At 35.2% G+C, this 57,671-nt stretch carries 54 protein-coding genes and 4 pseudogenes (1 of these 58 running past the window's edge); 37 read left to right on the forward strand and 21 right to left on the reverse strand.

Annotated features, from left to right (window positions below):
* The 6 genes from ACJZL1_RS01400 to pstB all read left to right on the forward strand — a co-directional run.
* Nucleotides 1-335, forward strand: partial view of a metal ABC transporter permease gene (locus ACJZL1_RS01400; protein WP_265025544.1) — the end only. 475 nt of this gene lie to the left of the window's left edge; the window shows 335 of its 810 coding nt (coding positions 476-810); the start codon falls outside the window, past its left edge; it ends in the stop codon at nucleotides 333-335.
* Between the two features lie 131 nt (nucleotides 336-466).
* The gene (locus tag ACJZL1_RS01405; protein ID WP_419247347.1) at nucleotides 467-655 is read left to right on the forward strand and encodes a hypothetical protein; all 189 of its coding nucleotides are present in this window, start codon (nucleotides 467-469) and stop codon (nucleotides 653-655) included.
* A 5-nt stretch (nucleotides 656-660) separates the two neighbouring features.
* The gene (gene holA, locus ACJZL1_RS01410; RefSeq protein WP_419247348.1) at nucleotides 661-1,677 is read left to right on the forward strand and encodes a DNA polymerase III subunit delta; all 1,017 of its coding nucleotides are present in this window, start codon (nucleotides 661-663) and stop codon (nucleotides 1,675-1,677) included.
* Between the two features lie 320 nt (nucleotides 1,678-1,997).
* Nucleotides 1,998-2,891, forward strand: a complete 894-nt coding sequence (locus tag ACJZL1_RS01415) for an Rpn family recombination-promoting nuclease/putative transposase (RefSeq protein WP_265025547.1) — start codon at nucleotides 1,998-2,000, stop codon at nucleotides 2,889-2,891.
* A 462-nt stretch (nucleotides 2,892-3,353) separates the two neighbouring features.
* Nucleotides 3,354-4,148 (forward strand): 4-hydroxy-tetrahydrodipicolinate reductase, encoded by a 795-nt coding sequence (gene dapB, locus ACJZL1_RS01420; protein WP_419247349.1) that lies wholly within the window; start codon nucleotides 3,354-3,356, stop codon nucleotides 4,146-4,148.
* Nucleotides 4,145-4,903, forward strand: a complete 759-nt coding sequence (gene pstB / locus ACJZL1_RS01425; RefSeq protein ID WP_419247350.1) for a phosphate ABC transporter ATP-binding protein PstB — start codon at nucleotides 4,145-4,147, stop codon at nucleotides 4,901-4,903. The genes dapB and pstB overlap by 4 nt, the downstream gene beginning before the upstream one ends.
* A 345-nt stretch (nucleotides 4,904-5,248) precedes the next feature.
* On the opposite strand, the gene rmuC is transcribed toward pstB, so the two are convergent.
* The 3 genes from rmuC to ACJZL1_RS01440 form a co-directional block, all read right to left on the reverse strand.
* On the reverse strand, nucleotides 5,249-6,580 hold the full coding sequence (gene rmuC / locus ACJZL1_RS01430; protein ID WP_265025550.1) for a DNA recombination protein RmuC: 1,332 nt from the start codon (nucleotides 6,578-6,580) through the stop codon (nucleotides 5,249-5,251).
* 113 nt (nucleotides 6,581-6,693) lie between these two features.
* On the reverse strand, nucleotides 6,694-7,029 hold the full coding sequence (locus ACJZL1_RS01435) for a hypothetical protein (protein ID WP_265025551.1): 336 nt from the start codon (nucleotides 7,027-7,029) through the stop codon (nucleotides 6,694-6,696).
* A gap of 369 nt (nucleotides 7,030-7,398) precedes the next feature.
* Nucleotides 7,399-8,598: a phage major capsid protein gene (locus tag ACJZL1_RS01440; RefSeq protein WP_419247351.1), complete on the reverse strand. Its 1,200-nt coding sequence runs from the start codon at nucleotides 8,596-8,598 to the stop codon at nucleotides 7,399-7,401.
* Nucleotides 8,599-8,864: 266 nt separating this feature from the next.
* Between ACJZL1_RS01440 and ACJZL1_RS01445 the strand changes: the two genes are divergently transcribed.
* A complete protein-coding gene (locus ACJZL1_RS01445) occupies nucleotides 8,865-8,999 on the forward strand; it encodes a hypothetical protein (protein ID WP_419247352.1) in 135 nt (44 codons plus the stop codon).
* 88 nt (nucleotides 9,000-9,087) lie between these two features.
* Here the strand turns inward: ACJZL1_RS01445 and pyrF are convergent, their stop codons facing one another.
* The 4 genes from pyrF to ACJZL1_RS01465 form a co-directional block, all read right to left on the reverse strand.
* Nucleotides 9,088-9,756, reverse strand: coding sequence for an orotidine-5'-phosphate decarboxylase (gene pyrF / locus ACJZL1_RS01450; RefSeq protein WP_265025553.1), 669 nt, complete (start codon nucleotides 9,754-9,756; stop codon nucleotides 9,088-9,090).
* A 36-nt stretch (nucleotides 9,757-9,792) separates the two neighbouring features.
* On the reverse strand, nucleotides 9,793-11,190 hold the full coding sequence (locus ACJZL1_RS01455; RefSeq protein WP_419247353.1) for a hypothetical protein: 1,398 nt from the start codon (nucleotides 11,188-11,190) through the stop codon (nucleotides 9,793-9,795).
* A 73-nt stretch (nucleotides 11,191-11,263) separates the two neighbouring features.
* A complete protein-coding gene (locus ACJZL1_RS01460) occupies nucleotides 11,264-12,754 on the reverse strand; it encodes a hypothetical protein (protein WP_419247354.1) in 1,491 nt (496 codons plus the stop codon).
* Nucleotides 12,755-12,822: 68 nt separating this feature from the next.
* Entirely contained in the window at nucleotides 12,823-15,471 is a 2,649-nt protein-coding gene (locus ACJZL1_RS01465; protein ID WP_265025557.1) for a valine--tRNA ligase, read from the reverse strand.
* 252 nt (nucleotides 15,472-15,723) lie between these two features.
* Here ACJZL1_RS01465 and ACJZL1_RS01470 point away from each other — a divergent pair, with 252 nt between their 5' ends.
* Nucleotides 15,724-17,415, forward strand: coding sequence for a hypothetical protein (locus ACJZL1_RS01470; RefSeq protein ID WP_419247355.1), 1,692 nt, complete (start codon nucleotides 15,724-15,726; stop codon nucleotides 17,413-17,415).
* 45 nt (nucleotides 17,416-17,460) lie between these two features.
* On the opposite strand, the gene ACJZL1_RS01475 is transcribed toward ACJZL1_RS01470, so the two are convergent.
* Nucleotides 17,461-17,976 (reverse strand): gamma carbonic anhydrase family protein, encoded by a 516-nt coding sequence (locus ACJZL1_RS01475; protein WP_265025559.1) that lies wholly within the window; start codon nucleotides 17,974-17,976, stop codon nucleotides 17,461-17,463.
* A gap of 144 nt (nucleotides 17,977-18,120) precedes the next feature.
* Between ACJZL1_RS01475 and secG the strand changes: the two genes are divergently transcribed.
* The 4 genes and pseudogenes from secG to ACJZL1_RS01495 all read left to right on the forward strand — a co-directional run.
* Entirely contained in the window at nucleotides 18,121-18,441 is a 321-nt protein-coding gene (gene secG / locus ACJZL1_RS01480) for a preprotein translocase subunit SecG (protein WP_265025560.1), read from the forward strand.
* The gene (locus tag ACJZL1_RS01485; protein ID WP_265025561.1) at nucleotides 18,441-20,045 is read left to right on the forward strand and encodes a CTP synthase; all 1,605 of its coding nucleotides are present in this window, start codon (nucleotides 18,441-18,443) and stop codon (nucleotides 20,043-20,045) included. The genes secG and ACJZL1_RS01485 overlap by 1 nt, the downstream gene beginning before the upstream one ends.
* A 41-nt stretch (nucleotides 20,046-20,086) precedes the next feature.
* Complete coding sequence (locus tag ACJZL1_RS01490) at nucleotides 20,087-20,506, forward strand: nucleoside deaminase (RefSeq protein ID WP_419247356.1); 420 nt, start codon at nucleotides 20,087-20,089, stop codon at nucleotides 20,504-20,506.
* 177 nt (nucleotides 20,507-20,683) lie between these two features.
* Nucleotides 20,684-20,794: pseudogene (locus tag ACJZL1_RS01495) on the forward strand (WPE palindromic element domain-containing protein); the annotation flags it as partial.
* Between the two features lie 194 nt (nucleotides 20,795-20,988).
* Here ACJZL1_RS01495 and ACJZL1_RS01500 read toward each other — a convergent pair.
* Nucleotides 20,989-22,194, reverse strand: coding sequence for an MFS transporter (locus ACJZL1_RS01500; protein ID WP_419247506.1), 1,206 nt, complete (start codon nucleotides 22,192-22,194; stop codon nucleotides 20,989-20,991).
* A gap of 378 nt (nucleotides 22,195-22,572) precedes the next feature.
* Here ACJZL1_RS01500 and ACJZL1_RS01505 point away from each other — a divergent pair.
* The 8 genes and pseudogenes from ACJZL1_RS01505 to ACJZL1_RS01540 all read left to right on the forward strand — a co-directional run.
* Nucleotides 22,573-22,923, forward strand: a pseudogene (locus tag ACJZL1_RS01505) (ankyrin repeat domain-containing protein); the annotation flags it as partial.
* 69 nt (nucleotides 22,924-22,992) lie between these two features.
* Entirely contained in the window at nucleotides 22,993-23,208 is a 216-nt protein-coding gene (locus ACJZL1_RS01510; protein WP_419247357.1) for a hypothetical protein, read from the forward strand.
* A 71-nt stretch (nucleotides 23,209-23,279) separates the two neighbouring features.
* Nucleotides 23,280-23,498 carry a hypothetical protein gene (locus tag ACJZL1_RS01515; protein ID WP_265025566.1) on the forward strand — a complete coding sequence of 73 codons (219 nt, stop codon included), beginning with the start codon at nucleotides 23,280-23,282 and terminating at the stop codon, nucleotides 23,496-23,498.
* Nucleotides 23,489-23,767: a type II toxin-antitoxin system RelE family toxin gene (locus ACJZL1_RS01520; RefSeq protein ID WP_265025567.1), complete on the forward strand. Its 279-nt coding sequence runs from the start codon at nucleotides 23,489-23,491 to the stop codon at nucleotides 23,765-23,767. The genes ACJZL1_RS01515 and ACJZL1_RS01520 overlap by 10 nt, the downstream gene beginning before the upstream one ends.
* A 100-nt stretch (nucleotides 23,768-23,867) precedes the next feature.
* Nucleotides 23,868-24,086, forward strand: coding sequence for a DUF6290 family protein (locus ACJZL1_RS01525; RefSeq protein ID WP_419247358.1), 219 nt, complete (start codon nucleotides 23,868-23,870; stop codon nucleotides 24,084-24,086).
* Nucleotides 24,087-24,160: 74 nt separating this feature from the next.
* A complete protein-coding gene (locus tag ACJZL1_RS01530; protein WP_419247507.1) occupies nucleotides 24,161-24,394 on the forward strand; it encodes a type II toxin-antitoxin system RelE family toxin in 234 nt (77 codons plus the stop codon).
* 54 nt (nucleotides 24,395-24,448) lie between these two features.
* The gene (locus tag ACJZL1_RS01535) at nucleotides 24,449-24,685 is read left to right on the forward strand and encodes a hypothetical protein (protein WP_265025568.1); all 237 of its coding nucleotides are present in this window, start codon (nucleotides 24,449-24,451) and stop codon (nucleotides 24,683-24,685) included.
* A 69-nt stretch (nucleotides 24,686-24,754) separates the two neighbouring features.
* Nucleotides 24,755-24,997, forward strand: a complete 243-nt coding sequence (locus tag ACJZL1_RS01540) for a type II toxin-antitoxin system RelE family toxin (RefSeq protein ID WP_265025569.1) — start codon at nucleotides 24,755-24,757, stop codon at nucleotides 24,995-24,997.
* Between the two features lie 593 nt (nucleotides 24,998-25,590).
* Here ACJZL1_RS01540 and ACJZL1_RS01545 read toward each other — a convergent pair.
* Nucleotides 25,591-26,397 (reverse strand): YgfZ/GcvT domain-containing protein, encoded by an 807-nt coding sequence (locus tag ACJZL1_RS01545; protein ID WP_419247359.1) that lies wholly within the window; start codon nucleotides 26,395-26,397, stop codon nucleotides 25,591-25,593.
* Between the two features lie 174 nt (nucleotides 26,398-26,571).
* Between ACJZL1_RS01545 and ACJZL1_RS01550 the strand changes: the two genes are divergently transcribed.
* The 3 genes from ACJZL1_RS01550 to ACJZL1_RS01560 all read left to right on the forward strand — a co-directional run bounded on the left by ACJZL1_RS01550 (nucleotide 26,572) and on the right by ACJZL1_RS01560 (nucleotide 29,531).
* A complete protein-coding gene (locus ACJZL1_RS01550) occupies nucleotides 26,572-26,862 on the forward strand; it encodes a co-chaperone GroES (protein ID WP_265035585.1) in 291 nt (96 codons plus the stop codon).
* A gap of 100 nt (nucleotides 26,863-26,962) precedes the next feature.
* Nucleotides 26,963-28,612: a chaperonin GroEL gene (groL, locus tag ACJZL1_RS01555; protein WP_265025571.1), complete on the forward strand. Its 1,650-nt coding sequence runs from the start codon at nucleotides 26,963-26,965 to the stop codon at nucleotides 28,610-28,612.
* A gap of 415 nt (nucleotides 28,613-29,027) precedes the next feature.
* Nucleotides 29,028-29,531, forward strand: coding sequence for a protein-disulfide reductase DsbD domain-containing protein (locus ACJZL1_RS01560; RefSeq protein ID WP_265035583.1), 504 nt, complete (start codon nucleotides 29,028-29,030; stop codon nucleotides 29,529-29,531).
* Nucleotides 29,532-29,555: 24 nt separating this feature from the next.
* Here the strand turns inward: ACJZL1_RS01560 and ACJZL1_RS01565 are convergent, their stop codons facing one another.
* Nucleotides 29,556-29,846, reverse strand: a complete 291-nt coding sequence (locus ACJZL1_RS01565; RefSeq protein WP_265025574.1) for a type II toxin-antitoxin system RelE family toxin — start codon at nucleotides 29,844-29,846, stop codon at nucleotides 29,556-29,558.
* Nucleotides 29,847-30,250: 404 nt separating this feature from the next.
* Between ACJZL1_RS01565 and ACJZL1_RS01570 the strand changes: the two genes are divergently transcribed.
* The 3 genes from ACJZL1_RS01570 to ACJZL1_RS01580 all read left to right on the forward strand — a co-directional run bounded on the left by ACJZL1_RS01570 (nucleotide 30,251) and on the right by ACJZL1_RS01580 (nucleotide 35,595).
* Nucleotides 30,251-30,514 (forward strand): hypothetical protein, encoded by a 264-nt coding sequence (locus tag ACJZL1_RS01570; protein ID WP_265035581.1) that lies wholly within the window; start codon nucleotides 30,251-30,253, stop codon nucleotides 30,512-30,514.
* A gap of 924 nt (nucleotides 30,515-31,438) precedes the next feature.
* Nucleotides 31,439-32,773: an alanine:cation symporter family protein gene (locus tag ACJZL1_RS01575; RefSeq protein ID WP_419247360.1), complete on the forward strand. Its 1,335-nt coding sequence runs from the start codon at nucleotides 31,439-31,441 to the stop codon at nucleotides 32,771-32,773.
* Between the two features lie 119 nt (nucleotides 32,774-32,892).
* Nucleotides 32,893-35,595: a hypothetical protein gene (locus ACJZL1_RS01580; RefSeq protein WP_419247361.1), complete on the forward strand. Its 2,703-nt coding sequence runs from the start codon at nucleotides 32,893-32,895 to the stop codon at nucleotides 35,593-35,595.
* Here ACJZL1_RS01580 and ACJZL1_RS01585 read toward each other — a convergent pair.
* The 5 genes from ACJZL1_RS01585 to ACJZL1_RS01605 form a co-directional block, all read right to left on the reverse strand.
* Nucleotides 35,587-36,183: a Maf family nucleotide pyrophosphatase gene (locus tag ACJZL1_RS01585; protein ID WP_265025578.1), complete on the reverse strand. Its 597-nt coding sequence runs from the start codon at nucleotides 36,181-36,183 to the stop codon at nucleotides 35,587-35,589. The two genes, ACJZL1_RS01580 and ACJZL1_RS01585, sit on opposite strands and share 9 nt — an antisense overlap.
* Nucleotides 36,161-36,424: a translation initiation factor IF-1 gene (gene infA / locus ACJZL1_RS01590; RefSeq protein ID WP_164224845.1), complete on the reverse strand. Its 264-nt coding sequence runs from the start codon at nucleotides 36,422-36,424 to the stop codon at nucleotides 36,161-36,163. The genes ACJZL1_RS01585 and infA overlap by 23 nt, the downstream gene beginning before the upstream one ends.
* A gap of 28 nt (nucleotides 36,425-36,452) precedes the next feature.
* Nucleotides 36,453-36,593, reverse strand: coding sequence for a hypothetical protein (locus tag ACJZL1_RS01595; RefSeq protein ID WP_419247362.1), 141 nt, complete (start codon nucleotides 36,591-36,593; stop codon nucleotides 36,453-36,455).
* A gap of 1 nt (nucleotide 36,594) precedes the next feature.
* Nucleotides 36,595-39,495, reverse strand: a complete 2,901-nt coding sequence (locus ACJZL1_RS01600) for a hypothetical protein (protein WP_419247363.1) — start codon at nucleotides 39,493-39,495, stop codon at nucleotides 36,595-36,597.
* Nucleotides 39,496-39,739: 244 nt separating this feature from the next.
* A complete protein-coding gene (locus ACJZL1_RS01605; protein ID WP_265025581.1) occupies nucleotides 39,740-41,017 on the reverse strand; it encodes an adenylosuccinate synthase in 1,278 nt (425 codons plus the stop codon).
* Nucleotides 41,018-41,197: 180 nt separating this feature from the next.
* Between ACJZL1_RS01605 and ACJZL1_RS01610 the strand changes: the two genes are divergently transcribed.
* A complete protein-coding gene (locus tag ACJZL1_RS01610; RefSeq protein ID WP_419247364.1) occupies nucleotides 41,198-42,862 on the forward strand; it encodes a hypothetical protein in 1,665 nt (554 codons plus the stop codon).
* A 306-nt stretch (nucleotides 42,863-43,168) separates the two neighbouring features.
* Here ACJZL1_RS01610 and ccmC read toward each other — a convergent pair whose 3' ends face one another.
* Nucleotides 43,169-43,879 carry a heme ABC transporter permease CcmC gene (ccmC, locus tag ACJZL1_RS01615; RefSeq protein ID WP_265025583.1) on the reverse strand — a complete coding sequence of 237 codons (711 nt, stop codon included), beginning with the start codon at nucleotides 43,877-43,879 and terminating at the stop codon, nucleotides 43,169-43,171.
* 135 nt (nucleotides 43,880-44,014) lie between these two features.
* Between ccmC and ACJZL1_RS01620 the strand changes: the two genes are divergently transcribed.
* The 3 genes from ACJZL1_RS01620 to ACJZL1_RS01630 all read left to right on the forward strand — a co-directional run bounded on the left by ACJZL1_RS01620 (nucleotide 44,015) and on the right by ACJZL1_RS01630 (nucleotide 45,395).
* A complete protein-coding gene (locus ACJZL1_RS01620; RefSeq protein WP_265025584.1) occupies nucleotides 44,015-44,833 on the forward strand; it encodes a pyruvate, water dikinase regulatory protein in 819 nt (272 codons plus the stop codon).
* A 69-nt stretch (nucleotides 44,834-44,902) separates the two neighbouring features.
* The gene (gene ykgO, locus ACJZL1_RS01625; RefSeq protein WP_250296744.1) at nucleotides 44,903-45,031 is read left to right on the forward strand and encodes a type B 50S ribosomal protein L36; all 129 of its coding nucleotides are present in this window, start codon (nucleotides 44,903-44,905) and stop codon (nucleotides 45,029-45,031) included.
* A 49-nt stretch (nucleotides 45,032-45,080) separates the two neighbouring features.
* The gene (locus ACJZL1_RS01630; protein ID WP_265035566.1) at nucleotides 45,081-45,395 is read left to right on the forward strand and encodes an FtsB family cell division protein; all 315 of its coding nucleotides are present in this window, start codon (nucleotides 45,081-45,083) and stop codon (nucleotides 45,393-45,395) included.
* A gap of 118 nt (nucleotides 45,396-45,513) precedes the next feature.
* Here ACJZL1_RS01630 and ACJZL1_RS01635 read toward each other — a convergent pair whose 3' ends face one another.
* Nucleotides 45,514-46,419, reverse strand: a complete 906-nt coding sequence (locus ACJZL1_RS01635; protein WP_419247365.1) for an Rpn family recombination-promoting nuclease/putative transposase — start codon at nucleotides 46,417-46,419, stop codon at nucleotides 45,514-45,516.
* A 217-nt stretch (nucleotides 46,420-46,636) separates the two neighbouring features.
* Nucleotides 46,637-47,566 (reverse strand): AEC family transporter, encoded by a 930-nt coding sequence (locus ACJZL1_RS01640; RefSeq protein ID WP_341818454.1) that lies wholly within the window; start codon nucleotides 47,564-47,566, stop codon nucleotides 46,637-46,639.
* A gap of 332 nt (nucleotides 47,567-47,898) precedes the next feature.
* Between ACJZL1_RS01640 and ACJZL1_RS01645 the strand changes: the two genes are divergently transcribed.
* On the forward strand, nucleotides 47,899-49,098 hold the full coding sequence (locus ACJZL1_RS01645; RefSeq protein ID WP_419247366.1) for a multidrug effflux MFS transporter: 1,200 nt from the start codon (nucleotides 47,899-47,901) through the stop codon (nucleotides 49,096-49,098).
* On the opposite strand, the pseudogene ACJZL1_RS01650 reads toward ACJZL1_RS01645, so the two are convergent.
* Together ACJZL1_RS01650 and ACJZL1_RS01655 are read right to left on the reverse strand one after the other, a co-directional pair.
* Nucleotides 49,095-49,648 (reverse strand): annotated as a pseudogene (locus tag ACJZL1_RS01650) (integrase core domain-containing protein); the annotation flags it as partial. The gene ACJZL1_RS01645 and the pseudogene ACJZL1_RS01650 sit on opposite strands and share 4 nt — an antisense overlap.
* 22 nt (nucleotides 49,649-49,670) lie before the next feature.
* Nucleotides 49,671-50,465: pseudogene (locus ACJZL1_RS01655) on the reverse strand (IS5 family transposase).
* A 417-nt stretch (nucleotides 50,466-50,882) separates the two neighbouring features.
* Between ACJZL1_RS01655 and ACJZL1_RS01660 the strand changes: the two are divergent.
* From ACJZL1_RS01660 to guaA, 6 genes are all read left to right on the forward strand, one after another.
* Nucleotides 50,883-51,749, forward strand: a complete 867-nt coding sequence (locus ACJZL1_RS01660; protein ID WP_265025589.1) for an ankyrin repeat domain-containing protein — start codon at nucleotides 50,883-50,885, stop codon at nucleotides 51,747-51,749.
* 116 nt (nucleotides 51,750-51,865) lie between these two features.
* Nucleotides 51,866-53,098: a hypothetical protein gene (locus tag ACJZL1_RS01665; protein ID WP_419247367.1), complete on the forward strand. Its 1,233-nt coding sequence runs from the start codon at nucleotides 51,866-51,868 to the stop codon at nucleotides 53,096-53,098.
* Between the two features lie 211 nt (nucleotides 53,099-53,309).
* Nucleotides 53,310-54,236: a ribose-phosphate diphosphokinase gene (locus tag ACJZL1_RS01670; RefSeq protein ID WP_265025592.1), complete on the forward strand. Its 927-nt coding sequence runs from the start codon at nucleotides 53,310-53,312 to the stop codon at nucleotides 54,234-54,236.
* Entirely contained in the window at nucleotides 54,226-54,579 is a 354-nt protein-coding gene (gene gatC / locus ACJZL1_RS01675; RefSeq protein WP_265025593.1) for an Asp-tRNA(Asn)/Glu-tRNA(Gln) amidotransferase subunit GatC, read from the forward strand. The genes ACJZL1_RS01670 and gatC overlap by 11 nt, the downstream gene beginning before the upstream one ends.
* A 619-nt stretch (nucleotides 54,580-55,198) precedes the next feature.
* On the forward strand, nucleotides 55,199-55,744 hold the full coding sequence (locus tag ACJZL1_RS01680) for a hypothetical protein (protein ID WP_419247368.1): 546 nt from the start codon (nucleotides 55,199-55,201) through the stop codon (nucleotides 55,742-55,744).
* A 102-nt stretch (nucleotides 55,745-55,846) separates the two neighbouring features.
* Complete coding sequence (gene guaA / locus ACJZL1_RS01685) at nucleotides 55,847-57,409, forward strand: glutamine-hydrolyzing GMP synthase (protein WP_265025595.1); 1,563 nt, start codon at nucleotides 55,847-55,849, stop codon at nucleotides 57,407-57,409.
* Nucleotides 57,410-57,671: the final 262 nt, after the last annotated feature.

A 57,671-nucleotide genomic window follows, 5' to 3' on the forward strand; every position in this document is an offset into this window, starting at 1 on the left:
AAGATTTAGCAGTAGTTGAGAAGATTAATGTTAATTTTGTTAGACTAGAATTTTTAATCACTCTTGCTATATTTATAGCAATTGCTGCCCAATTAATAGGAATATTACTCATTGCTGCATTTTTGCTAATACCAGCAGCATCTGCAAGGCTCATCTCAAAAACTCCGATGCAGATGATTATTGTTGCAACAGTTTTTTCTGTGATTTCTGGGATATCGGGTCTGATGTTATCTGCAAGTTTTGATTTGTTAACTGGACCTGCAATTATACTTGTTGCAGCTGTATATTTAATTATCGCTTATTTTATAAGGCTAGTATTAAGCAGGTTGGCTTAATTTTAATCTCGAATGTTAATAATTTTGTAATATACTCATTATAAAACATCACTATCTTAGCACAAAATAGTCTTTGCTATATTATTGTTTATGTGCTAATGGTAAGGTGTTAATTTTATGGAGTAAGCAATATGAGCGAAGAAGGATTTTTTTCCAAATATATATCTCAACCTGTGAAAAAATTTTATAATTATATTACAGGAAAAACAAAAGAGTCGGATAATGTGCAGAGTACGGCAGATGATGTGCACAATATTGCGCAAGAAAACTCAGAGTCTTTGGATGCTCATGTACAGTCAAATGAGAATGATATCATATAGATGGCATGAGGGTCACACCATCCAAAGTTAAAAAATTCCTAGAGAAACCTGATGCTTTAAGTGGTGTGTTAATTCATGGAAGTGATAACAGTAGGGTTGGTTTTTATGTACAAGAAATAATTGCTAATTTGGATGAGTATTCAGTTCAGGTGATGGATTTTGCAATAGTGAATAAGTCACCCTGTTTACTGTTTTCTGAATTGGCAAACATTTCGATGTTTACCAGCAAAAAATTAATTAAGCTGATAAATGTGAGTGGAGGTATATCCAAAGAGTTAAAAAACGTATTGGATTATAACGCAAGTGGTCACTATGTAATGATGGTAGCAAGTGATCTTTCATATAATTCTGCGACTAAAAGTTATATGGAGAGTTCAAAAATTTTTGGTGTAATTGCTTGCTATAAAGACAGCAACAGCAATCTTTGTGACATTATATCAAGTTACTTAAAACAAAATGATATAAAATGCACAAATGAGATAATCTACCATTTGCAATCTTACTTTAACCATAGAAAGCTGCCTATATGTTCAGAACTTGAGAAGTTAGTTTTGTATCTAGGGGAGAGAAAAGACCTAAAACTTACTGATATAGAATTATGCTTTTCAACTTCTGGTAACGACTATGCTACACTTGATGATCTATGCTCTGCCATAGCAAGTAAAGATATATCGCGCTTCATTAGAATTTCTGATGCATTGATATCGCAAGAAAATTTTTCACCGATAGCGCTAATTCGCATTATATCAAATTATTTCCTACGCCTTGAAAACGTTTTGCTGTCAGTGCAAGGTGGAATGAGTGAGCAGGCTGCGATTGATCAGCTAAGCCCTCCATTGTTTTTTAAACAATTGCAGAGCTTTAAATCTCATTTGAAAAGTTTGCAACTTTCAGAACTTAAGAAGATCTTGGGAAAATTGATAAGCTTAGAAGTTACTTGTAAAAAAACTGATTTAGATCATAAAATGATTTTTCAACATGAGATTTGTCATATTACAAATACAATTACTTGCTATAGCTAACAAAGATAAGGTGTAATCAGACTGCATTCTGTGGTTTTTAGCAAAACACGATCTTTCATTTGAGCTTTCTTCAATTTAAAGTAAATACAGAAAATTGCTGCCTATAGCTAAACTGACTTAGATTTACCGACAATTTGAAAAACCGTTATTCCGCTACGTGTTAGCGGGATCTATGCTAAGAGATACCGTGACGGTATGACGGTTCGCGGCAGTTGTAAGTTAAAAATATATGACGCGTTAGCTATAGCTATCTTCAAAAATATGATTGAATAATTATTAATAATAGTGTATAATTATTAATATTTTTAAGCACTTTTGCTATGGCTCTTTCAAAATTTCTCGATCCTCGCAATGATTTGTGTTTCAAAAAAATCTTTGGAACGGAAAAAAATAAGAATATCCTGATCCACTTTTTGAACGATATTTTAGGGTTTACTGAGATAAATGCAATACAAGAAGTTGAGTTTCTTAGCACTATTATGGATCCCGAAGTTGCCTCTGATAAACAAAGTATTGTTGATGTTCTCTGCAAGGATTCTCACGGAAATAGATATATAGCAGAAATGCAGCTCGCTAGAGACAAGGGCTTTGAGAAACGTGCCCAACTGTATGCTGCTAAGGCTTATTCAAGACAATTAGATAAATCTGGCAACTACATTGATTTAAAGAAAGTCTTCTTTATTGCTATATCAAATTGTAGCTTACTTCCTGAAGAAGTTGGTTATATCTCTACTCATAATATACGTGATATAAAAACCAACGGCCATTACTTAAAAGATTTTCAATTTATCTTTATAGAATTGCCCAAATTTTCAAAAAGTAAAGTAGAGCAGTTAGAAAGTATAGTAGAAAGGTGGTGTTTCTTTTTTAAATACGCAGAAGAAACAACAGAAGAGGACTTAAAAGAGATAGCAGAAAAAGCACCAATAATAAAGCTAGCATATGATGAGTTAGATAAGTTTCGTTGGAACGAAAAAGATTTAGTAGCTTACGAAGAAAGGATAATGGATCTACGGAAAGAAGAAGCCATTCTTGAATACAGACTTGATCTTGCTACTGAAAAAGGCAAAAAAATTGGTAAAGAGGAAGGAAAAACTGAAGGGAAAATTGAAGTCGTAAAAGCAATGCTGGCTAATAATGTTGATGTCAACACTATTGTCAAGTTTACTGGCCTTTCTATTAGTGAGATTGAAGAATTAAGTGGAAATCTGTGAACGGTTACACTTGGAAAACCTTTGTGGCATAATTTAAGTGGGCAGCGTAGTCTACGATTACCGCATAATTTACTATATAGATATTCCAGAACATACAGACTTCAATTGAACACAGAAAAGATTCTTATCAAAGTTAATTACCCTTATTATCAATAACTATTAGCTACAGACCAGTTCTTGTTAAGTTACAGTAAAGAAATGAGTCATATATAGCTAAACTGACTTAGATTTACCGACAATTTGAAAAACCGTCATTCCGCTACTAGTTAGCGCCGCGGCGGTATGACGTGTTGCTTGGGTCAGCTATAGCTAAAGTAACTTAGGTTCACCGACAATCGTCATTCCGCTACTAGTTAGCGCCGCGACGGCATGACGTGTTGCTTGGGTCAGCTATAGAATATAGATCAGAAGTGACAGAGCTTAAAAAAAGGCATAACATTCTTAATAAACGTAAAAAGCTTTATGAAAATCAGAGTTGGAGTAATAGGCTGCTTAGGCAGAATGGGCAAGAAAATACTCAATGAATTAATTACAAATGCCGAAGTGGAAATAGCAGGTGCTGTTGCCCGTTCAGGCAGTAAGTACATAGATTCAGATATTGGACCAATTATAGGCTGCGGTTCCAATCTAGGAATTAAAGTTACAAGTTCTATTAGTGGCATATTTGAGTCATCTGACGTTGTAATAGATTTTACAACTAAAGAATGTATGTTAGACTGCCTTAAAGCAGCTGTAAAATTTAAAACACCGCTGGTTAGTGGCACAACTGGAATAGAAGGTGTCGATTTGAAAGAATATGCTGCTGAAGTTCCAATATTATGGTCAGCAAATATGAGTGTTGGGGTTAATGTATTGCTGAAATTGGTAAAAAAAGCTGCTGAGCTTTTAGGTAATGAATATGACGTTGAAATTTGGGAAATGCATCACAACTTAAAAAAGGACTCACCATCTGGAACAGCTATGGAACTTGGCAAAACAATTGCTAACGCTTCAAAAGTGGATTTTCAGTCCAATCAATATCTACATAGCGGTTCAAACATAAGAAAAAAGGGGGGAATAGGTTTTGCAGTATCTCGTGGAGGTGGAGTAATAGGAGATCACAGTGTGATGTTTGTTAATTCTGATGAACGGATAGAACTAAACCACAAAGCAATTGATCGCACAACGTTTGCTAGAGGAGCTGTTCAAGCAGCAGTATGGCTATACGAAAATAAAAGAGAAATTCCGTGGCTCTATTCAATGCAGGACGTTATATGAGCGATGTACACGCTTCCGTTAACAATCTAAATCTTTGGTATGGCTCTAAACAAGTTTTATTCGATATAAATTTGAATATTTATAAAAGAAAAGTTACTACTTTTATCGGACCATCTGGGTGCGGTAAATCAACATTTTTGCGTTGTTTTAATCGTATGAATGACTATGTACCTGGATGCAAAACTGTTGGTGAATTAGATATCGATGGGCTGGGTGATATATATTCACGCGATATGGATGTTGTGCTACTCAGAGCAAAAGTTGGCATGGTATTTCAAAAGCCAAATCCTTTTCCAAAATCAATATATGACAATGTTGCTTATGGGCCAAAACTGCATGGTATGGTGAAGGATAAGCAAAAATTGAATGAGATGGTGGAAAATAGTTTAACTAAAGTTGGCTTATGGGAAGAATTAAAAGACAGATTGCAAGATAGCGCACTCAATTTATCTGGTGGCCAACAACAGAGGCTATGCATCGCTCGCGCAATTGCAGTGAAGCCAACTATTTTATTAATGGATGAACCGTGCTCTGCTCTTGATCCAATGGCAACCAATGCAATTGAAAATCTTATACAAGAGCTGAAATTAAGATTTACCATAATTATGGTAACTCATTCAATGAAACAAGCTAAAAAGTTATCTGATAGTGTAATTTTCTTTCATAATGGCAAGATCGTTGAATCTGGAAGCACTCAAGAAATATTCGAAAATGCTCAATCTCCCTTAACAAAGGAGTATATCCTGGATCATTAAATTTCTGTCATCAAAGTAGCTTGACTACTTTAAAAAATGTACCCGTATGCCGTATCTGTCGTTCAGCATGGTATAGCTAAACTGACTTAGATTTACCGACAACCGTCATCCCGCTGCTTGTTAGCGGGATCTATAGCTAAAGTGGCTTAGGTTTACCTACAATTTGAAAAACAACAAATTCGTCATTCCGCTACTAGTTAGCGGATGAGATACCGCGGCGGTATGACGTAGGGAAACCTGACTTGCACTAGCTATAGATCTAAAGTGAAACTTGAGTGAGAAATATTTAAGTAATAATTTTCCGCCACAAACAATACTTTCTTTGTTTGCTAGTGCAATAGAAGTCTAATCTACTTTCAATTCCCCAGTATGTAAACTGCGCGGTAAGGACTCTAATTCCTTTGCAGCACTTAAACTTTTATTTTTTGCATGTATACCAAGCTTATTGAATTCTCGAGCAGCAGGAAACACTCTTGCTTCAAGCGAACCAGCGGTTTTATTGTAATGATCGACAGCGCTTTTTAAGCTCCTGCGCAAATTATCAAAGTTTTCACCCATTGTGCAAATGCGCTCATATAAAATATGACCTAGTTCACTGATTTTCTTTGCGTTTTCAGCTATCATCTCCTGCTTCCATCCATACGCTATTGCTCTCAGCAACGCAATTAGAGTGATCGGTGTTGCAATGATCACTTTTTTTTCCACTCCAATCTCTATCAAAGCGGGCTCATATTCCAGTGCTGCGCTAAAAACCCCCTCCCCTGTTAAGAAAAGTACCACAAGTTCTGGCGTATTTTCAAATTGATTCCAATACTCTTTTTTACCCAAGTCATTTATGTGTTTTTTTATTGCCAGGGAATGGTTCTTTAATTTCTCCTTTTGTATTTGCAAATCATTTTGTGATATAGCATCCATGTAAGAATCAAGCGGCACTTTAGCATCTATTATTATTTGCTTTCCAGATGGCATTTTGATTATTAAATCAGGACGCAATAAATTATCCTCGTTTTTATCAATCACTGACGGCTGAGTAAAAAAATCGCAATACTCAATCATTCCTGCCATTTCTACCACTCTTTTGAGTTGCATTTCACCCCATTTGCCCCTAATGTGAGGTTTCCTCAGGGCATTAGCAAGGTTGGAAGTTTGGTTCATCAGCGCTCCAATTTGCTCCTTTAAACCTTCATAGGCCCCTACCCTCTCCTTTTCTAGCTCACGTATTTCATTATCGAATTTTTCTAATTTTTCTTTTATTGGAGTTACAACTTCGTTGATCGTTGCTTGTCTTTTTTTGAAATCGCTTTCCGTTTCTTTTAATTTACTATCGATTACTTCCTTTGCTAAGTTCAGAAAATTATTGTTATTTGTTTGCAAAGCATCAAGAGAGAGCGCTTTAAAAGTGTTTGTTAATCTCTCCTCTGCTTTTGTTAGTAATTCTATTTCCTTTTTCTTTTCCTCACGTTCTTTTTGCAAAGTTACTTCAAGTTCTGCTCTTTTGACCCTTAAATCAACTATTTCTTCATTCTTCGTAAGCAAACTTTGCTTTGTTTCTTGAAGTTCTTGCTCTAATTTACATAAATTACCCTCAAGGTTTGCTTTCTTTTCGCTCAGTTTTTTTACGATAATGTAGAAAAATAGTAATAGAGAGACAACCAGAGCTATAGAATTGAAAAGCATCAGAATAAAAAAACTGCGTTTACAATTCTATATGATTTTTGTGTATATAAGAAAGAAAAAAAGGAGCACCTCTTGAGGTGCTCTTTTTGAAGATTTAGCTATTACAGTAACTGTTAGATGCTATTTCTACGACCAATACAAGCAGTTCGTGGTTGCACTTCTGACTCAGTAGTTTCTGAATTTGGTAACCAAGGTTGATTTTCTTCTGCATCAAAAAACTCCTCTTCTAAAGCAGCAGGTGAGTTTGCTCCCTCTGGAATAACAATATCATTAATAGCAGTACCATTAACTTGAGATTTACTTGGTACTTGACTTCTCGGTTGACTAGTTCCACCTGCTTGATTTGTCTTGTTACCAGACTTCCACCCTGATGAAATTTTTCTTGCAATCCATGAAATCCCTGTGTGATCAGCAATCCACTTAAAAAACTTTTTTATGTTTTTCCACATATTTTACTCCTTAAATTAATAATAAATTAACTGAATTATTTCATAAATAGTATAACATGTCAACTATTTTTTACTTTAAAGAGAAAATAGACTTCTCACATTATATAGCTAACCCAAGAAAGGTTTTCCTACGTCATACCGCGATTTATTCGCGGTATCTCAGCATAGATTCCGCTAACAAGTAGCGGAATGACGAATTTTTGTTTTTCAAACTGTCGGTAAATCTAAGTCAGTTTAGCTATATGTGTCAAGCACTGGAATGACATCGTCGTAACATTATACCGTATTACAATGTTCGTACAGTAAGCCATAGGATGGAGCTATACAAAAAGAAGTAAAACGGCTATAAAGATGATGCTGCGGAAGTTTTTAGTACTTGCTCGCAACTTTCAACAATTTAATAGCACTGGTGTTTACAACCTCTCCGCCGACACGCTTAGTGACAAAAAACCTCACATAAGGTTTATTCGTATAAGGGTCTCTTAATATTCTCATTCCTCTGTTATCTACAATCTTATAAGCTTGTTTGAAATCTGCCATCGCAATTACTGGTAGCTGAATGTTTGATGCAGGTGGCATATCGGCAGACTGGTATACTGGCACTCCCATTAAGGTATCTGGAGCTTCAAGCGACAAACTTGGTTGCCAAAGATATTGACCTGTTTGAGCTTTTAGTAGCCTAACATTCTTCAACGTACTCCTGTTCATCAAAAATGATGCGTTTTTGGAATAATATTCGTCCAGAGAGTAATACAACACCATTATTGAATCGCTATCCAATTTTTCAGTTTTAACTTGCTCTATTTTATTATAACTGTTTCCATTTTCATAAGCTAAAATCCCTTTTGGTTGAAAAGTGCCCTCACCCTTAATGAAGGCTTCGCTTTCTTCCTTGCTAAAAGTCTCGGCAATCTTTTCCACCAGCCAACTCTCAACATCGACAAACGCATCATCGAGTAACTTTTGTGATATCTGTGGTTGAGCATATAACTCGTAAGTTGTTATGGAAATTTTTTGGATTTTAGGTGTGTCCGTATCTTTTGCAAAATCATACTTAGATTTATTACCACCGTCCTCATCATCTACTGTTTCACTACTCCAACCTGCACCGGCACGGTCAAAATCTTCTATAATGTAATCCAATGTTTCAGTAGAGATTCTTTGACTGGAGCATATTTGTCGCATTGGGGACGAATCAGTTACGCGCTTGTTTATGCGTTTTACAATATGCGGAGTAACTAGATACCCTCCGATATCATTATCATCTCCACTGAGGGTTTTGTGTGATAAACCGCTTTCCATTCCCTTGCGGATATAATCAGAAAAATATTTATCGCTTGTGCTAAAATCTGTATTTACTTCTGGACGTTGAGCTGCAGTTTCGATCAAGTCTAAACGCTCTTTGCAACTATCAATGGTATTATTTACCTTGCATAGCTGCTCAATTGTTGCAGAATCAGCACGCCCTTTGCTTTCAATTTCTTTTAGTTTGCGATCATTTATTAATTTAAATTGCTCCCATGATGAAGCGAGTTCATTGATACGGTGAGCGATATCGGTAAGTGACATAATAGCCTCCTTTGAAAATGAAAATATAGTTAAAAATTTCCTCAGTGTTGCGCTACCTCGGGTGCAGTTTGTGCCTACTCTTTCTTTAGAATTTAAAGGAAAAATCTCGTCATTCCGCTACTTGTTAGCGGAATCTATGCCGAGATACCGTGGCGGTATGACGTGTTAGCTATAGCTGAGATACCGTGGCGGTATGACATAACGACAAATTCGTCATTCCGCTACTTGTTAGCGGAATCTATGCCGAGATACCGCGGCGGTATGACGTGTTAGCTATAGCTGAGATACCGTGGCGGTATGACGTACTAGCTATAGAAAATGCTCATTGGAATGGTAAAAACCTCGAAAACAATGTGGCACTACTAAATAGTACCACGCTAGATATTATAAACTTAATTTAATAATTAAATTAAGCGAGGTAAAATGAAAGATAATAACACTATATGACGTTCGTTTTTTTGTGTCAAGCACTTTTTTTATCTGCTTCAATTAGATAAGGGATTTCAATATTAATTCTGCACTACTTGCAGTTTTTGTAATGGGTCTGCCAATGACGATATAATCAGCTCCTGAATTTATTGCTTCTCTTGGTGTTGCTGTTCTTTTTTGGTCGTCATGACCTGGATCTATACGAATTCCTGGAGTAATAATTTTAAAGTCTTCACCGCATTCTCGGCGCACTTCTTGAGCTTCCAATGCAGAACAGACTATTCCATAGAGTCCAATCTTTTTTGCAAGCTTTGCAAGCAAAATTACCTGTGATTTTGCCTCTCTTGCTACTCCAAGCTCGTTTAAATCCTCATTGCTCATACTAGTTAGCACCGTTACTCCAATCAGCTTTATTTTTGTGCCTTGCACTACACTTAGCGCTTCTTCAAGCATTTTTGTTCCACCGCTGATGTGCAGAGTTAACATTTCAACGTTCAGAACTTTTATTACTTCAACTGTTTTAGCTACAGTGTTTGGAATGTCATGCAATTTCAGATCTAAAAAAATTGGTACATTGCATTTTGCAACTTCTTGCACTCCAGAGAGACCATGAGCAGCAAAAAATTCTAATCCCAGCTTTACCATGCCAACTTTACCACACAGAGCATTAGCTAGAGAAATAGCCTCATTTAAGTCTTGTGTATCCAGTGCGCATATTATTGGGTTCATTATATACCTCCTTGTACAATTTTTTTTATAATAAGACTAATCATCGCACTTTACAAGTTCTACATTCCGGAATTGACTGCGTCTACAACGTTCTGCCCATGGTGAAATTGGCAACTTGGTCGGAGTGGATAAACAGCTGTTAGGTAATCCATATCCAGAATCTCCCTCGGATTCATATCCAGGATCTCCTGCATGTAAAGGAACAGATGTTTCGTTTGGCGATGATGCATATACAAGATCTTCCAGCAAAGAAGCAGGCGTTTCGTCTGACAAAAGTCGTGCAATTTCTTTTTGTAACGCAAACTTTAATATTTGAGTCGTGTTTAATATTGCTTTTTCATCATTATCTCCTGTTGGTCCTTCTATTTGGTCTGTTATACAGCTTATCAACAGTTGCATAAAATCTACTTGTTCTTTCTTCTCTTTCAAAAAACCTTCTTCAAGTTGTTCTATTTGAGTAGCTTGCTCCCGAAGTGAATCTTGTAACTCTTTTACCTCATTGTTACAATCTTTTCTTATTCCGTCTAACTCAGAAGATTGATTTTCAATTAAACCATTTGCTTCATCTAACTCTTTAAATCTCTTTTTTAATTCTTGAGATAAGTTTTTATTTTTCTGATTAATTTCTTTAAATCTACATTGTAACTCATCTAATTCTACATAAAGTTCTTCTTGTCTTTTATATAATTCTTCTTTTTTATTATATAATGTATGTTTTTCTTTACATAATTTTTCTGTTTCCTTACATAATTCCTCTTTTTCTTTAGATAATTTTTCTATTTCTTTATGAAATTCTTCATTTTTTAACTCTACATGTTTATTATTGTCTATTTTCCTTTTCAATTCCGTTATGCGTTCTTCTTTTTTAGCTATATCATTTTCTTTTTCTTGTAACTGTTCACATAAACGCGAGATTTTACAAAGTAATTCTTCTTCTTGCTCACCAAGCTCATCTTTTTCCTTCATTATTTTTTCTAATTTGCCTGTTATTTCAAATACACGGTTTATTTTAGCTTCTAATTTTTGCTCTAAAGATTCTTTTTCTTTAAGAAGAGATTCTCTCTCAACTTCTAACTCATTTACTTTCTGATTCAATTTTTTTGCTCTCTTGTCTAAATTTTGCTTTTCTCGAGTTAATTCACGTGATTGATTCTTTAATTTTTCCACTTCTTTGTTTGCAGCTTCTTTTGCCAGAGTTATTTTATTTTCTAACTCTTGCTCTTTTTGAGCGAATTTATTTCTCTCAATCTCTATTTTCTTATTATTACGAATTATTTTATATAAAAGTGCAAGCACCAAAATAGATAATGCAGCTAAAGCAAGAATTAGAGGAAGAGGCACATTAGAAGTTACAATAAGCGCTAAAGATGTAAGTAACGTCAAGGAACTAGCTATAAAATAAAATGTGTTAGCTTTGTTAAACAAATTGCTCATTACCCCTCCTCCATACACAAAGCAGTCTTGTATATATTTGTTAAGATTCTCTTATCTGTGGAGGTTCCTGCACTTACATCTTTAAGGTGTGATAGGAATTATTTGTTGTATCTTTAAAAGGCGATGAATGAGGGCTGTTTATATTTGTATCAAGACTTTCGTGATTTAGTTGCTCTGAATTTTCTTTATTCTCATCCTCATCTTCCTTTTTAGGAGATAGAGATTTTCTAAGATATCTTCTTGGTATGGATGTGTGAGGAGAAAGTGGTTTCGGGAAAGTTAGTCCATTAGCGAGCTTATTTTCACCTGTTCCTTTAAATTCTGATGAATGTTCACTACTTATATCTAGTTGATTATTTATACCTAACTTTTCATATATAGGTTGCATAAATTCATCAACTGCTTCTTGTATACGGTCTGTATCTTGCATGTCTTGTTCTTCTAAATTAAAAAGTCCTTGCTCTACTCTTTCTTTCACTACACTGAGTACAGTAAATACTGTTTTCGTTACATATTCTCTCTTTTTTTCTTCAAATTTATTTACATTTTTCTTGTAATCATCCTTAACGTTTATTGATTGATTAACAAGTTCTTCCTCGTCTGCTTTTAAAGATAATAATGCCTCTTCCAGCTCCTCAATTTTAGATAAGTGCTTTTTCTCCTTTGTACTTAATTTGTCAACTTCATTTTTAAAACGAGTGTGCTCTTGACGCTCATAACTAACTTCACCTTCTAATCTTTTCTTTTCCCTTTCCAACTGGTATAACTTCTTCTCTAATTCTTTTATGTCGTTACTTAATTCTTTTTCTCTTTTCTTTAATTCCTCCTTCAGAGAGGAAGCTTCATCACTTTTTATTCTTAACTGCACTACTAATTCTTCTACTTTTTTTCTTAATTCTGTTTCTAATTGTATCTTTTCTTTTTCTAACATAGTTAATTGATGATTTAGAGAAGAAACCTTCTCTTTTAATTTACAAGGTAAGTCATTGTATTCATGTTCTAAGTTGCTCAGTTTGTTCTTCATCTCACATAATTCACCTTGTAAATTACCTTTTTTTTCATTTAGTTTCGTATTTTCATCACGTAACTCTTTAGTAAAATCAAGAGAATTTTTCTTTTCACATTCTAACTGACTTACTTTCTTATTCAATTTTTTTATTCTCTCATCTAAACCTTGCTTTTCTCGAGTTAATCTATTTAGTTGATTATTCAATTCCTCCACTTCTTTGCTTGCAGCTTCTTTAGCTTCTTTTCCTAAAGTTATTTTATTTTCTAACTCTTGTACCTTGCTCTCAAATTGTTGTTTTACGTTAGCCAGCTTTTGCTCTTTTTCAGCAAATTTATTTTTCTCAACCTCTATTTTCTTAATCATTTTACATGAAAGTGCAAGCACCAAAACAGAAAGTATAGACAAACTCAAGGCAACAGGAAGAGCTACATTAAAGGCTGCAACTGAAGACAAGAACTCAACATAAGGAGCAACAGCAAGTGTCCCAGATGCAAGCAATGCTAAAGTAGCAAAAGCACCAGCTATAAGATATGGTGCATTGGTTTTAATATACAAATCCCTCATCCTCACAACTAATAATGATTATAATAGCATGGATATCAAAGGAAGTAAAGCTATAAAAATCAGTATAAGTCTATATCCACTATGTATTTCCCGTCTTCAGTTTCAAGCTCAGACTGCATCCACTCTATCGTTTCCGCATTGCACACTGCTTGCAAATCATCCTGTGCAGATTGATCCAACTTATCCTCTTGTACGCTCGCTTTTATCATCAACTTTTTTATCAGATGCTTAACTGATACATTATTATCTGCCTTTATCTTTCTGATAATGTTTAATATCTGAATAACATTATCTCCCATTTCCTCTGAATATTTATCGTAGATAAGCTCTTCTTTGCTCGGCCAATTACTTTGATTGTGTACAGAATTATAACTATACAACTGGTGGTATATCTCTTCTGTAATGTAAGGCAAGAAAGGTGCAAATAACCGCAAAATAATATTCAGTACATACGCCAAGCTTTGTTTTGCACTTAAACTGCTTCCGTACGCACGTTTTTTTACTAATTCCAAGTAGTTATCACAAAAATCTTTCCAAAAAAATTCCTCTACTGCGCCCAAAGCTTCGCAGTATTCAAACTGTAATAGGTTATTCGTTGCTCTTTCTATAACTTTGTATAACTTAGACAATATCCACTTATCCATTGTCTCGTGAGCAGAATTTATGCTCATCACTTGATGCTTTTCCATGAACATGGAAACAAACTTGCTAGCGTTCCAAAGTTTTGTAACTAGGCGCTTGCCAATTTTGAATATATTTTCAGAGTAGACTGTATCAACTCCAAGCCTTGAGTTCGCTGCCCAATAGCGCACTACATCAGCTCCATAAGTTTCAAGTATTACATGAGGAGTGATGATGTTACCTTTTGATTTACTCATCTTTTTCTTATCATCGGCTAAACACCAACCGCTGATCATAATGTTTTTCCAAGGTAAAGAATCTGCATGATAATGTGCCTTTAAAATAGTATAAAAAGCCCAAGTTCTTATTATCTCATGGCTCTGGCTGCGCAGATCTGCAGGAAATATCGTATTATAGCGATGATTTGGTAAACTAAACTCACTGTTTACTGCCAGTGCACTCAGTTGAGGAGTAATTGAACTTGTGGCCCAGGTATCCATTACATCTTGATCTGGGATAACCTCTTCTTTGCTATACCCTTTTGGCAAATCTTTGAGTGGATCTATAGGTAGGGCCTTTATTTCAGCTAGAATAATTTTACCTTCTTCTCCCTTACGTTTGGAATACCACGCTGGAAATGGCACACCAAAATAGCGCTGTCTTGAGATGCACCAGTCCCAATTTAGTCCTTCTATCCACACTTCCATACGTTTACGCATAGTAGCTGGATGCCAATTGCATTCTTTTACTTTATCTAATACTTGAGCTTTTTGCTCTAAAGTCTTGATAAACCATTGATAAGTAGGCAATATCTCAAGTGGTGCACCAGACCTTTCTGCGCATTTGACAGAATGAGAAATGCTAGTGCTTTCTATCAAAAGTCCTTTTCCACTCAAGATTTCAATCATCCTCTTTCTTGCTGCTGTAACTTTCAATCCATTGATTTCATTGTAGATTCCAGCGTCACGCGCTGGAATGACGCCGGGGTGTGGTGGAATGACATCTTCTTTTGTCATCTGAGTAGCCCTTTCTCCTGTCATCCCAGTAGCCCCTATGGTGTCATCCCAGTGCCCAGACACTGGGATCCATTCTTCTTTTTTCTGACCATACGCGGACATGATATCTTCCTCTGTCATCGCTGGCATTGGCTCTTTTTCCTGGATTCCAGTGTCAAGCACTGGAATGACATCATAAAGGCTTATTCTCCCATCCTGATCGATGATAATTTTCATCGGTAGATTATGCTTTTGCTGCCAATATATGTCGAGTTCATCACCAAACGTACAGCACATAACAAGCCCAGTGCCTTTATCTATTTTAACCTTATCATCTGCTATTATTGGAACTTTCTCCTCTGTTATTGGCACTACCGCTGTTTTTCCGATCAGATGAGTGTAGCGCGTATCCTCTGGATGACAAAAAACTGCAACGCATGCTGGAAGTAGTTCAGGTCGCGTAGTTGCAATATTGATCTGCTCATTTTCTTGAGTAGAGAAAACTATCGTGTTTAAGGATGACTCAAAAACTTTATCTTCTATTTCTGCTTGCGCAATCGCGGTTTTATCAACCGGGTCCCAAAGGATAGGCTGCATCTTTCTATATGCATATCCCTTATTATATAGATCAATAAACGACATCTGTGAAAGCGTCACAGTTTCCTTGCTGATCGTGTGGTATTCCAAACCCCAATCGTAACTAATTCCAACAGACTTAAATAGTTCCTTGAATTCTTGCTTTGATTTCTCAATAACCTCATGGCACATCTCTATAAATTTTTCTCTGCCAACTTCTTTTGCACGGGTTTTATAGGTTTGTTCAACCAATCTTTCAGTGGGAAGCCCATTATCATCAAACCCAATTGGATAAAACACATCTTTTCCCAGCATGCGCTGAAACCTTGCAATAAAGTCTGTATGGCAATAGCTGAATATATGGCCAATATGGAGTTTTCCCGATATTGTCGGTGGAGGCGTGTCTATAGTGAAAGTGTTATCCTTTTCACCATTCCATTTATAAACTTTACTGCCTTCCCATAATATGTTGCATTTGTCTTCAATTTCTTTAAAGCCGTATTTTTCTTTTAACATAAATATTTCTCAATTTTAAACCTTAAGCTAGCAACGTCATACCGCGATTCATTCGCGGTATAGATCCCGCTAACAAGCAGCGGGATGACGATTGTCGGTAAACCTAAATTACTTTAGCTATAGCACAATTACGGCAATTTTACGCCAAAATTTTTTGTTTACGAACATAAATTTTCTATGCTATGATAAAATATTACTTGACCTTAGGTTCTAAAGGTATTATGTAATGTTAAATTATAATTGAGGTGCGTTATGCTAAGCTTAAATAATGGTACAATACAGATTGTTGATGATAAAATAATGCTTGTTATAAAAAAAGGTGATTATGAAGAATTTAAAAAGTATAAAGACGTAGATAGGAGTGGTGCTATAATTGATGACAAGCTTTATGTGGGCTGTACGCTAGATGATCAACAACTATATATTACTGGTTCTTATCCTCAAGAAGAACTAGGAGATAATACAATCATGAATGTAAAATCCGTTGGGAAAAAGGGTGACAAATATTCTAGTCGCCTAGAAGAAATGAAAAATCTGTTAGGCCTTAACGATAAGAAAGAGGAGGTTGTGGTAAAAGACCTATCTAAACATCCCATAACACAATTGTTAGAAGAGAAAAATGCTGAAATAACAGAATTGGAAGCTGCAAAGAAGAAAGCTGAGGAGGAATTGAGAACTAAAACACAAGAATTACAAGATCAATTGGACGCAGCTAACAAGGGCAAAGAAGAATTACAAGAACAGCTAAACAACCGACCAAGTGCTGCTCAGTTACAAGAGAAAGAGGATAAGATAAAAGAATTAGAAGCTGAAAATACTGATGTTACAACGTTACAGACGGCAAATCAAGAATTAGAAGCTGCAAAGAAAGAAGCTGAGGAGAAACAGAAAGAATTACAAGGTCAATTGGAGAAAGCTAACAAGAGCAAAGAAGAATTAGAAGCTGCAAAGAAAGAAGCTGAGGAGAAATTGAAACAAGAATTAGAAAAGGAAAAGGAAGAATTGAAAGCTAAAACACAAGACTTACAAGCTAAATTAACTGGAGCTGAGAACAAACAGCAAGAATTACAAACTCAATTGGACACAGCTAACACGGAAAAAACAGACTTACAACAGCAACTAGCAAGTTCAACAGATGAACAGAAGAAAGTTAATGATGCAATTGATAGTTTATTTACTGAAGAGTTAAACGGAGGAATAAAAATTCTCATCGAATCAGAAGGTCAAGAGTTAGAAGGCAAAGTTAAGAGCTTATATGATGAAAAATTAAAGAACACAATAGAAGATATCATAAGCAATAATTTATCAGAAGTACAAGGTAAGGAGTCATTGCATAAAGAGTTACAGGGCAAAATAATATCTTTAATAGAGGGTAATAAAGATAAAAGTGTAGATGCAATTGTGGAGTCGATTAAGAAAGAGTTAAAGAACAGTATAATAAATGCAAGTAAGTCCAGTAAGGAAGTTGCGGACTTACAGCAACTGTTAAAAGAGAAAGAGAAGGAAATAAGTACACTAAAGGTTGGAGTTGCTCAGTTACAAGCTAAAGATGAGGAAATAACACAATTAAAAGCTCAAGTTCAGCAGTTGCAAGCTAAAAATGCTGAAGTTGTGGAGTTAAATAAACAATTAGAAGAGAGTAAAAGTCTTGTTGATAAATTACAGAAGGAAAAACAAACATTAGAAGATAAAAGCAAAACAACTGAGCAACCAAAACAAGGCAATGGAGCGAAGTACACCGCTACTGTTGGTGTTGGTCTTGCTGCTGGACTGATAGCATTTACTGCACTTGAACGTACAGTTAGGTTAGATATGTTAGTAATGATTGGTATAGCAGTAGCATCTGCACTCGTAGTTGGTGGTGTTACATATGCAGCATTACCTAGTACTCAAGTAGATGGGGCGAAAGCACAAGAAGTAGATGGGAATAATAAAGGGAAGTAACAAGGGTTGAGCCATACGCGTCAAGTAAAACACTTGACGCAAACTTTAGTTTTTGTATTCTTTCATTAGCATAATATAATTTTGTGCTGATTGTGCAATATGTTTAATTTCTTCATTCGACATTTTTTTGAAGAATTTTGCTGGCCTACCAGCCCATATTTCTCCACTTTTTATCACTTTTCCGTGTGTTACCAGTGAGCCAGCAGCTACCATAGCTTCAGACTCCACAACTGCATGGTCCATCACGGTAGAGCCCATACCAATAAACGCTTTATCATGCACCGTGCATGCGTGCAACATACAAAAATGTCCCACTGTTACCATACTGCCAATAATTGTGTCACCACCTGGGTTTCTATCCACATGAATTACCGTTCCATCTTGAATATTTGTTCCATCACCTATTTTTATTGATCCAACGTCTCCTCTGATTACACAATTAAACCAGATGCTTGCATCTCTTCCTATTTCAACCTTACCTATGATATGCGAACCACCTGCGATGAAAGCACTTTCGTCTATTTTTGGTTCATAATTTTTGTATTTTAAAATGTGATACATATTAAGCCCAAAGTTTTATGCATATGTTAATCAAAATAAGGTAAGCAGTAAATACATACTTAGATTTCAAGTTATTTGGGTGACAGATGTTCTTGACTTACGTGCTTTGTACTGCTAAGATTTTTATTTTCAGCCCTATCTATAATGTCAGTAGCGGTATTAAGTATATTTCAAATAATATTGGTTGTTGTGTTAGTAATTTTAGTGCTCTTGCAGCCACCTGGGAGTAGTTCATTAAGTGGTTTTAGTAATACACAACAAGGGGTCAATTCGATGATTCCGGTGAAATCTTCTGAAAACCCGCTCAGCAGAATAACGGCTATTGTTGCTGGATTGTTTATTATAAACACATTGCTATTGTCAGGATTATGTTCAAAAGACGTACATAAAAAATCGATCGTAGAAAAAATTATATTAGAAAAAAAGCAAGAAAGTGAATCTACTTCTGTTCCATTTGAAAATTAATGAAGGAAGCTAAATTTATCTTTGTCACAGGTGGAGTTGTATCGTCGCTTGGTAAAGGCTTAGTTTCTTCAAGCGTTGGTGCGCTTCTTCAAGCTCACGGTTTTAAGATCCGTATCAGAAAACTTGACCCGTATCTCAACATTGATCCTGGGACAATGAACCCAACTCAGCACGGAGAGGTGTTTGTTACCGAGGATGGTGCTGAAACTGATTTGGATCTTGGGCATTATGAGCGTTTTACTGGAATTAAAGCAACAAAAGATGACAATATAACAACTGGTAAGATATATCATGAGTTATTGAAGAAAGAGAGGCGTGGTGATTATCTGGGCAAAACTGTGCAAGTCATTCCTCATGTAACAGATTTAATCAAATCGTTCATTTTTAATGGTACGGAAGGTTTAGATTTTGTAATATGTGAAATAGGCGGAACTGTAGGTGACATTGAAAGCCAACCATTTTTGGAGGCTATACGCCAAGTTAACTACACATTAGGAAAACAAAGAGTTATCCTTATTCACTTAACTTTAATACCATATCTTACCGCAGCGCAAGAATTAAAGACAAAGCCAACGCAGCATTCAGTTCGAGAGTTAAATTCCGCGGGGTTACAGCCAGATATTATATTATGCCGCAGTGAGAAAGAAATTTTCGATAATCAAAGAGAGAAAATAGCTAAGCTTTGCAATGTTTCTTTATCCAATGTGATACCTGCTCCTGATGTGAGTCATATATATGAGTTACCGGTGTTGTATAGCCAATGTGGGCTTGATACGCAAATTTTGGAGCACTTTCATTTAAGTGAGCCAAAACCAAGCTTGATTGAATGGGATCAAATAGTGCATTCCATAAGGCACCCAACACAGGAAGTTACTGTGTCTATAGTGGGAAAATACACCGAATGCCCTGATGCGTATAAATCACTAGTTGAAGCATTAAATCATGGTGCAATTAGTAATAAAGTCAAAGTAAGGATAAATTGGGTTAACTCAAGAGAAAAGGAAGAAAAACCTATAAATGAGAAGCTTATAGAAGAAAAATTACAGAATTCTCATGCAATCCTTGTCCCAGGGGGGTTTGGTGATGACGGAGTAGAGGGTAAAATATTAGCAATAAATTATGCCCGTACAAATAATATCCCATTTTTCGGAATTTGCCTTGGTATGCAGCTTGCAATTATTGAGTTTGCTCGTAATGTTGTTAAGCTTGAAGATGCACACTCTGAAGAATTTCATAACTGTAAACATCCAATCGTTAAGTTAGCTGGCGATCAAGATGACGATCTTGGTGGAACCATGAGACTTGGGGCATACAAATGTAATATAAATGCAAACTCTAAAATGATGGATGCATATAGTAACACTACTATTTCAGAAAGGCATAGGCATAGATACATAATCAATTCAGATTATAAAGATGATTTGGAAAAAAATGGGCTTCTATGCAGTGGCATATCAGAAGATGGAACGTGCATAGAGGCAGTGGAGTTAGAGAGTCATCCGTGGTTTATTGGTGTGCAGTTTCATCCAGAGTTTCAATCAAAGCCGTTTTCTCCTCATCCTCTTTTTATATCGTTTATTAAGGCAGCAGTTAATAAAATTTAAAAAAAGAAGATTAGCAAAGGAAAGTGTTCAAGTATCAATATATGGAGCTTGCCATAGAGCAAGCCAAACTTGCTCAGAAAAATGATGAGGTTCCCATAGGTGCCGTAATAGTTAGTGGAAGCAATGTCGTTTCTTCTGCACACAATATATCCAGCGATCCAACTGCACATGCAGAGATGTTAGCGATCAAGCAGGCATGTGAGTTGCTCTCAACTTCAACGCTTTATGATTCTGACATATACGTAACATTAGAACCATGTCCGATGTGTGCTCAAGCTATTTCCTTTGCCAGAATTAAACGATTGTACTTTGGAGCTTATAATCCAAAAGGTGGAGGAATTGAAAATGGTGCTAAGATATTTCAATTTTGCAGCCATATACCTGAAGTTTATGGTGGAATATTAGAAACAGAATGCTCTTTTTTGTTAAAGGATTTTTTTGAAAGACTGAGAGACATTTGACAAACCGTCATGCTACTTGTTTTCCGATACAAATTCGTCATCCCGCTACGTGTTAGCGGAATCTATGCTAGGAGATACCGTGACGGTATGACGGTTAAGTAATTCGTCATTCCAGCGCGTGACGCACAACTATACAAACATTGTCCCACCAGCAGGGTGTCATGCAAGTAGCTGACACTGCCCTCCTTTGTCATCCCAGTGCCCAGACACTGGGATCCAGAAGACTTAATTTTAACCAAGTGGCTGCATAATAAAGACTGGATTCCAGTGTCAAGCACTGGAATGACATTACAGGGACACTGGGATGACACCCTCCTTAACCGTCATACCGCGATTCATTCGCGGTATCTCAGCCGCTAACATGTAGCGGACCGTCATACCTTAACATAGATCCCGCTAACAAGCAGCGGGATGACGGTTGTCAGGGTGTCAGCTACTTAGATGAAACCCTTTCCCGGTCTATCAAATCACATAAGAGAAAACTAAGACCAATCACATTTTTTATCTTGTGGCTTTATTTGCAATATTGCTACCACACTGACCAACAAGCAGAAGACTATATAAAGCCCAGCAGCAAGGTTTGTTTGAGGAAATGTTACAGTCAACCAAATACAAACCATAGGGGTAAATCCTCCATGTAATGCATAAGAGATGTTACGTGATAAGCTTACGCCACTAAATCTGACATTGGTGGGAAAGAGTTCAGATGCAACTATTCCTATGGGAACTATACCCCTTTCTATTATAGAGAGAACCATTACGCTCAACGCAATCACAAGATAATTTTTGTAGTAATATGCAATAGATAACGCAGGACAACACAGTGCCATTGTAATTGCTATAAATAAGATTGCAGTGCGCTCTTTTCCAACTTTATCAGCCAACATTCCAAACGCTATTGAAGATATCGGCATTAATATACTGGTTATAATCAATACAATTTCGTTGATATATGTCGTTACATAAACATCCACTGATGCTATTTCCTTTGCGAGTGTTCGAAGAAATATGGTAAATCCAACAGCAACATTAACAGGTACAGATATTAAAATAGCAAGTATAAGAGCTCTCTTGTGGCGCTTTATAAGCTCTATTATTGGCAAATCAGGTAAATTTCTTTGTTTTCGATTTTTTTCATATGCTGGAGTTTCTCCCAATGTGTATATGCTATACGCGCTAATTAATCCTAAAATAGCTGAGAAAACAAATGGCAATCTCCAACCCCAGATACAAAAATCAGTAGTTTTTTTGCAGATAATTACTATCACCGCAGAAAGCAAGACACCAATGGAACGACCAAAGCCCATTATTCCAAAATACATCCCTAAGTTCTCTTTCCTACTGGATAAATGTTCTATAAGATAAACAGAACTTCCTTGTTCACCACCAAGTGCAATTCCTTGTGTCACATGGATTGCAAGAAGCAATATAGTAGAAATTATACCTACTTGATTGTGACTTGGAATAAATGCAATGAGACTTGATGGTATCGATATTAGCAAGATAGTAATTATTAATGCTATCCTCCTTCCATACCTGTCACCAACGTGACCAAATATGAATGCACCAAGTGGCCTTACAATTGCGCCTAGCCCTACAATTCCAAATAATTGCAGTATGTTACTGTAGACATCTTTTGCAAAACAAAACTCTCTGCTGATTATGTTAATCAAATCAATAAAGAGCATGTAGTCATACCATATTGCGATTCTGCAGAGTATGGTTGATATCAACACCCTTGTTTGCACTAAATTCAATTCGTAAATGTTTGCTTATTCTATTCTGGCTGCTTTTTGGGATTTTACAACCTAAACATATGGTGTTGACTTTTTTATTATGGTATGTGATAATTAAAATGTTATTAAAATCAGAGGTGAAGTTATGGGGAAATATGTGCAATTGGAAAAATATTAAGTGTAATTGATAAGGAGGAAGGTTTCAGTAAGGACAACGTAATTGAAGAAATAAAAGAGAAATTAAAAGTAGAAGATGAAGATGAGTATGAAAAATGGGAAAAAGCTGATTTTAGTGTAAATCACCTGTTTTGGGGTATTTTTTTAGGAAAAATTGGAAAACATACATTATTACATTTAGCTGCTGGAAAAGGCCATACAGAGATAGTAAAAATTCTGATAGAAAAAGAAGCAAATGTTAATGCAATAGGGGAATGTGGTGATACTCCTTTACATTTAGCTGCTGAAGAAGGCTGTACAGAGATAGTAAAGGTTCTATTACAAGCAAAAGGGATTGATATTAATGCAGCAAATGAATTTGGACAGACTCCTTTACATTTAGCTGCTGAAGAAGGCCATACAGAGATAGTAAAAATTCTAATAGAAAATGGAGCAGATCCTTTAATAAAGGATGAACATGGTAAAACTCCAAGAGACTTAGCTCAAGATGATGTTATAAAGAAACTTCTAGAGGAAGCAGAAGAAACACAACTGGGAAAACGAGCATTTAAAAAAAGCGTTTTTTATGGTGGTTTGACAGCATTATTAGGTGCTGCAATAGCAGTAGCACTTTTTGCAACCGGAACAATTGCAGTTGAGTTAATACCTATAGTAATAGCAGTGGTTGCAGTTGCAACAGCAGCACTAGCGGTTGGTGGTATTACGTATATGATGTCAAAGCCTAGTACTAAAGTGGATGAAGCAAAAAAAGAAAAAACTGCTGAAAATGGGCCGGGAGTAACTACGTAAACTGCTTTTTTTATTGAAAAATTTAGAAAGATGTTGTAAAATTGTTGTGGTAGTAGAACTTGGTAGAACATATGGCAGATTCAAGCACTAATATAGCTTTCAGTAAAGAGATTCTAGAGGATCTTGCTCGCTTGGCTAGAGTGAAGAATCAGTCCGTTCAAGAGCTAGCAAAGGAGTTTATACAAGAAGCGATTGAACATGAGGAAGATATGGCACTACTTAAGCTTGCTATTCAACGCGATGTTCCAGGTGCAAAAAGAGTTAAGTACAAGGACGTAAAGTGGAAATAAAGCCTTACGAAATTGAATTTTTAGATAATGTTATTGAAAGGGATCTTCCAGATCTTCCAAAAACAATAGAGCTAAGAGTCCAAAAGGCCATAGAAGAACGCCTCACAGTTTCTCCTGATAAAGTAGGAGAGCCTTTGTTACGTGAACTTAAAGGATACCGTAGAATACGAGTAGGTAAATATCGTGTGATATATCAGGTAGACAATTTAAAACGCATAGTAACAATTGTTGCAATAAGACATAGAGAATACATTTACGATTGTCATTGAAGCAGCTACTATAAACATTAGATATATTTTTATACACCCACTTTTTTTATTGAAAAATTTAGAAAAATGTTGTGTAATTGTTATAAATTTGGTTAAGCATATGGCAGATTCAAGGATTAACATAGCTCTCAGCGAAGAAACTTCAAAGTACCTTGCTCGCTTGGCTAAAGTGAAAAAGCAGTCCGTTCAAGAACTAGCAGAGGGGTTTATACAAGAAGCAATTGAACATGAGGAAGATATAGCGATAGTCAAACTCGCTATCCAACGTGACACCCGAAATGCAAAATTCATCAGGCATGAAGACGTCAACTGGGCTTAATCTGTTATGAGGAAAATGTAGTTCACGAAGATATTCCAAGTCTTCCTAAGACAATATGGTCAAGGATAAAAGAAATCGTAAAAGAGCGCCTTACAGTTTCTCCTGAGAAGGCAGGAGATCCCTTGCTTGGTGAGTTTAAAGGATATCGTAGAATACGAACAGGTGATTACCGCTTGATCTATCGAATAAGTAAATCAGAACGTATAGTAATGATTACTGCAATAGAGCATAGAGAATACATTTACGATTGTCATGAAGCAGCTACTATAAACATTAGATATATTTTTATACACCCACTTTTTTATTGAAAAATTTAGAAAGATATTGTATAATTGTTATAGTAGTAGATTTTGGTAAAACATATGGCAAATTCAGGAATTAACATAGCTCTTAGCAAAGAAACTTCACAGCACTTTGCTGAACTAGCTGAACTCACTAAGGAGTCTACTCAAGAACTAGCAGAAAGGCTATTCAGAGAAGCAGTAGAGCGTGAAGAGGAAGATATTTTATTATCTGTGGTTGCTGATGAGTATGATATTGAAGGTGCAAAAAAGACTAAAAGTGAGGATGTAGATTGGAATACACTATTATCTTCCTAGACAATGTTCTCGAGAAAGATCTTCCAGATCTTCCGAAAACAGTAGGGTCAAGGGTTATAAATGCGATAAATGAGCGGCTTACAGTTGATTCCTATTAATCTTGGTGAAGCGTTAAACCACAGCCTTAAAGGGCGCAGAAGACTAAGAGTTGGCGATTACCGTATTATATATCATGTAAACACTGTAGAATATGAAGTAACCATAGTTACAGTAGGGCATAGAGATACCATTTACGAAAAGGCTAGAAAAATACTGAGTAAACATAAATATATTTTTATACAGGCCTCCTTCTTGTGCTGCTTTCTATCTTAAGTGGCTTTGCTGAGCTTAAAAATTGATTTTTTTTGATCCAACGAAAACACTATTTTGAGTCGAAGAGTCTCCGTTTTGATATGAAAACAAGTGGTCACGCTACTTGGATTCACGGGCTCTTAAATTGCTTTAGCTATAAATATTTAAGAAATTTACCAAATGAAAAAAAAGGCAAAAGAAGCCCTGGTCATTGTCTATTTTCAGTATTGGCGTTTTTTAAGTCTTAAACACTGCAATTTAGCTGCTTTTAATTGCAACTCACCTTAGTTTAAATGTTTAAGAAATTTACTAAGTAGAAAAAAAGGCAAAAGAAACCCCGTGGTAATTAGTGTTCACTCTCTAATCCTGCAAATTGGCGTACTATACTGTCTTAAACGACTTATAAGCGCGTTTCAGCTTATATAGGTAAAAACCTAGAAATATTGTGAAGACATAAGGTGCACATAGTGCAAAAAATTAAAAATAAGACGCCAACTACGTTGTTTTCTTGCTGTTTAATCTGCACAGATGAAGATAACTGAATACCTTCAGTTTTATGATAAAGGGGCTGGCGAAATGTGTCAAGCAGCTTTTTCGTTTCTATATGCGCTACCTTAAGACTTCAACGTCTCAACGCACCTGACCCCACTAGCATATAAATTTGCATGGCTCTTTCCAGTATTAAGCAATGCAAGTCCAATGTTGTCTACACTAGAGCGCAGTTCCCCTATTTCCTCATTATTTTCATTTGTCACTTTAGTGCCAATATCTGGAAGTGCGTTATCCCCCTCAACAAGGTAAAGCTTTCTTCTGAATATTTCTTGTCTGCTCATTCGATTTACGACTTCCTGACCTATATAACACCCCTTATTAAAGCTTATACCGTTTACTTTATCGATTAAAAATTGCAGTGGGAACGATGAATTTTGTACCATATCTTTTGCTCCATCTGGAACGAGGTTTTGAATTCTAACTTTTTCATACTGAGTAAAATCCCCAACTGGCTCCTTTATTTCACCTTTATGTATGATCCTCATTCCTAGCAGTTTGTGCCTTGGATCTTGAAAAATAACTTGTGACTTACCACTACACTCCGTTGACTTAGTATTAAACAAAACTCCAACCTTATATAGTGCACTAACGTCTTTAATCTTCACCCTCAAATAAGTTTTAAGTAAATCTAGTTTCTCGATTATTTGCTGCAAGTGCATGTTTTCGCACTCCAAGAGGGTGTATTTACCATATTCAATAAGAAAAAAATCATATAGATATTTTCCTTGAGGGCTAAGCAATAAAGAGTAAATGGCTTTTTGGCTACCCAACTTATTAATATCATTGGTTATAATACCCTGCAGAAAATCTCTAGTGTCAGGCCCATATAGCACTATCACACCACGACTTAAGAATGGTATATAACTCATGAAATCTCTATAAATAAATCTAAATTTTATTATACAACATTAGGCTCTTTTAGAAACTGCTTTTGGCGTGCATATTTTATAATGGTGTGCATATTTTACAAGCTCCAGCCCTTGAAATCTAACTTACGAGTATATATATAAAGTTATAGGTTAATTTGTTGAGAGGAAAAGCAAATGTCAAATGTAAGTTTAAATGTATTGGATGATAGCGTGCTGATCAAGCCTGTTAGCGAGGAAAAGCAAGGTGGAATTATGCTTCCATCAAGTGCTGAAAAGAAACCTACTAAAGGTGAAATTGTAGCAACTGGTGAAGGTTCACGCAACTCAAATGGCGAACGCGTAGCTTTAACTGTGAAAGCTGGTGATAAAGTGTTCTATCGTCAATGGGCTGGTACAGAAATAGAACATAATGATGAAAAGCTTATCGTGATGAAAGAGTCCGATATACTTGCTGTCATTAAATAGCAGTCTTTATTTTACTAAACTGAAACAAAGCGCAACATGGCGCATTGTAAATGGTTTTATTATAGTTTTCTAAATTTTTTATTAACAAGAGGTGATAAAAATGACTAATGTAGTAGTATCAGGTGAGCAGTTGCAAGAAGCCTTTCGTGAAGTCGCAGCAATAGTAGACTCAACGGTGGCAATAACTGCGGGACCTAGGGGAAAAACAGTAGGGATTAATAAGCCCTATGGAGCACCAGAAATTACAAAAGATGGTTATAAGGTGATGAAGGGCATCAAGCCTGAAAAACCACTAAATGCTGCAATAGCAAGCATCTTTGCCCAAAGTTGTTCTCAATGTAACGACAAAGTTGGTGATGGTACAACAACGTGCTCAATACTAACTAGCAATATGATAATGGAAGCTTCAAAGTCAATTGCTGCTGGAAACGATCGTGTTGGTATTAAAAACGGAATACAGAAGGCGAAAGATGTAATATTAAAGGAAATTACGTCAATGTCTCGTACAATTTCTCTAGAGAAAATAGACGAAGTGGCACAAGTTGCAATAATTTCTGCAAATGGTGATAAGGATATAGGTAACAGTATTGCTGATTCCGTGAAAAAAGTTGGAAAAGAGGGTGTAATAACTGTTGAAGAAAGTAAAGGTTCAAAAGAGTTAGAAGTTGAGCTGACTACTGGCATGCAATTTGATCGCGGTTATCTTTCTCCGTATTTTATTACAAATAATGAAAAAATGATCGTGGAGCTTGATAATCCTTATCTATTAATTACAGAGAAAAAATTAAATATTATTCAACCTTTACTTCCTATTCTTGAAGCTGTTGTTAAATCTGGTAAACCTTTAGTTATTATTGCAGAGGATATCGAAGGTGAAGCATTAAGCACTTTAGTTATCAATAAATTGCGTGGTGGTTTAAAAGTTGCTGCAGTAAAAGCTCCAGGTTTTGGTGACAGAAGAAAGGAGATGCTCGAAGATATAGCAACTTTGACTGGTGCTAAGTACGTCATAAAAGATGAACTTGGAATTAAGATGGAAGATCTGACACTTGATGATCTTGGTACTGCTAAAAATGTTAAAATTACTAAAGATAATACCACAGTTGTCAGCGAAAATAGCGATTCTGACAGTGTGAAAGCTAGAATCGAGCAGATCAAATCTCAAATTGAAACTTCAACTTCTGATTATGATAAAGAAAAGCTAAGAGAACGTTTAGCGAAATTATCAGGTGGTGTTGCTGTGCTAAAAGTTGGTGGAGCAACTGAAGTGGAAGTTAAAGAACGTAGAGATAGAGTTGAAGATGCGCTGCATGCAACAAGAGCTGCAATTGAAGAAGGCATAGTTCCAGGTGGTGGAGTTGCGCTTCTTTATGCTTCATCTGTTCTCGACAAATTAAAAGGTGCAAGTGACGAAGAGCAAATAGGCATAAACATTATCAAGAAAATTCTCAGTGCTCCAATTAGAAGGTTAGTTAAAAATGCTGGTCTTGAATCTGCTGTTATAATTGACTATTTGATTAAGCAGAATGATAAAGAGCTTATATACAACGTTGAGGCTATGAATTACGCTAATGCATTTACAGCTGGTGTGATTGATCCAGCAAAAGTGGTGCGTATTGCTTTTGAAACAGCGATATCTGTTGCGAGTGTGCTGATTACTACTGAATCTATGATAGTTGATGTACCAAGCAAAGAAAATGCTTCATCTCCTATGGGCGCAGGAGAAATGGGTGGCATGGGTGGATTCTAAGTAGAGTGAAACCGTGGAGCAATTGCTCCACGGTAGTTCCAAAAAATCTCACATTTTACTATTCGTTAAAGGTAATACGTTTGGTGCAGAAATGCACTACTGTTTGCATCCGTTTCACTCTTTTATATTATGGTTGTCTATAGCTAACCCAAGAAAGGTTTTCCTACGTCATACCGCCAAGGATAGGTTCCGCTAACAAGTAGCGGAATGACGAATTTTTGTTTTTCAAATTGTCGGTAAATCTAAGTCAGTTTAGCTATATGTGTTTTCCACAATGACTTATTCTTTTCACCCATTTATATTACAGTTGTATATATTAGAATAATGCTATGTTAATAAATAATCTATATAATACTATTAAATATAATAATTAAAATCTAAATCACTTTCTCTATAAAAGGAGAATTTTACCTTAATGAAAATACATATATATTTAATATTGTTTTTATTTTTTTCTTGCACTCAACTATATGCTGATGAGGAAATTGCAAAATTTGATTTACTTATTGGCGAGATAAATGAAGCAAGCCTCACTCTTAAAGGTGCAATAAGGGTTACAGTAGAACCAGGCTGGCACATATATTATAAAGATCCTGGAGATTTCGGTTTTCCCACTTCTTTTGATTGTAAGGGTAACACATTAAACATAGATATTTACTGGCCTACTCCAAAGGAACATAGAGATAAAGTAGGAAGAGAGATATTTATCAGTAACGTATATGAGGATATGGTATTATTTCCCTTTAAGATGAATGTGTTTTCAAATCAAGGGTATATTGACCTTAACTTCCATATAAATTATGCGATATGTAAAGATAGGTGCATCCCTAAAAGTGCTGAGATAAAAATCAAACAGCCACTAAAGAATTTTATAAATTCTGATGTCAATGAACTTATAAATGAGTGGTATGAAAAATAGAGTTCTCAGGGGGCGAGTAAGTTATCAGTCCAGTGATAGGTTCAATAGTTTAAAAATGTTATCCCTATGTCCTATTGAAATAATAGTTACTATGCGTTTTGCGGTATTTACATGGTAATCAGCAACTTTTATTCTTCTATGTCCCTTTAATCTATTGCGTAATAATATACCATTACTAACAGGATCAGTCTCAAGACGCTCTTTTATTGCGTTTTTAATACTTGGCTTTACGTCCTGTGGTAAGGAAGGCAAATTTCTCTTAATAACATGTTTGAAATATTTAATAGTATATCGCTTATTTCCAGATGCCTTCACTATCATCTACTTCTTCTGCATCATCATCACTTAATTCTCTAATCACTTTAGAAAACGCTACATCTTCTACTTCAAGCTCGATCGCTTCTTTGACTAGCTTTCCTGTTAATTTTTAAACAGTTGTTTAGTGGCTTTAGCTAGTTCAATAAGGTGTTGTGAAGTTTCTGGGTCGAAGGTTACATTAACTCTTGAATCTGCCATAAGTTCTACCAAAGTTTATGAGTAATTATACAGCATTTTCCTGAATTTTTCAATAAAGAATTTGCAGATTAAATAATAAGAGGCATAAATCTTTTCAAAAGATATCATAAGCTATATCTCTGAAAAGCAATTATACTGATATTAGTATATCATTAATATTTACATGTTAATATTATATTGATTTTTTAATTAAGGAGTATATTATGGATATGGATAATGTGTTAAAATGCAGAGATAAATGTACGGTACTTGGTTCTGCAGATGGAAAAGGTAATAGAGCTGAGATGGTAGATATTGATTGCTTTGAAAAATGTATTTCTCAGAGTCCTCAAAATTCCCCATCTCATTCATCAAAACCAACACTTAGTGGGAAATTAACAGCTAGTGCAAATAATCTCCTTGACGAGAGCTTGAAATTATTGTCTATGGCAGATGAAATACATGATCTAGATCCAATGTATCTTTAATCACAATAAAAAAAGAAGATATTCAATATCTTCTTTTTTTTAATACGATTACTTCTATAATTAGCTACTTGAAAACAGATAACCTGTTTTTTCTGAAAATTAAGAACGATAAAAGGCATAAATCTTTTCAAAAGGTATCATAAGCTATATATTACTGCTCTGAAAAGTAATTATATTAATATAATATCTGCATTTATATGTTAAAATTATATTAATTTTTAAATTAAGGAGTATATTATGACAAAACATACACAAAAACTTGATCTACGGAATTCCATGAATAGTGAAAATGAGGTACCCATACAACATACATACGGCGATTGCGTCAAAATATGCGACCAAAGACACAATAGTGGTACGTACTGGCATAAAGTGTGCAAGCACTGGTGTAATAATACTAATTTTTCATATTCTCAACCTCATTCACAAGAAGTAACACTTAGTGAGAAATTAGCTAGCTACTGCAGACAATCTCTCTGCTGAGAGCATAAAATTATCACTTATGGCAGATGCAATACACGCTCTAGATACAATGTATCTTTAATCACAGTAAAAAAAGAAGATATCCAATATCTTCTTTTCTTTTATACGATTATTTCTATTTATCGTATATATCACAACTTCAGTATACGTGGCAGCTTACATTTAGTTAGTCAACAACGCGAACAGAGCGCAGAAAGAAGCGGAAAAATACTTTGTAGAGCTTGACACTGACTTTGACTAAAAACTGAGTATGAGAGCAGCTAGTATTATGTTAAAATAAAAATTTTTGATATGGAAAACTGGTCCCAGTATCAGCTACTTGGATGACAGGAAAGGGGTGCTAGGATGACAGAAACGAAGTCATACGAACTCCCATAGAAAATAGGTTAGGTATTTTCAACTTTTGTATGTATACTTAAGTCAAAACACTCACTTTTACAGATGGATACAGTAAAGTTTGTTTTATTACTGCCAACAATATTACTCATGCTAGTTGCTGGTGTTTACCTATCGGTTAAACTAAAATGGCTACAGATATTTAGATTACCATACGCCCTTTCACTCCTTGGAGCTAAAAAAGGAGAAAATAAATTTTCTTCTATAGCCGCCCTATTTACAATCTTAGGGGGAAATTTAGGAGTAGGAAATATTTCAGGAACTGCTGTTGCTCTAAAAACCGGGGGACCGGGCTCTATTTTATGGATGGCGATAATTATTGTTATCACTTCTGTGATAAAATATGTCACTTGTTATCTAAGTATAAAAACCAGAAAGGAAAAGAACGGACGGTTTATAGGTGGCCCCGTAGCCTACATGGCTGATGCATTTAACTCTAGAAAAGCTACAATTGTGTTTCTAGTTGTTATGATGATGGTTTCAATAACAGTTGGTAACCTTGTTCAGGTAAATTCTCTATCAATACCACTTAACATGATAGATGTGCCTGCAGTTGTTGGTGGCATTGTAATGGCCATAATATTTTTTGTTGTTGCAGCTCTCAGCTTAAAAAAAATCAAAATTTTTATATCGGCTATGATACCGATAATGACGGTAAGTTACCTCACACTTTGCGGTATCATATTATTTAAATTTAGTGAAAATATTCTTCCTTCTCTAAAACTAATAACAAGCAGTTTTTTTACAACTAGTAGCTTTAACTCTGGTTTATCTTTAGGTTTGATTTTAGAAATGTTGACTATTATTCAAGTCGGAACTTTGCGAGGTATTTTTGCAACAGATATAGGGCTTGGCCTCGAAGGAATCGTGCACTCTTCAATTGTTCCTAAGAAAAATAACAATAAATTTATTATTGAACAGAGCCTAATCACAATAATATCGCCTTTTATAGTTGCATTCATAGTGTTTATTACAACAATGGTACTGCTTGTCACAGATTCTTGGGTCACTGATTTAGAGAGTACTAACATGTGCATATTTGCTTTTAGAAAAGCTATGAATTGGCCCTATATTGACTATTTAATTATGGTCATAATGTTTTGTTTTGCTTTCACTACTATTTTTACTTGGTTTTTTTGCTCAAAACAGACAATACGTTATGTGTCTATGGATAATAAATACACTAAAATCTGGATTGTAATTTTTACCATGATCATTCCGCTTGGTGCGATAGGTAAAGTCCGGTTGCTATGGGATGTCGCTGATATCTCGATTGCTGCTTTGTTGTTTATCAACATACTTGCTATACTCAAGCTAACTTCTAAAGATCCAGGAGTATTCACTATGAGCAACAGATATTTAAAATTAGGCGCCAACTAAAAGTTGCCATCTGAGTAACAACACAACCTTCCTTAATAAAAATTCAACCAATGCTCGTGATAATTATATTAGCTAGTATTAGCTAGAACTAAAGGCAGAGGGTTATTAGTGAGGGGTATATGAGCACTAACGATACACAACAAGAACACATTTATAATGAGCGCATTCAAGAATTTTTTCCTTTATTTGATAAAAAGGACGACCCAATTTATAATGCTAGAGTTGATTTTAACACAGTAAAGTTTTTAACAGAACGCGCCGATTGGGATTGGAACGAAGATAAAGACAAAAATAAAGCATGTGGAGTTATTCTTCAGGAATGCGACAAGACAGCTAGACAAGAGCTTGAAGATAAAGCTAAAGAAGAGTTGAATAAATATATTACTAGTGCTAATAACATTAATGATGATGTTGAAGATAAAAAAGTTTCAATATACGGTAATCATGCAAGTATTACACTGGAGGATAACAAGAAAGAGTTCAAAATCAGCGAATTTTTAAACAGTGATTTTTGTCAGAAGAATGGAATCTCGGGATTTTCAACGTTGCATAGTGATGGAAAGAGCGGAATGCATGGTTTTGTTGCCGAGGAAGGAGGGAAAAAAATAAGACATTATGTCGTAACCGATGGTTCATATGAGATGACGCTAAATTGGTATGTGAATGGGGAAAAGTGTACTATCAAAATCAATATTGATAAAGATGGTATAGAACTTATTGAAGGTAATGGCGTTACTGAAGATCAGCTAAAAGCAAATAAAGACGTAAAAATAGGTGGTTTATTCTTGCATGAAATAGAATTCAGGGAAAAGGGACAAGGAAAAGCGAATGAGATGCAAACGTCATTTGAAAGTACTATAAGAAATGACGATATCGTAAAAGACAAAGCTACCCACATGAATCGAGGAGTTGGGTCTCAGACCCCTCCGCTGCCACCACTTAGAACTAGTTCACTACCACCTGAAAAAGATGTTTTCAATAAGCAAAGGAGGAATACCTCTGCCAAGCCTGTAAGCCAAGATGGTGGGCAAAGAGATAAACAGAATAATCCAACACCTAATAATCAGCAAAAAGGTGCAACTTCTGATCCTTCAGATAGTTCTACTTTCACCAAGTCTGTAAGCCACAATCAAGATAATAGGCAAGAAGATGGACGTTATGACAATCCTACATTTGGATATGCTGTACCTGGAAGCCAAAAACCAGATAGAAGTGAGCAAACACCTAATGATCAGCAACAACCTGAAATCCCGCAACAAGAAGGAAATAGCAAAAGCGATCTATTACAAGAGATCAGGAATTTCAAGAAAAACAACTTACGGCACACTGATGTTGATGATAGAGAAACATCAATTGCAGGAAGTAGAAAAAATAACCCATCACCGTTAGAGACATTAAAGGACAGAATTCCTTATTCACCTTCTCCAGATCCAGATATATATAACAGTGATAACCAAAGTGCTAGTGGTGCTGAGTGGAAAGAAAGTGAACAGTCATTTTCTGTTCCAAAACCCAATAGCAAAAGTGACTCGGGCTCTTCATCTCAAATTCATGCTCAACCTCAAGTAGATCCTGAGCAGCCAAAGAGGAGCTTAGAGAACATTGGACAAAGTGATCAAACTCCGCCTGAAAATCTTCTTAAAGAAATCAGAGATAGATCACAGCAAGATAATAGAGGATTAAGGCAAGTTGATCCTACTGATAAACTGTCACAAGATCAAGAAGATGGGTTGCAAAAAGACAATTTAGCAGATGTAAAAACAGTGGAAGGTCCAACTGTTAGTGTCTCTGCTTCAACACCAAATAGTATAAGTGATTCAGGTTATATATCTCCAACTAGTAGTGATAGTAAACCTCAAACAGATTTAAAACAGGTAGGAAGGAAATTAGAAGAACATATTAATCTAACTCTATTTGAAGAACTTAAAAATACATTAGGTCAAGAAAATCTCGGGTTAAAACCGGCTGATCAGAGTCAGATTAGTGAAGAAACTAAAAAACGCTTGAGAGAAGATGGATTGCTAAAAGACAGTTCAACAGATGTAAAAACAAATGATTCGGGCTATTCATCTCCAACTCATGCCAATCATGAACAATCTCAAGTAAATCCTGGACAGTTAAAAGCGAGCCTAATGAATGTTGAACAAAAAGATGACACTCTACTTACGGAATTTACCAGTAAGTTGGATAAAGAAACTCAGAAGTTCCCACTAAAACCAGTGGATCAAAGAGGAATTAGTGAACAAACTAAAAAACGCTTGAGAGAAGATGGATTGCTAAAAGACAGTTCAACAGATGTAAAAACAAATGATTCGGGCTATTCATCTCCAACTCATGCCAATCATGAACAATCTCAAGTAAATCCTGAACAGTTAAAAGCGAGCCTAATGAATGTTGAACAAAAAGATGACACTCTACTTACGGAATTTACCAGTAAGTTGGATAAAGAAACTCAGAAGTTCCCACTAAAACCAGTGGATCAAAGAGGAATTAGTGAACAAACTAAAGAACATTTATTGGCAGCCGGGTTGCTAAAAGATAGTTCAACAGATGTAAAAACAGTGGCAGAACGAGAAAATGCTGACACTAGTCCAACCGTAGATAAAAATAGCGAACTATATAAATTGCTAGAAAAAGATAAGATACAACTGGAAGTTGGAGTAATAAAAGAAGAAAGAGAAGATACTTTAACAGAACACACTGATAGTTGTGATCGCGATAGAATCGCATTAGGTAACAGAAATAAAAGACCACTGGATTGGACTAAACGTATTGCTGAGTCACAACAAGAAAAAGATACCAATAAAGGTATTTCAATATAAATTGAGGTTAAAATAATTGCTTAGCAAACAATAGGTTTCATGCAACGGTAACCCTATAACAGAAGAGTAGGAGCCGCGTAAGAACAATACGAACATTCCAGCTAGGCCTTGTATATTGCATCCCCCTGCCCTATTTTTCCACTCTTCTGATGCTAAATAATACTTAATTTCTTGTTCACTGAGACGTTTAAATTTCACTATTGTAACCACAGTCCTGATATGTTGTTTAGATTGATCGGGAGTTAATAAACATACACTGGTGTATACTCTATGCCTTCTTCCTGATAACAAGCGGATACATTTTTCTGCTTGTTCAACGTTTTCAGCTTTAAGCAATATCCTTCTACCACAAGCAACAACTGTATCAACACCAAGCACAAAGTAATTTGGATTTGAACTTCGTATTTTCTCAGCTTTACTTTTTGCCATACGGATTGAGTAATCCTTCGGAAGTTCCTTTTTTAAAGGGGCTTCATCTATGTCTGCTGGCAAAATTAAACCTGGCTCAATATTTATTTGTTTTAATAAAGCTATGCGCCTTTTCGATGATGAAGCAAGAATAAGATTATTTAGAGATCGTTCTGTCACTTGTACCTTTAAGCCTTCTAATGATCCGACCTTTTTTCGCATTCCTATCGTAAATGCTCATCTCAACTAACACCCTATCCCCTATAATGATGCGTATTTTACTTCTTCTCACTTTCCCTGATACATGACAGATAATTTCATGTTCATTGTCCAGTTTCACTCTAAATTCTGCTGCAGGTAGTAAAGCAGTTACTGCCCCTTCCACTTCAAAAATTGTTTTCGATTTCTCGTCTTTTATCATATGTTATATTATAATTTAATAATCTTTTTCAGTCTACTATAGATTTTAAATTATTATCAACACAAAAGACTTTTTGCACTCCACTTAAGTATTTCTCTTGCAACTTAATCCCAACCATCTTCACAATAATGCTTTCGAAGTGCAGCCCTGCATTTTTCACTTTCTCCAACCTAACCGAGAAAAGGCGAGCTACCTACGTTTCTACTCTCTGCCACCTTCTCAATAGAACTTGTAGTTATGTTGGAAGATAAATCATTATCACAATTTTCCTCATCGCTACCATATCCGCCATCAATGCTTAAAGATCTGAGTGATCTTCTCTCCCCTTCTAGTGGAACATAAGACTCATTATCAAGGCTTAAAGATCTGGATAACTCTATCTTCTTTCGTGGAGCATTGTCAGGCTCACTAGAAATGTCTCCTGTTAGAGTATAAAATTGATCGTTGAGGCTCCTTTGTCCATCAGCACGAATTTTTTCTTCCAGTCCATTAAGCATTTCTACAACTTTATCATCCCATTCATTCTCACGCTCTAGCTCGCTTCTTAACTCTTCAACTCTCCATGCTAGGTTGCATATCTCTTGTTTAGAAGATTCCAGTTGTGCTTTATACTCATTTTCCAACCCTAGCATTTGATATTTTAAATTGCTTATAGACTGCTCCTTTTCCTTCATTATGTGTGCTGCTTGGTCTATCTCTTTTTCAAATTCTTTTAATTTGTCTTCTAATTCCTTCTTTTCTGTATTAACATCTTTCAGCTTGTCCTCTAGCTTTCCTTTTTCTTCATATACACTTTTAAGTTTTTGTGCCCTCTCCTCCAGGTTTTCTTTGAGCTGCGTTAACTCCTTGCGCATTGTATCTATTTCTGCCTTTGATCCTCGCTCCTTTTTTTCAAGTTTATCTTTTAAATCACTAGTCTGTTTTTTTAATGCTTCAATTCTTTGCTCAGCTTCTGCAAGTTTCTGATTCACTCTTTTCTTTTCTGTTTGAGCACTTTCTAGCTCATTGCTTAATGCTTGGTTTACCTCTTTCAAGCATGATAATTCTTTTTGCAGATCTAATACTTGTTTTGAAAACCGTTCTTTATCTTCCTCTATATCCTTATTAGAGCGTTCTAACTGATCAAACTTGTCCTCTAAATCAGACTTTCCTTCCTGCACATGATATAGTTCTTCTTGCGATTTCTTTGATTTACTTTTTAACTCCTCCTTTTTTGCATTAGCAACTTCCAGCTCTTGCCTTAGCTTTCCTTTTTCTTCACATACACTTTCAAGTTCTTGTGCTTTCCCTTGTAGCTCTGCTAACGCACTTGCTAACTTTTTATCTTTTTGTGCCAGTTCAGTTTGCAATTCTGTGTTTTTTTGCTCTTGCTCAATTTCTACAGGTCTCTGATCCGATACATAATGCTCATCACCAAGTCCACTATCAACGCTTGAAAATCTGCGTAATTTTTTCTTCTCTGGTGTAACATTAACGTTATCTTCAGTGAGTTTAAGTATAAGCATTGTATCTCCTGGAAATTCCTCGCACTCGTTTTCTGGAATGTCGAATTCTGGTCTCTCTTCTCCAAGTTTATCTTGTAAATCGCTATTCTGCCTCTCTTTTACAATTGTTTGATTATCTTCTGCTTGGGTTGTTTCTAGTTTCTCCTGTAGTTGCTGATTTTCTTGTGTTAATTCATGGTGCTTTTTATTTATCACTTGCAACTCTGCTTCTTCTTGCTTCAATTCAACGTTTTCTTCGGACAGCATCTGATTATTTAAAATCAATTCATCCATTTGTTGTGAAGCAACTTCTGGTTGAGTTTCAGTGTGCTGTAAATTGACTTCTGTTTGAATTAATGCATTGCTATTAATAGAAGGAGGAGGAGGAAGGCTATTGTCAGCATCAACTTTAGGATCTAATTTCTCCTCTGGTTCTTTGTCTTGATAGGCCACTATAGATTCATTTTGAAAATTATTATTAGCAGTAGGTACAACATCAGCAGCCTCACCCTTTTTTAGTGATTTTATTACAGCATTATGTAAGGAGAGACCTTGAATATATAATTCATCGTTTTGCTTTATCCATTCTCGGATCTCCTCCGATAGCACAAAATCTTTACCATTAAATTTTAATACTTCAGTTATGCCACCACTACTCACATTCATAATCATGGTACAAATTGAAACATTCCCGAACTCATCCTTTACAGGCCAAGTGCTTGTCATTTCATAACATGCGCCTTCTTCAAATTTATAATGTCTTTCCTTACCTTCTCGATGAGCGCATATTTCACGTTTTTTATTGCAATAGATATTCAGTTCTTTCTCTTGCTGCAAAATGTCACTAATCTTTGTTGGCTCACTTCTATTGTAATTAATAAGATTGATATTCAAAACTCTATGAGCGTTATCAGTTTCTGTGTAATAAGCTCGAAGCTCTACGCCTTTTCCCTCAAAACATTTACTTGCAGCTTTTTTTCCCTGCTCTGCCAACTCTATGCATTTATCTATATCTTCCTTAAAGCTCTTACCGGCAGACTCTGTTACTGCTTTATCTATGTACGTTTGTTTAAAATCTTTATCGTTTATTAGGTCATAAAAACTCCACCCATCTCTATAAGCATTCTGTATAGCAGTGAAGTCTCTTTCTTCTTTCAAAAGCGTTAAAAAGCCTACCTTGTCTTCTAGATTTTTTAGTTTAAAACCTGTTATTATCTTCTCTAATTGAGAATTAAATTCTTTATCGGCAAAATTTTCAGCAGGATTATTTAAATTGTTTAATTCGTTTTGTAATCCTTTATTTTCTGCAATTGAGCGGCAGAACTTTATTATAGCAGAGTCCTTAGTGGAAGGATTTTCTTTTTCCACTTCATCAATACGGTCCTTGAGGGATGTAAGACGTAGTGTAAACCGTGATGAATAACATAATTTTTCTTTTTCTTCTCTATACAACACCAGTAGGCGATGTATTGCATACCAGGTACATGATGCTGCCCTTATAACTGATTCAACATCATAATTCTCTGACTGATCACTTGTTTTTCCTGCCTCTGCTGTTTTTTCTTCCTTAGTCAAATCTCCAATCATAACACACCTCCTTTAACTATATTTATATTATACTAATTAACATATATTTAAAAAAATCAAACCACGCTCTACACTAACTTTTATGATTACTTGATTGTGTAAAAATAACTGCAAGTGTTAACCTTGAGCTTTTATCTTTCATTATACACTGCTCACTATACGTTTACACTACTACCTTGCATAATAGACTATTCGAAGTTACGCAAGTATTTTTTTTTATTGGATAAAAGTTAACAAGACGTTTTCAGAAATCTTTAAGCTCAATAACATCCTCTCTTTTTGGACTAGTTGAAATTAGATGAATTGGTACACCTATTAATTTTTCTAACTTGTCTATATATTTTATTAAATTGATAGGCAATGCTTCAATCGACCTTTTACCTTGAGTATTTTCTTTCCAGCCAGGAAACTCTTCATATATTGGCTCTAATTCCTCCTGTATTGAATGCGATGCGGGTAAATAATCATACATTTTCCCGCTATACTTGTAACCAGTGCATATTTTAATTGTATCAAAAGAATCAAGCACATCTAATTTGGTTAATACAATGCTTGAAACTCCAGAAAGTTGCACAGCCTGGCGCACTAAAACTGCGTCAAACCATCCGCAGCGCCTTCTTCTATTGCTCACTGTTCCAAGCTCCTTGCCTATAGTAAATAAGCTATCTCCAATCTCGTTCTTTTGCTCAGTAGGGAATGGACCATTGCCCACTCTTGTTGTATAAGCTTTTACCACACCAATAATGTAAGCATTGGAGGCTAATCCTGAGCCTGTTATTGCTTGCGACGCTACAGTATTACTTGAAGTAACAAAAGGGTAAGTTCCGTGGTCGATATCTAAAAATGTGCCTTGGGCGCCTTCAAATATTATTTTCTTACCTTCTTTCACAAAGTCATTTAATATCCTCCACACAGGTTTTTTATATGAAAGAATTTTTTTTGAAATCCCTTGAATTTCTTTTAATATTTCTTCTTTTTTAACCACCTGGTAGTTAAGGCCTTTTCTGATAGCATTGTGGTAATTCAGAAGAGTATCCACTCTTTTATTGAGCTCATCTGCGTTTTCTAAGTCACAAAGGCGTATAGCTCTCCTTCCAACTTTATCTTCATAACATGGCCCTATTCCTTTGTTTGTTGTACCAATTTTGCGATTTCCGTTTAAATCTTCAAATAGCTTTTCCTTGTCCTTATGTACGCTAAGTATTAATGGACAGCTTTCAGATACTATCAAATTATTGGGATTGATATCCATCCCTTTAACTTTCAATAACTCTATTTCTGAGATTAGAGCATGTGAATCAAGAGCAACACCGTTTCCTATGATAGATATTTTGCCCGTTCTCAAAACAGCAGAGGGCAGTAAATTTAATTTATAAACCTCATCATCTACTACTATAGTGTGCCCTGCATTATTTCCTCCCTGAAATCTCACAACTACATCTGCATTCTCAGAAAGATAATCTACTATTTTACCCTTGCCTTCGTCACCCCATTGCAGACCAACAATTACAATATTATTCATCATTATTTTCTAGATTAATACATAAATGTTAATATAGTACGCTACAAATGAAAAGAGAAATCTACGCCTTTCCTGCACCTCTTAAATAAAGAAATATACTGTCGATTTTCTTAATATATTACCAAATTATTCATCATTATATGATACAACTTACAGCATATTTACAGTAAGGTGTTATTTATGAAAGAGGCAAAGGGGAAAAATAATAAGAGTCCAGTAGTTAGATTAAAGGCCACAGCTAAAGAGTTCAATTTTAGTAAATTAAGAGCAGATCAAGATAATAAATTAGCGAATTCTGGTGAAACAATGTTCTTAGATTTTCAAAGGATGAATTTTATTATTAACGGAAAAGAAATAGATAAAAATCTTATTATTGCATTTAAGGAAGGAGCTAAGCACCGCAAAAGCGAACTTTTTAATAGTGATGATATATATAATGACGAAATATTTAACAAAAAAGGAACAAGAGAAATAGATACGGATCATGGCAAAGCATTTGTTGCTTCAGTACTTGAAGATATTGAGAAAGAGCTTGCAAGTGATGCATTGGGTGAGCTGTGGAAGGACCACTGCGAGAATCCCAAAACTGCTGATTATCAAAAAACTGATTCATATAAGAAAGAATTTGAAGAATTTTACAATGCTGGCCACGGGTATATCCATCTATTACCTACAGAGAGAGATGAAAACAAGGATTACCGTTCCTTTGCAAAAGAAGTTTTCAAAAAAATGTTTAGATACGCTGGAGCAGAAGTTCCAAGTGATGCTATTTTAGAAGAGCTAGTCACCAATTGTAATCAAGCAGGGTATGAGGCTGCTCCATTTATACAAACCCAACTTGCACTTGGACAGTCGTTCATAGTAGAAAATCCTAAAAAAGTAATAAACATTGATTGTGCTAACCAAAATAATGTGAGAATTAGATCTGATATGAGGCTACCAATACTCTCTGTTGAAAATCAAGTTATGCATGGCGATAAGATATGTAATCTGCCCAGTTCATTGGAATTTACAATTGAATCTCACAATGGTGAAGACTTTGTAACATACAGAGATGGTAAATTGTCACTTACTATTCCTAAAGAGTTAAAAAATTATAAAGATAATGGCAAGAGCTTGTTTGACATTATTAAAGAATATTTTCAGAAATTCTGTGCAAAATTAGGATTTAAACCTGAGACAAAAATACAAATAGAGCATGGCTTCGGTGCTCAAAGTAACTATTTAGATGGTACAATATCAACCACAGGATCAGATGCAAATGAAGAGTTTATCAATCTTTTAAGCGAAAATCTCAGAGAGAGGTTCTTGGGGTTAGGACTTGCTCTAGAAGATGTTAATGATCTTGTTGAAGTCAGAGTATCTACAGTTATGGATCTATTGAGTGATTATGCTAAATTGGAAGATAATAAAGAAAACAGAGAGTTATTAATAAGTGAAGTAGCAGATAATTTAGGGCTTTCCTTTCAAGGTAAAATAGCATCAGAAGTATTGAAAGAGTTTGATGATGAAATGTTAATGCATACAGAAGGTATAGATAATAACATAGGTCAACATATAATGGAATTAGGCTCTTTACCTTCTTTGATAAGAGGCCATATTAATCATAATCAAGTGCAGTCTGTTGTAAATACTTTTATTAAGTTAATTATTGAAGGGAAAAGCGAAGTATACAAAGAAAAAAATGCAATTAATGCAATTGATGCAATTTATCAGAAGGTAGATAAGGCAATTGTTGAGCAAGAAAAAAGAGCAACCAACAAACAAGATATAGAAAATGATAAATGGACAGATAAAATAAAAAAACAGAGATTATCTGTGGAATCACATGAACACTTACATTAAAGATACTAGTAGGCTCTTTAAATATTTTAGAGTTCATGGTTACAACGGTTGCTATTTTACAGTGCACCTCATCGTAAAAACTACGTGCCGTTGCATCATATGTTTCAAGAACGTTGGTAAAATGTTCAAGTTGATCTCGATTCAATACCTGATCTATTCTAGTTAGTTGGTCATTGCTGCTTTTAAAATTAGTTAGATCACATAACATAGCACGTTCTTCAGTTTCAGCAGGCAAGTATTTAAAGTGACCAAAGATATTTTGCCTAATTTTCTCTAGCATATTTACCTGTATACTTACAAAGCTACCTAATACCGCATACTGATTTCTCTCTTTATTTTGTACGAATTAATCAAATGAAGTGAATACAGTATCCACACTACTAAAAAAAATGTGGCACAAAACATAAACATTACAATGAGTGGCAACAGCAAAGAACCTTCTATTGCTACTCCACCTCTTCTCAAAATGCTTGCAGGCTGGTGGAGAGTAGACCATAAATTCACGGAAAATTTTACTATAGGAATATTTATAGCACTAAAAATGGCAAATACTGCTGCTGATTTTTCTGCCCTCGCTTCATTGTCAAAAGCGCTCCACAATGAAAGGTAGCCAACATATAGGAAAAATAAGATCAACATTGAAGTAAGCCTTGCATCCCATACCCACCAGGTGCCCCAGGTTCCTTTTCCCCAGATGCTGCCTGTGATTAAGCATATTGCAGAAAAGATTGTCCCTGCAGGAGCAGCAGCATGTGCCAAGACACTAGCAATGCTATTGTTCCACACTAATGAAATGAAACTGAGTGAAGCAATTAATCCATATATTCCAAGAGCAAGCCATGCAGAAGGCACATGAAGATACATAATTCGTACAATTTCTCCTTGTTTATAATCTTCTGGGGAGAAGAATAACGCCAAAAACATTCCAATCAAAAAACATGCGAAACAAATAACCCCAAGCCAAGGTAGAGCTTTCTTAGAAAAATAAGAGAAATTTGTAGGCTTTAATAAAAACATTCGTTTTGAGAATAATTGTGTTAAGAATTTACCAATTAGTTTGAGTTTTATCAACAGGATAGTTTTTCTATATTTACGTAGGTCAACAAATTAGCATAATTTCAGTAGCAGATTGCTAGCTATTATTTTTAGTATATGACCCTTAAAAAGCTTAATCTACATTTAGTATCAGATTCAAGTGGTGAAACTGTTATATCAGTTGCAAAATCAGCCCTGAAACACTTTCGTTCTATAGAAACGATCGAATATGTTTGGTCTTTTGTAAAAGGAGAAGAGCAGATTGACAAAATTCTGGAGGAAATTAATAGGAAAAGTGATGAGCATAATTTTGTTATATGCACTATTACTGATGATGAGCTAAGAAAATATCTAAAAGATAACTGTATAAAGTTGAAAATTCCCTATAGAGCAATATTATCACATATTATTAGAGAAATTTCGTCTTATCTTGAAATTGAAAAAGACGAAAAGCTTGACTTGCATACTGAGATAAATAACGAATATTTTCAGCGCATTGAGGCAATAAACTACACTATTAATCATGATGATGGACAAAATATTCAAGATATTGATAAAGCAGATATAATTTTGGTTGGAGTTTCACGCACATCAAAATCTCCCACCAGTACGTATTTAGCTTACCGAGGCTATAAGGTTGCAAATATTCCTTTTGTTAGTGGAGTACCCTTTTATGTCGACTTGGCAAAATTAAAAAATAAACTAACGATAGGGGTAACAATAGACGTAAGTAGGCTAATAGAAATACGCAAAAATAGACTTACTTCAATTAACAACGAAGATAATAATATATATGCTAACCCTGAGAAAGTAGAAAAGGAAATTAAAGAAGCAGAGGAACTATTTAAGCAGAATAACTGGCCAATTATTGATGTCACGCAAAAGTCAATCGAAGAAGTATCAGCAACAATTATACAATATTTTAATAAAATGTGAAAAATTTATCAATTGACTAACTCTCTGTAAGTGATCATAATATAAGGTAATTTAGTTCTTACTATAGATATGAAAGTCAAGAGTTCGCTAAAATCTCATCGTAACAGAGATAAAAATTGTAAAGTTGTGAAAAGGGGTGGTAAGATTTACATTATAAATAAGGTAAAGCCAAGGTGTAAAGCGCGTCAAGGTTCTTAGCTTTTTGTTCACCTTTTCATGTTATATATTTCTTGTATGTGAAAGTACGGTGCTTATATCTAAAAAGAAGCAAAAGTTGCTGTGTTTAAGCGCAGCCTTACTCATTTCTTCTCTTACATTATATTTCAGCATTAGCACAATTACAGGCAAACGTGGCTTGTTGACGTTAATCGATTTAAAAAAAGAAATTGAGTACAATGAACTTTTGCTAAAGGATATCTCTTTTGAAAAGGAAAAGTTGGGTAACAAAGTATTCGGCTTATATGAAAAAAGCTTGGATTTAGATCTGCTTGATGAGCAAGCAAAAAATGCTTTAGGTTATGTGAACCCTAATGAACTTATGGTTGTTCTTGACGTGGAATAGCAGTATAGAACAGATCAGATCTCCCTACGTCATACCGCCGCGGTATCTCGTTGTAGATTTCACTAACAAGCAGCGGAATGACGGGTTACCAAATTGTAGGTAAATCTAAGGTAACCGTTCACAGATTTCCACTTAATTCTTCAATCTCACTAATAGAAAGGCCAGTAAACTTGACAATAGTGTTGACATCAACATTATTAGCCAACATTGTTTTTGCAACTTCAATTTTTCCTTCAATTTTCCCTTCAGTTTTTCCTTCCTCTTTACCAATTTTTTTGCCTTTTTCAGTAGCAAGATCAAGTCTGTATTCAAGAATGGCTTCTTCTTTCCGTAGATCCATTATCCTTTCTTCGTAAGCTACTAAATCTTTTTCGTTCCAACGAAACTTATCTAACTCATCATATGCTAGCTTTATTATTGGTGCTTTTTCTGCTATCTCTTTTAAGTCCTCTTCTGTTGTTTCTTCTGCGTATTTAAAAAAGAAACACCACCTTTCTACTATACTTTCTAACTGCTCTACTTTACTTTTTGAAAATTTGGGCAATTCTATAAAGATAAATTGAAAATCTTTTAAGTAATGGCCGTTGGTTTTTATATCACGTATATTATGAGTAGAGATATAACCAACTTCTTCAGGAAGTAAGTTACAATTTGATATAGCAATAAAGAAGACTTTCTTTAAATCAATGTAGTTGCCAGATTTATCTAATTGTCTTGAATAAGCCTTAGCAGCATACAGTTGGGCACGTTTCTCAAAGCCCTTGTCTCTAGCGAGCTGCATTTCTGCTATATATCTATTTCCGTGAGAATCCTTGCAGAGAACATCAACAATACTTTGTTTATCAGAGGCAACTTCGGGATCCATAATAGTGCTAAGAAACTCAACTTCTTGTATTGCATTTATCTCAGTAAACCCTAAAATATCGTTCAAAAAGTGGATCAGGATATTCTTATTTTTTTCCGTTCCAAAGATTTTTTTGAAACACAAATCATTGCGAGGATCGAGAAATTTTGAAAGAGCCATAGCAAAAGTGCTTAAAAATATTAATAATTATACACTATTATTAATAATTATTCAATCATATTTTTGAAGATAGCTATAGCTATACCGCCGCGGCGCTAACTAGTAGCGGAATGACGGGTTACCAAATTGTAGAAGTTGCTTTAGCTATAAATTCAAGTTTTATCAATGTCTTGTGTTGTTACCCAAATAATGGTTGTGCAAGCGCTTGAATTTTTGATCAAAAAAGAACAAGTTTGGTAAAAAATAATGATATTATTAGTGGAACATAAAACAGTCCCACTGCAGTACTGATTAGAAGCAATAGAGTAGCTTTATCTGGTTGATAATTCAAAATATTAGCAAGTATTATACTGGACCCAGAAACTGGAATAATAGCCAGCAACATCAGTGCTTTATATATGCTCTCATCGTATATACCTATAACATGCTTGTCTAAAAGGACAATTCCTAGAACAAACAGTGGCCAGAATACGTACTTTGCTGTAATAGTGATCAAAGCAAGCTTCCAATCTACTTTAAAGCTTGCAATATTTGCAATGCTCACTCCAAGTAGCACCATTCCTAGTGTAACAAATGTACTTCTAATGTTCATCATAACATCTGTTAAAAAAGTAGGTATTTGTATATCGTATATACTTAAAAAGAAGCCCAGAATCATCGCATAAAGCGAAGGAAGTTTGAACAACTTTAATATGCATTCTTTTGCGGTATAAATACCATTTGCGGCTATGTAAAATCCTAAGCTATTTTCAAACAATGCCATCCCTATATAACAAACAACATATACAGATACTGAATCTTCATCAAATAAAGCCATGGCAATCGGCAGGCCAAAATAACCCATACTTGTGCTGCCCGAGCTAAATGCTAATATGTTTCTTGTGTTATCCTTAAATAAAAAAGAAGAAAGATAATACACTGATAAGGACATAGTGCTACCTATAAACCATATCAAAATCGGCAGAGAAATTACTTTTAAATTAACTTCTGTATGAGAGACTCCATATAAAATCACTATTGGATTAGCTATATAAAAGAGTATTTGAGATAGAGTGTTTCTATCAATTTTAAGACATTTTCCTGCTAAATAACCAATAAACATCGTAATATAAATAGGTAATATTTTTAGAAAAAGAGTAAAGAACATACTAGCCTATTGTGATACTTTTGACTGATAAAGTGATATTAGATCTTAAGGTATTGTAAAAGTAAACAAAATTTATTTTCCAATTTATCCAGCTCATAGTTAATTAAAAAAGATTCACTTAGTGCCAAAATTTGTTTTTATATAGGACTTAAGAATGATATTTTTATGATAAAATTATGTTAAGTTTCTGTAAAGCTTCTTGCATATTTTTAAATAATGATGAAAAATTAAACTGCTTGTGGTAATTTAGACGGACTGTTGAAAAAGTAAGAAAATGTTCTTCTTTTAACGCTTTAAATGTGATATTTTTATTCATTAATTAAAAATTTCAAATGTTACTACCATTTCTGTTAATCCTGTCTCTAATTGCCAAGTTCATTGAAATTGATATTTCCGTGCCTAGCTTTCCGGATATAGTGCGCTATTTTAACGTATCGGAAGGAACAATTCAATTAACTATTGCTTATAATTTTTTAGGCTTTTGCATAGGAGGGTTGTTTTTCGGTCCATTGTCTGAATGCTATGGCAGAAGGAGAATTATGATCATAGGTAACACTTTGTTATTAATCGGTGCTGTTGGTTGCGTTTTTGCACCTTCGGTTTTTTGGCTTTTTATCTCTCGCTTTGTTCAGGGCATTGGTGTTAGCACATCTGTAGTTGTGTTTGCAATTGTTGCAGACAGTTATCAGGGTGACAAAGCAATAAAATTTATTGGAATCATGAATTCTGTTCTAACAGTTGTCATGGCAATTGCACCTATTTTAGGAAGCTTTATTAACGAAGCTGTAGGGTGGCGTGGTAATTATGCAACTGTTGCAGTAATTTGTTTGATCTCTTGGATTTTACTACTTTTAGCGTTACCAGAAACAAAAAAGGACCGCGATATTTTCAGTTTGAAAAAAACGGTGAAAGATTACGGAAAATTATTATCGAGTTCAAAATTCGTTGCATTGTCTTTAATACCAAGTCTCTTTACTTCTGCATATATGTCATTCATTACTTGTGGGCCATTTCTATACATGGAAACTTTTGGATTACCAAGCAAAGTTTATGCACTACATCAAGGTTTGATTGTAGGTTCCTTTTCTCTAACCAGCTTATTTTCCGGTAAAATCCTACAAAAATTTGGAGCAAGATGGTGTGTAATTTCTGGTACGAGCGTAGGTGCTATTGGGTCTCTATTGCTTGTAATATTCAGTGTAATCATGCCCCATTCTTCCTACTTAGTAACACTGTCTATGATTATTTTTTCTATCGGTTGTGCAATGTGCCAGCCAGTGGTTTTGAACGCATCAATAAATGTTTTCCCTGAAATTAAAGGTACGGCTTCTTCTGCACTCTCGGTCATTAGAGCTTTTATCATGGCTATTTTTATCGGCTTAACAAGCTACGTTTACAATGGTCAAGCGATCAGTGCAGCTATTCTTGTTCTATCTGCAGTAGTGCTAGAACTTGTTTTTACTGCATATTTATTACTAACTACACCCTTAAGATCTGGTATGATTAATAATTTTGTAAAAGACAAGAATTAACTGACAGAAGAATTAAAACTAATATCATGCTCTTGTTTAATGCTACTAATATTTTTCTGAAAAGCAATATGTTTACTATCCAAAAACGTTTGCATAGGCATAGCAATATTTGCCTGAGTGAGGCCTTGTCTCATTGTAAGAACGCAACCAGTGATCAACATCAATCTGTCAAAGAATTGTAGTTTTTTTTCTAAAGATAATATTGTAACACTCATCTTGCATAGTTCTGTGAAACCTTTCACATATGTCACTAGTTTGTAGAGAGTTGGCTTTGGTTCTAGAATGATCAACGTTTTCTATTCCCAAATATAGCTGATAAGCATGATTTTCGGGCTTGCCACAATACTCCGTACCCCTATCAGTTAGAATGCGTAATAATGGAATTTTCTGCTCATCCAAAAATGGAATAACTCTACCGTTGAGAAGATCTGCAAGCTGTAATAGCTGTTCTACCCGTGTAAAGTTTAACCATTGCAACTCTGGAATAAGTATCAACAAAAGTCTGCTGATCTATACCTTTGATATTGCCCACATAATAGGTATCCTGAGAGCTTGTCCGGAAACTGGTAAACTCAAGCATATTCCCTCCTTAACATAACCCTACTCATAGCCAGGTATATGAAATTTTCAGTGGATGTTGTAAGTAAATCGTATTCCTTTGATAGCCTTCTATTCCTCAAGCAAAAGTCCTTTCTACAACCCATCTTCTTGACTGTACTTTAAACCCCTGTTCCCTCATTGGTAGTAGTTCAGGTGGTGTGTCTTTGTGTACCCAAAACCTACATGGAGGCCTTTTAACAATTTCAATGTCTATTCCGTACTCTTTTTCTATGTACTCCTTTAAATTTCTTCCTTGATACCCCATATCAGACCACATTTTCTTAACGTTAGTATATTTTTTCCTCATATTATCCAATGCTACCATCTCTGTCATTTTCACTAGCAGCACCCACATAACAGCCTAATATAAAACCCTGAGATTATGTGCCTTTTTCTACCTTTTACTTTTTTACTCCCATCATAACCTTTGATCCCCCTTTTTCTGTCGTTTTTACAGATTACTATGCAAGCACTTGGCTCCTCGTTTCTTCCCATTTTTGACCTACTATATTTAGTGATATCGTAGTTCATTTTTTCGAAAATTCCTTGCTTTTTCCACCTCCTAAATTGTTCATATACTTTCTTCCATGGCGTGCGGTAAATAGCGCCATTGACATCCTGTACGTAGTACATAAAAAATTGCCGATAATACTTCTCTTTTGCTATGTTTTAGCGGCCTTCCTCCTTTCTTGTATAATACTCTAAAGTGTTTCTCTATTAGCCGACCACTCTCTTTCACTAAGATCTGTAGGATACTTTTTTCTCATTTCTAACCCCATTTTTAAAACTCATATACTATACTTTTTTTCGTTTGCGGATAAGCTCTAACCAACTCAGTATCCAATCTGGATCCAAGTAGTCAGCTACTCGGATGACACCTTTTTGGATGGAAACCAGTGTCAGCTACTTGGATGACAGGAGAATGATGTCATTCCAGTGCTTGGCACTTGAATCCAGCTTCTATGCAACCTCATCAAAAACATTCATTTAGTATAAGATCAGCTAGGGTCATACCGCCGCGGCGCTAACAAGCAGCAGAATGACGGGTTTGCTGTTTACAAAATTGTCGATAAACATAAATTTCTCTAACTGCGGTTAAAATCTTAATTTTTATTAATATTGTATTAATAAAAACTTAATAATAATCCTTAATAATATATGAACTAACATGTTCGCAATTTCGTATGACAGAGGAAACAAAAGATGGATATGCTTCCTTATATGTTGCAATTCAGGAAGGTAATATTGAAGCTGCAGAACTACTAATAAAGTGTGGCACAAACGTCAATGATCATTATGAACGCAATCGTACGCCACTGCATATTGCCATCGGACGCAAACAATTAGAAATAGCAAAATTGCTAATAAAAAATGGAGCAAACGTTAATGCAAAAACTCAAAATCACGGTAAAGATGATCTAACACCAATGCACTTTGCAGTGTTTGCAGATACGCCAGAATTTATAGAATTACTAGCTAGCCATGATGCGCTGATTAATGAAAGAGAAAGCACCGAAGGGTATACTCCTCTTCACTTTGCTGCTTTGTATGGTAATAAAAATATAATACAAGCCTTAATTGATAAGGGGCAAAATATCGAAGATGTGGACAATAATGGGCGAACAGCTCTGTTTTTAGCTGCTAGGCAGTGCACTGAAGCAGAAGATGATAGCAGAATAGAAATTATCAAGTATTTGATAGACAAGCTCAAAGCAGATGTAACAAAGAAAGACAATAATAACAATGCAGTACTCTTTCCTGCCGCTAATAATTGCCCTGGAAAAGTGGTAGAATTCATCATTGAGCAATATATAAAAATCTTTGAGTTAGAGAATTTTATCAACCACAAAAATAATGATGGAATGGATGCTTTGGATATTGCGCTGAATAGTGGAAACGAGAAAGCTATTGAAGTATTAAGATCATATGGAGCAGATATCGAGAATAAGGTAGATGGTAGCACTCAAAAAATTACTGCAGAAAAACCAAGTAGTACCCTAGACAGAGCAGAAAGTGCAGAGGTAGCATCTCCAATTAAGCAAAGAGTATAAAGCTTTTTATAAAGCGATCAGTAAATCACAGAGAGCTATAGTAGTTCACAAATTTTTTATTGATATAATTTTAATATTCTAATATACTAGATCGAGTGCTTTAGAGGAAATATAATATGTTAGCAGGTGCAGATAATAATCAACAGCAAAATAGAGCAAACACTATAATAGAGAGAGTACGAAACGCTTATAACAATACTGGTAGAATCAAAAAATTCATTAACATACTTTTACTGATAAGCACAATTCCTCCACTTTTTCTTCTTATACAGTTCTTTTTGTATTCATGGTTAGTAGATTATTTTTTAAAACCAAAAGAAAATGAAACAAGATTATTGGCCTGGCCAAAAAATATCATTAGGGGAATATTAAAGGTTGTTTTAACCATATGCATTATTATTTCCTGTATACTTTTAGTGCTGCCTATGTTGTTCTTAAGTTTGCTAAACCAAGCACTCATTAGAGAAATACAGCAGATTTTTAATTTTATACAAGAAGTTCCAGAAGAAGAAAGGCAGTTTCTCATGCACGATTTAGTTAATGTTCTTCCTTTTGTTGCACAAACTACTCACGATCCAAGTGCAGTTTCTAGTATAAATTTAAGTGTTGATAGACTCATAGAAAAATATAAGGAGAACCTAAGTAAGGAGGAGTTTTATACACAGCTAAGTAGAGGAAATACAACTGATGTTGAAGAGTACATTAAACAGTCAAATGAATTTACAGAAGACGAAAAATCTCATGCACTTAAATGCTTGGAGTTTATTAATAAAACAACAGAAGATAGTTTTGAAGATAGTTATAGCAAATTGACACTAAAACAAACAGCTGTTTTGTGTTGGAAAGCTTGCAACGATAGAAACACAGGAACGATAGACCAAAAAATTCCTTTAAGTGATGAGGACATAAAAAACAGAAAGGATATGTTTATTAAAGGTCTTATAGATGCAGCAACAACTTATGGTAATCACGGTCAAAGTTGTGCTGGTGGAACATATAATAAAATGGTTGAGTCTTTATCTGGCTTGCATCCATCGGTAGTTATTACACTAAATAAACAGGAAGTTGGTGGAATGATAAAAGAAACGATTACTCAAAAATTTCCTGAAATGGCCAGGGAAAACCTCAGTAATTTTTCTGAAGAAGAACAAGAAAAAGTCCGAAATGAATTACCAAAGGTCTCACCTGAAACAGTAATGTATATCATAGCTACACGCTTAGCTCTTGAGAAAAAGTGTCAGGGGTTTAGCAGTGGACTAGGTAATGATAAAAAGGAGGAAATACTAGAAGAATGTATGAGTAATTTATCCTATGTTGAACTGAAGAATCAAAACGAAGTGGTAAGGTAAATTATATTTCATTAAAGTCATTTATCTTGAAACATAAGCAGGGTTTTGTATAATTATTTCAATTTAGATCTATTTATTGAAATAATGCATGAAAATGACAGGTCATTGTACAAGAGGTACCTAATTCGCCGACAAGAATGCTAGATAAAGAAACTTACATTTCAATTATTTCATAATTTCTGTATAATCTTAAAAACTCAATTAGTGCGTTATGAAGATAATAATAGGTAATGCTAGTAAGGAATTAGGGGAATCAGTAGTTAACCAGCTAGATGTTCAACCATCCTCTGCTTGGATATCAAAGTTTACCGATGGCGAGGTAAATGTAGAAGTAGCAAATGATCTATATAATCAAGAAGTATATATAGTACAATCTCTTTCTCCCCCTGTGAATGATAACCTTATGGAGCTTCTGCTTATAATTGATGCAGTAAATAGATTAGGAGCCAAAAGAATAGTAGTAATTATTCCTTATTATGGATATAGCAGGCAAGATAGAGTTATCAAGAACAATAATATGCAATCTGCTTTAAGTGCCAAATTAGTTGCAAATCTTATTCAAACTGCAGGTGCAAGTAGTGTTGCAGTTATTGATTTGCACTCAAGTCAAATTGAAGGATTCTTTGATGTACCGATAACTAATTTGAACTGCTTTGAAGCATTTGTTGACTGTATATACACGGAAAATTTGGCAATTGTTGCACCTGATGTTGGAGCAATTGGCAGAGCACGTGCTTTTGCAAAGACTTTAGAGGAAAAGTGCAAGATAGGGTTAAGTGATAAGATTATTGTAGTAGATAAACATAGGGAGAAAGCAGGCACATCTCAAGTAATGAACATAATAGGAGAAGTTGCGAATAAAAATTGTGTCATTGTTGATGATATAGTTGACTCTGGTGGAACATTGTGTAATGCAGCTCTTGCTTTAAAAGGCCGCGGAGCAAAGTCCGTAATTTCATGCATCACACATGGCGTGCTTTCAGGAAGTGCAGTTGAGAGAATTTCCTCCTCTTCTCTAGATAAATTAGTGATTACGGATACCATACTTCACAAACTTGAAAAAACTGGTAAAATAGAAGTTGTTTCGGTCGTAAATATTTTAACTCACTTCATCCAAGGAGGTAAAGATGCCAACTAGATCAACAGAAGATGTTATTACTTCACTAATAGAATTTGCAAATAAGAGAAAAATAACAATTACCAAAGAAGAAATGCTTAAAATTGCACAGCTTGTAAGGATTAAGTTATCAAATGATGAGATTGATCACTACTCCAAAGAACTGACAATGCTGGATTGGATACATGATACTTTATTGCAAGTTAATACTGAAGGTGTTTCTCCTATGCATTATGGCAGTATAGACAAGGACATTCATGTACGCGATGATGTTATAAATTCTCAAAACATTAAAGAAGAGATATTGTCCAATACAAAACCTGAGCATGGGTATTTCGTAGTGCCAAAGGTTATAAACGATTAAGGTATAGCTAACCCAAGAAAGGTTTCCCTACGTCATACCGCCGCGGCGCATAAGTGTTGAAAGTGCTATAAGTGGCATTATATAAGGTGGTTAACGGCATAAATTTCAATGGTAATAAAATAAATTAAAAAAGCGCCTTTTTGCCTGTGGTTAGAAGGTTTAAGCGAATTTTCGACGTGGTTTATCTGCTTTCCCAACAACGAAGGTTGATATCAAGAGGAGATTTACATACCATTAATCACCTTGTGTGATTGCACTTTCAACACTTATGCGCCGCGGCGCTAACGAGTAGCGGAATGACGAATTTGTTGTTTTTCAAATTGTAGGTAAACCTAAGCCACTTTAGCTATAAAAAGTAGATCATAGCTAACGTTTAAGCCACACATTAAAGCTTTTAAAGAGGTCTTGGTTTACTTGCTCCATTATTTTCTTTATTATCAGATATTGCTTAAAATAATATGGAGGGGTAAGTTGTCAGCAATTGCCATTATTGATTTTGGTTCACGTACGATATCGGTAGCTAACATTAGCTACCTGAGGGTCAGAGTCGCCTTTCTTAAAGGTATTTTAAGTATACTAGATGTATTATTGATACGTGATAATAAAACTGGGGGGTTTTATGGAAACATCTGAATTAACTTTACTCGACTTGCAGAACTTTTTTGAAAAATTAAAAGGGCATGTACGTAGTGAAGTAGAAAAATATGTAGATGAAGAGGCAAAAGAAATTAAGGACAAAGCAGCAACTTATATAACAAACAAAGTATTAAATAATATGGTGGGTAATAAACCGATAGGTGAGCTCCAAATAGATAAACCCAAAACAGATAAGCCTAAAAAAGTTATGGTAGCTGAGAATCAATATAATGGAGCGCAAAATAAAGAGGTCATCAAAGCTCTATTTATAGGGAAAATACTTGTATGGAATCGCCCAGAGAGTGGCCAAAAATACGAAATTAAAGTTGAGGGAGTGGAAAAGTTTGTAGACAACAAAACTGGAAAAGTGATTGAGGCTAAGTCTCTATCCAGAGTGTGTATAAAATTGGTTGGTGGTGGAAGTTATAGTGGTTGGGAAGAATTGAAATTATGTCTTGACCATGAAGAAGGGCTGCAACCCCTGAAGTGCCACCGTAAAAAGTTCTTCTTAGATAAAAATAGATCATAGCCAACCCACGCCGTCCGTCAAAGTTTTAAACAGGTCTTAGTTTACTTGCTCCATTATTTTCTTTATTATCAGATATTGCTTAAAATAATATGGAGGAGCAAATTGTCAGCAATTGCCATTATTGATTTTGGTTCACAGTTTACACAGCTTATCGCAAGACAAGTAAGAGGAATGGGCGTTTATTGTGAAATATTTCCAAGCAACATCGGTTTTGAAACAATATCAAAATTCAATGGGTTTATTCTCTCTGGAGGACCGCAATCTGTAAATGATGATTGTTCTGAAATAAGTGGAGTAGTACATGAAATTATAAAACTTAATGAGGCAACAAACGTTCCTATACTTGGAATATGCTATGGACAGCAACTCATTTGTCATTATTTTGGAGCAAAAGTAAAAGAGAGTTTCAAACAGGAGTTTGGCAGAACTAAAATCAAGATACTAAAAGAATCCCCTATTATAAAGGATACCTGGGATGTTAATTCTGAAGTGGATGTATTAATGAATCATGCAGACAGTGTTGATACTATACCACAGGGATTTACTGTTATCGCATCAGGTGTGATAAATCAAACAATTGCAATGATTGTCAACGAACAGCGGAAGATTTACTGTACTCAATTCCATCCTGAAGTGAGGCCCACAACAAATGGCAGTAAATTGCTCTCTAACTTCTTGGATATTGCAAATTGCGAAAGAGACTGGACAATGAAGTCGTTTATTGAGGAGCAGAAGGAAAAAATCAAAAATGTAGTAGGAGAGAAAAAAGTAATCGCTGCAGTAAGTGGCGGGGTTGATTCAAGTGTTGCAGCGGCTCTCACACATAAAGCTATAGGAAAACAATTGAACTGTATTTTTATCGATACTGGGTTGTTACGCAAGAACCAGACCATTACTATGTTGAAAGAGATTCCGATAAACTATGTTGATAAATCAAATTTATTTTTGAGTAGGTTGAAGGGAATAACTGATCCAGAAGAAAAGCGAAAAATTATCGGTAACACTTTTATTGAAGTGTTTGAAGAAGAAGCAAAAAAAATAGGTGATGTGGATTTTTTGATGCAAGGTACCATCTACTCTGATGTAGTTGAGTCAGGGCATGCCTCAGACAACACTAGTACAATTAAGTCTCACCATAATGTTGGTGGGTTGCCAGAAAAGATGAACCTGAAGCTAGTGGAGCCTTTACGTTACCTCTTTAAAGATGAGGTAAGGCTACTTGGAAAGGAAATTGGGCTTTCAGATGAGATAATATTTCAACATCCATTTCCTGGACCCGGACTTGCAGTGAGGATTATAAGTGAAGTCGATGAAGAAAAGGTGCGAATATTGCAAGAAGTAGATGAAATATATATTAATACGATGAAAAATTACGATCTATACGATAAGATATGGCAAGCTTTTGCTGTATTATTACCAATAAAAACTGTAGGCGTCATGGGAGATGGTCGTACGTACGGATATGTTTGTGCTTTGAGGGCTGTAACATCATCTGATGGTATGACAGCTGATGCATTTCCATTTGAAGATAAGGATCAGCATTCGCTAGTGTTTTGGGATTTTTTACGCAATGTCGGCAGTATAATTGTTAATAATGTTCCCGGAGTAAATAGAGTTGTGTACGATATAACTTCCAAGCCACCTGCAACTATTGAGTGGGAGTAATCATGAGCCAGCGTCACGCGCATAACTGTACACACATTGCAATTTGCAGGAGGGTGTCATGAAAGTAGCTGACACTGGTTCCTTTATGACGGTGTCATCCCAGTGCCCAGACACTGGGATGACACCTTTGTGTTTGCATAGCTGTACGAACATTGTGATTTGAGAGCAATTTCCACAAGGGAGGATGTCATTCCAGTGCTTGACACTGGAATCCAGCTTCTATGCAACCTCATCAAAAACATTCATTTAGTGTAAGATCAGC

The sequence above is a fragment of the Wolbachia endosymbiont of Rhagoletis indifferens genome, assembly GCF_048537595.1.
Lineage (GTDB): Bacteria > Pseudomonadota > Alphaproteobacteria > Rickettsiales > Anaplasmataceae > Wolbachia.

Coding starts and splice junctions, on each gene's coding strand:
- ACJZL1_RS01485 (WP_265025561.1), top strand. CDS start 18,441: ATGAAGGAAGCTAAATTTATCTTTGTCACAGGTGGAGTTGTATCGTCG.
- gatC (WP_265025593.1), top strand. CDS start 54,226: ATGCCAACTAGATCAACAGAAGATGTTATTACTTCACTAATAGAATTT.
- ACJZL1_RS01490 (WP_419247356.1), top strand. CDS start 20,087: ATGGAGCTTGCCATAGAGCAAGCCAAACTTGCTCAGAAAAATGATGAG.
- ACJZL1_RS01620 (WP_265025584.1), top strand. CDS start 44,015: ATGACCCTTAAAAAGCTTAATCTACATTTAGTATCAGATTCAAGTGGT.
- ACJZL1_RS01600 (WP_419247363.1), bottom strand. CDS start 39,495: ATGATTGGAGATTTGACTAAGGAAGAAAAAACAGCAGAGGCAGGAAAA.
- ykgO (WP_250296744.1), top strand. CDS start 44,903: ATGAAAGTCAAGAGTTCGCTAAAATCTCATCGTAACAGAGATAAAAAT.
- ACJZL1_RS01605 (WP_265025581.1), bottom strand. CDS start 41,017: ATGAATAATATTGTAATTGTTGGTCTGCAATGGGGTGACGAAGGCAAG.
- ACJZL1_RS01560 (WP_265035583.1), top strand. CDS start 29,028: ATGAAAATACATATATATTTAATATTGTTTTTATTTTTTTCTTGCACT.
- ACJZL1_RS01475 (WP_265025559.1), bottom strand. CDS start 17,976: ATGTATCACATTTTAAAATACAAAAATTATGAACCAAAAATAGACGAA.
- dapB (WP_419247349.1), top strand. CDS start 3,354: ATGAAAATCAGAGTTGGAGTAATAGGCTGCTTAGGCAGAATGGGCAAG.
- ACJZL1_RS01575 (WP_419247360.1), top strand. CDS start 31,439: ATGGATACAGTAAAGTTTGTTTTATTACTGCCAACAATATTACTCATG.
- ACJZL1_RS01535 (WP_265025568.1), top strand. CDS start 24,449: ATGGCAAATTCAGGAATTAACATAGCTCTTAGCAAAGAAACTTCACAG.
- ACJZL1_RS01515 (WP_265025566.1), top strand. CDS start 23,280: ATGGCAGATTCAAGCACTAATATAGCTTTCAGTAAAGAGATTCTAGAG.
- ACJZL1_RS01545 (WP_419247359.1), bottom strand. CDS start 26,397: ATGAGTTATATACCATTCTTAAGTCGTGGTGTGATAGTGCTATATGGG.
- ACJZL1_RS01455 (WP_419247353.1), bottom strand. CDS start 11,190: ATGAGCAATTTGTTTAACAAAGCTAACACATTTTATTTTATAGCTAGT.
- ACJZL1_RS01415 (WP_265025547.1), top strand. CDS start 1,998: ATGGCTCTTTCAAAATTTCTCGATCCTCGCAATGATTTGTGTTTCAAA.
- rmuC (WP_265025550.1), bottom strand. CDS start 6,580: ATGCTTTTCAATTCTATAGCTCTGGTTGTCTCTCTATTACTATTTTTC.
- ACJZL1_RS01580 (WP_419247361.1), top strand. CDS start 32,893: ATGAGCACTAACGATACACAACAAGAACACATTTATAATGAGCGCATT.
- ACJZL1_RS01670 (WP_265025592.1), top strand. CDS start 53,310: ATGAAGATAATAATAGGTAATGCTAGTAAGGAATTAGGGGAATCAGTA.
- ACJZL1_RS01540 (WP_265025569.1), top strand. CDS start 24,755: ATGAGCGGCTTACAGTTGATTCCTATTAATCTTGGTGAAGCGTTAAAC.
- ACJZL1_RS01570 (WP_265035581.1), top strand. CDS start 30,251: ATGGATATGGATAATGTGTTAAAATGCAGAGATAAATGTACGGTACTT.
- pstB (WP_419247350.1), top strand. CDS start 4,145: ATGAGCGATGTACACGCTTCCGTTAACAATCTAAATCTTTGGTATGGC.
- ACJZL1_RS01525 (WP_419247358.1), top strand. CDS start 23,868: ATGGCAGATTCAAGGATTAACATAGCTCTCAGCGAAGAAACTTCAAAG.
- holA (WP_419247348.1), top strand. CDS start 661: ATGAGGGTCACACCATCCAAAGTTAAAAAATTCCTAGAGAAACCTGAT.
- ACJZL1_RS01665 (WP_419247367.1), top strand. CDS start 51,866: ATGTTAGCAGGTGCAGATAATAATCAACAGCAAAATAGAGCAAACACT.
- ccmC (WP_265025583.1), bottom strand. CDS start 43,879: ATGTTTTTATTAAAGCCTACAAATTTCTCTTATTTTTCTAAGAAAGCT.
- ACJZL1_RS01550 (WP_265035585.1), top strand. CDS start 26,572: ATGTCAAATGTAAGTTTAAATGTATTGGATGATAGCGTGCTGATCAAG.
- ACJZL1_RS01465 (WP_265025557.1), bottom strand. CDS start 15,471: ATGTTAAAAGAAAAATACGGCTTTAAAGAAATTGAAGACAAATGCAAC.
- ACJZL1_RS01660 (WP_265025589.1), top strand. CDS start 50,883: ATGACAGAGGAAACAAAAGATGGATATGCTTCCTTATATGTTGCAATT.
- pyrF (WP_265025553.1), bottom strand. CDS start 9,756: ATGAACCCAATAATATGCGCACTGGATACACAAGACTTAAATGAGGCT.
- groL (WP_265025571.1), top strand. CDS start 26,963: ATGACTAATGTAGTAGTATCAGGTGAGCAGTTGCAAGAAGCCTTTCGT.
- ACJZL1_RS01470 (WP_419247355.1), top strand. CDS start 15,724: ATGCTAAGCTTAAATAATGGTACAATACAGATTGTTGATGATAAAATA.
- ACJZL1_RS01610 (WP_419247364.1), top strand. CDS start 41,198: ATGAAAGAGGCAAAGGGGAAAAATAATAAGAGTCCAGTAGTTAGATTA.
- ACJZL1_RS01640 (WP_341818454.1), bottom strand. CDS start 47,566: ATGTTCTTTACTCTTTTTCTAAAAATATTACCTATTTATATTACGATG.
- ACJZL1_RS01435 (WP_265025551.1), bottom strand. CDS start 7,029: ATGTGGAAAAACATAAAAAAGTTTTTTAAGTGGATTGCTGATCACACA.
- infA (WP_164224845.1), bottom strand. CDS start 36,424: ATGATAAAAGACGAGAAATCGAAAACAATTTTTGAAGTGGAAGGGGCA.
- ACJZL1_RS01440 (WP_419247351.1), bottom strand. CDS start 8,598: ATGTCACTTACCGATATCGCTCACCGTATCAATGAACTCGCTTCATCA.
- ACJZL1_RS01635 (WP_419247365.1), bottom strand. CDS start 46,419: ATGGCTCTTTCAAAATTTCTCGATCCTCGCAATGATTTGTGTTTCAAA.
- ACJZL1_RS01645 (WP_419247366.1), top strand. CDS start 47,899: ATGTTACTACCATTTCTGTTAATCCTGTCTCTAATTGCCAAGTTCATT.
- ACJZL1_RS01405 (WP_419247347.1), top strand. CDS start 467: ATGAGCGAAGAAGGATTTTTTTCCAAATATATATCTCAACCTGTGAAA.
- ACJZL1_RS01500 (WP_419247506.1), bottom strand. CDS start 22,194: ATGCTCTTTATTGATTTGATTAACATAATCAGCAGAGAGTTTTGTTTT.
- ACJZL1_RS01680 (WP_419247368.1), top strand. CDS start 55,199: ATGGAAACATCTGAATTAACTTTACTCGACTTGCAGAACTTTTTTGAA.
- secG (WP_265025560.1), top strand. CDS start 18,121: ATGTCAGTAGCGGTATTAAGTATATTTCAAATAATATTGGTTGTTGTG.